The 43423-nt window shown below is 39.0% G+C and carries 67 protein-coding genes and 2 tRNA genes; 62 read left to right on the forward strand and 7 right to left on the reverse strand.

Translation table 11 applies throughout. The annotated features are described in order from the left end of the window. Positions 1-80: 80 nt before the first annotated feature. From PBF_RS21640 to tsaD, 6 genes are all read left to right on the forward strand, one after another. Positions 81-154: transfer RNA gene (locus PBF_RS21640), tRNA-Met, on the forward strand. 3 nt (positions 155-157) lie between these two features. Next, positions 158-234: transfer RNA gene (locus tag PBF_RS21645), tRNA-Asp, on the forward strand. Positions 235-543: 309 nt separating this feature from the next. Then, complete coding sequence (tsaE, locus tag PBF_RS21650) at positions 544-999, forward strand: tRNA (adenosine(37)-N6)-threonylcarbamoyltransferase complex ATPase subunit type 1 TsaE (protein WP_035332731.1); 456 nt, start codon at positions 544-546, stop codon at positions 997-999. Next, positions 996-1700 carry a tRNA (adenosine(37)-N6)-threonylcarbamoyltransferase complex dimerization subunit type 1 TsaB gene (tsaB, locus tag PBF_RS21655; protein ID WP_035332732.1) on the forward strand — a complete coding sequence of 235 codons (705 nt, stop codon included), beginning with the start codon at positions 996-998 and terminating at the stop codon, positions 1698-1700. Before tsaE ends, tsaB begins: the two co-directional genes overlap by 4 nt. Positions 1701-1716: 16 nt before the next feature. Beyond that, positions 1717-2166, forward strand: coding sequence for a ribosomal protein S18-alanine N-acetyltransferase (rimI, locus tag PBF_RS21660; protein ID WP_035332733.1), 450 nt, complete (start codon positions 1717-1719; stop codon positions 2164-2166). Then, on the forward strand, positions 2166-3194 hold the full coding sequence (tsaD, locus tag PBF_RS21665; RefSeq protein WP_035332735.1) for a tRNA (adenosine(37)-N6)-threonylcarbamoyltransferase complex transferase subunit TsaD: 1029 nt from the start codon (positions 2166-2168) through the stop codon (positions 3192-3194). Before rimI ends, tsaD begins: the two co-directional genes overlap by 1 nt. A 224-nt stretch (positions 3195-3418) precedes the next feature. On the opposite strand, the gene PBF_RS21670 is transcribed toward tsaD, so the two are convergent. Then, positions 3419-5344, reverse strand: coding sequence for an ABC-F family ATP-binding cassette domain-containing protein (locus PBF_RS21670; protein ID WP_035332736.1), 1926 nt, complete (start codon positions 5342-5344; stop codon positions 3419-3421). Between the two features lie 190 nt (positions 5345-5534). Here PBF_RS21670 and moaC point away from each other — a divergent pair, with 190 nt between their 5' ends. Together moaC and PBF_RS21680 are read left to right on the forward strand one after the other, a co-directional pair. Beyond that, the gene (moaC, locus tag PBF_RS21675) at positions 5535-6017 is read left to right on the forward strand and encodes a cyclic pyranopterin monophosphate synthase MoaC (protein ID WP_035332737.1); all 483 of its coding nucleotides are present in this window, start codon (positions 5535-5537) and stop codon (positions 6015-6017) included. Positions 6018-6044: 27 nt separating this feature from the next. Next, positions 6045-6689 carry a redox-sensing transcriptional repressor Rex gene (locus PBF_RS21680; RefSeq protein WP_035332738.1) on the forward strand — a complete coding sequence of 215 codons (645 nt, stop codon included), beginning with the start codon at positions 6045-6047 and terminating at the stop codon, positions 6687-6689. A 23-nt stretch (positions 6690-6712) separates the two neighbouring features. On the opposite strand, the gene PBF_RS21685 is transcribed toward PBF_RS21680, so the two are convergent. Together PBF_RS21685 and PBF_RS21690 are read right to left on the reverse strand one after the other, a co-directional pair. Continuing rightward, positions 6713-6904: a YdiK family protein gene (locus tag PBF_RS21685; RefSeq protein WP_035332739.1), complete on the reverse strand. Its 192-nt coding sequence runs from the start codon at positions 6902-6904 to the stop codon at positions 6713-6715. Positions 6905-6947: 43 nt separating this feature from the next. Beyond that, positions 6948-7673 (reverse strand): CPBP family intramembrane glutamic endopeptidase, encoded by a 726-nt coding sequence (locus PBF_RS21690; RefSeq protein ID WP_035332740.1) that lies wholly within the window; start codon positions 7671-7673, stop codon positions 6948-6950. Between the two features lie 314 nt (positions 7674-7987). Here PBF_RS21690 and groES point away from each other — a divergent pair, with 314 nt between their 5' ends. Both groES and groL read left to right on the forward strand, forming a co-directional pair. After that, positions 7988-8272 (forward strand): co-chaperone GroES, encoded by a 285-nt coding sequence (gene groES, locus PBF_RS21695; RefSeq protein ID WP_009336289.1) that lies wholly within the window; start codon positions 7988-7990, stop codon positions 8270-8272. A 61-nt stretch (positions 8273-8333) separates the two neighbouring features. Beyond that, complete coding sequence (groL, locus tag PBF_RS21700) at positions 8334-9965, forward strand: chaperonin GroEL (RefSeq protein WP_035332741.1); 1632 nt, start codon at positions 8334-8336, stop codon at positions 9963-9965. An 83-nt stretch (positions 9966-10048) separates the two neighbouring features. On the opposite strand, the gene PBF_RS21705 is transcribed toward groL, so the two are convergent. From PBF_RS21705 to PBF_RS26885, 4 genes are all read right to left on the reverse strand, one after another. Next, on the reverse strand, positions 10049-11239 hold the full coding sequence (locus PBF_RS21705; RefSeq protein ID WP_035332742.1) for a site-specific integrase: 1191 nt from the start codon (positions 11237-11239) through the stop codon (positions 10049-10051). A 4-nt stretch (positions 11240-11243) separates the two neighbouring features. Beyond that, complete coding sequence (locus tag PBF_RS21710) at positions 11244-11627, reverse strand: hypothetical protein (RefSeq protein ID WP_035332743.1); 384 nt, start codon at positions 11625-11627, stop codon at positions 11244-11246. A 2-nt stretch (positions 11628-11629) separates the two neighbouring features. After that, positions 11630-12235, reverse strand: a complete 606-nt coding sequence (locus tag PBF_RS25030; protein WP_051488974.1) for an ImmA/IrrE family metallo-endopeptidase — start codon at positions 12233-12235, stop codon at positions 11630-11632. A gap of 86 nt (positions 12236-12321) precedes the next feature. Then, positions 12322-12933 (reverse strand): helix-turn-helix domain-containing protein, encoded by a 612-nt coding sequence (locus PBF_RS26885; RefSeq protein ID WP_235192311.1) that lies wholly within the window; start codon positions 12931-12933, stop codon positions 12322-12324. Positions 12934-13080: 147 nt separating this feature from the next. Here PBF_RS26885 and PBF_RS21730 point away from each other — a divergent pair, with 147 nt between their 5' ends. The 52 genes from PBF_RS21730 to PBF_RS25605 all read left to right on the forward strand — a co-directional run bounded on the left by PBF_RS21730 (position 13081) and on the right by PBF_RS25605 (position 43359). Continuing rightward, positions 13081-13311 (forward strand): helix-turn-helix transcriptional regulator, encoded by a 231-nt coding sequence (locus tag PBF_RS21730; RefSeq protein ID WP_430515293.1) that lies wholly within the window; start codon positions 13081-13083, stop codon positions 13309-13311. A gap of 11 nt (positions 13312-13322) precedes the next feature. Next, positions 13323-13640, forward strand: coding sequence for a hypothetical protein (locus tag PBF_RS21735; protein ID WP_235192313.1), 318 nt, complete (start codon positions 13323-13325; stop codon positions 13638-13640). Between the two features lie 73 nt (positions 13641-13713). Further along, complete coding sequence (locus PBF_RS21740; protein WP_035332745.1) at positions 13714-14226, forward strand: helix-turn-helix domain-containing protein; 513 nt, start codon at positions 13714-13716, stop codon at positions 14224-14226. Between the two features lie 106 nt (positions 14227-14332). Beyond that, positions 14333-14683 carry a hypothetical protein gene (locus PBF_RS21745; RefSeq protein WP_035332746.1) on the forward strand — a complete coding sequence of 117 codons (351 nt, stop codon included), beginning with the start codon at positions 14333-14335 and terminating at the stop codon, positions 14681-14683. A 190-nt stretch (positions 14684-14873) separates the two neighbouring features. Next, on the forward strand, positions 14874-15224 hold the full coding sequence (locus PBF_RS21750; RefSeq protein WP_035332747.1) for a zinc-finger domain-containing protein: 351 nt from the start codon (positions 14874-14876) through the stop codon (positions 15222-15224). Positions 15225-15249: 25 nt separating this feature from the next. After that, positions 15250-15420 carry a hypothetical protein gene (locus tag PBF_RS26590; RefSeq protein WP_200870081.1) on the forward strand — a complete coding sequence of 57 codons (171 nt, stop codon included), beginning with the start codon at positions 15250-15252 and terminating at the stop codon, positions 15418-15420. A gap of 3 nt (positions 15421-15423) precedes the next feature. Beyond that, positions 15424-15615, forward strand: a complete 192-nt coding sequence (locus PBF_RS21755) for a hypothetical protein (RefSeq protein WP_035332748.1) — start codon at positions 15424-15426, stop codon at positions 15613-15615. Further along, on the forward strand, positions 15612-16583 hold the full coding sequence (locus PBF_RS21760; RefSeq protein WP_035332749.1) for a DnaD domain-containing protein: 972 nt from the start codon (positions 15612-15614) through the stop codon (positions 16581-16583). The genes PBF_RS21755 and PBF_RS21760 overlap by 4 nt, the downstream gene beginning before the upstream one ends. After that, complete coding sequence (locus tag PBF_RS21765; protein ID WP_035332750.1) at positions 16583-16768, forward strand: Fur-regulated basic protein FbpA; 186 nt, start codon at positions 16583-16585, stop codon at positions 16766-16768. The genes PBF_RS21760 and PBF_RS21765 overlap by 1 nt, the downstream gene beginning before the upstream one ends. Positions 16769-16976: 208 nt before the next feature. Further along, the gene (locus tag PBF_RS21770; protein ID WP_035332751.1) at positions 16977-17186 is read left to right on the forward strand and encodes an XtrA/YqaO family protein; all 210 of its coding nucleotides are present in this window, start codon (positions 16977-16979) and stop codon (positions 17184-17186) included. A gap of 123 nt (positions 17187-17309) precedes the next feature. Further along, complete coding sequence (locus tag PBF_RS21775) at positions 17310-17600, forward strand: MazG nucleotide pyrophosphohydrolase domain-containing protein (protein ID WP_035332752.1); 291 nt, start codon at positions 17310-17312, stop codon at positions 17598-17600. Between the two features lie 12 nt (positions 17601-17612). Continuing rightward, positions 17613-17774 carry a hypothetical protein gene (locus PBF_RS26230; RefSeq protein ID WP_160169275.1) on the forward strand — a complete coding sequence of 54 codons (162 nt, stop codon included), beginning with the start codon at positions 17613-17615 and terminating at the stop codon, positions 17772-17774. Positions 17775-17813: 39 nt separating this feature from the next. Beyond that, a complete protein-coding gene (locus PBF_RS21780) occupies positions 17814-18785 on the forward strand; it encodes a phosphoadenosine phosphosulfate reductase family protein (protein WP_035332753.1) in 972 nt (323 codons plus the stop codon). Then, positions 18778-19056, forward strand: a complete 279-nt coding sequence (locus tag PBF_RS21785) for a hypothetical protein (RefSeq protein WP_235192314.1) — start codon at positions 18778-18780, stop codon at positions 19054-19056. Before PBF_RS21780 ends, PBF_RS21785 begins: the two co-directional genes overlap by 8 nt. A gap of 29 nt (positions 19057-19085) precedes the next feature. Then, positions 19086-19604 (forward strand): DUF5651 domain-containing protein, encoded by a 519-nt coding sequence (locus tag PBF_RS21790; protein ID WP_035332754.1) that lies wholly within the window; start codon positions 19086-19088, stop codon positions 19602-19604. A 52-nt stretch (positions 19605-19656) separates the two neighbouring features. Then, positions 19657-19866: a hypothetical protein gene (locus tag PBF_RS21795; protein ID WP_035332756.1), complete on the forward strand. Its 210-nt coding sequence runs from the start codon at positions 19657-19659 to the stop codon at positions 19864-19866. A gap of 174 nt (positions 19867-20040) precedes the next feature. Beyond that, entirely contained in the window at positions 20041-20541 is a 501-nt protein-coding gene (locus PBF_RS21800) for a rhomboid family intramembrane serine protease (RefSeq protein ID WP_160169276.1), read from the forward strand. Positions 20542-20588: 47 nt separating this feature from the next. After that, entirely contained in the window at positions 20589-20891 is a 303-nt protein-coding gene (locus tag PBF_RS21805; protein WP_035332757.1) for a hypothetical protein, read from the forward strand. Positions 20892-20903: 12 nt separating this feature from the next. After that, entirely contained in the window at positions 20904-21206 is a 303-nt protein-coding gene (locus tag PBF_RS21810; RefSeq protein WP_035332758.1) for a hypothetical protein, read from the forward strand. Positions 21207-21277: 71 nt separating this feature from the next. Continuing rightward, positions 21278-21484: a hypothetical protein gene (locus PBF_RS21815; RefSeq protein WP_035332759.1), complete on the forward strand. Its 207-nt coding sequence runs from the start codon at positions 21278-21280 to the stop codon at positions 21482-21484. Positions 21485-21515: 31 nt separating this feature from the next. Beyond that, on the forward strand, positions 21516-21725 hold the full coding sequence (locus tag PBF_RS26235) for a hypothetical protein (protein ID WP_035332760.1): 210 nt from the start codon (positions 21516-21518) through the stop codon (positions 21723-21725). Between the two features lie 28 nt (positions 21726-21753). Next, positions 21754-21915, forward strand: a complete 162-nt coding sequence (locus tag PBF_RS26240; RefSeq protein ID WP_160169277.1) for a hypothetical protein — start codon at positions 21754-21756, stop codon at positions 21913-21915. Positions 21916-21990: 75 nt separating this feature from the next. After that, positions 21991-22203 (forward strand): hypothetical protein, encoded by a 213-nt coding sequence (locus PBF_RS21825; RefSeq protein ID WP_035332761.1) that lies wholly within the window; start codon positions 21991-21993, stop codon positions 22201-22203. Positions 22204-22233: 30 nt separating this feature from the next. After that, a complete protein-coding gene (locus PBF_RS21830) occupies positions 22234-22566 on the forward strand; it encodes a hypothetical protein (protein ID WP_035332762.1) in 333 nt (110 codons plus the stop codon). A 44-nt stretch (positions 22567-22610) separates the two neighbouring features. After that, the gene (gene xerA, locus PBF_RS21835) at positions 22611-23597 is read left to right on the forward strand and encodes a site-specific tyrosine recombinase/integron integrase (protein WP_035332763.1); all 987 of its coding nucleotides are present in this window, start codon (positions 22611-22613) and stop codon (positions 23595-23597) included. 23 nt (positions 23598-23620) lie between these two features. After that, positions 23621-24043 carry a single-stranded DNA-binding protein gene (gene ssb / locus PBF_RS21840; RefSeq protein WP_035332764.1) on the forward strand — a complete coding sequence of 141 codons (423 nt, stop codon included), beginning with the start codon at positions 23621-23623 and terminating at the stop codon, positions 24041-24043. A 105-nt stretch (positions 24044-24148) separates the two neighbouring features. Next, positions 24149-24898 (forward strand): BRO family protein, encoded by a 750-nt coding sequence (locus PBF_RS21845; protein ID WP_235192315.1) that lies wholly within the window; start codon positions 24149-24151, stop codon positions 24896-24898. 93 nt (positions 24899-24991) lie between these two features. Next, on the forward strand, positions 24992-25450 hold the full coding sequence (locus PBF_RS21850) for an ArpU family phage packaging/lysis transcriptional regulator (RefSeq protein WP_035332766.1): 459 nt from the start codon (positions 24992-24994) through the stop codon (positions 25448-25450). Further along, on the forward strand, positions 25447-25989 hold the full coding sequence (locus PBF_RS21855) for a tyrosine-type recombinase/integrase (RefSeq protein ID WP_035332767.1): 543 nt from the start codon (positions 25447-25449) through the stop codon (positions 25987-25989). The genes PBF_RS21850 and PBF_RS21855 overlap by 4 nt, the downstream gene beginning before the upstream one ends. A gap of 147 nt (positions 25990-26136) precedes the next feature. Further along, positions 26137-26433 (forward strand): hypothetical protein, encoded by a 297-nt coding sequence (locus PBF_RS21860; protein ID WP_035332768.1) that lies wholly within the window; start codon positions 26137-26139, stop codon positions 26431-26433. A gap of 272 nt (positions 26434-26705) precedes the next feature. Next, the gene (locus tag PBF_RS21865; RefSeq protein ID WP_035332769.1) at positions 26706-26906 is read left to right on the forward strand and encodes a hypothetical protein; all 201 of its coding nucleotides are present in this window, start codon (positions 26706-26708) and stop codon (positions 26904-26906) included. 1 nt (position 26907) lies between these two features. Continuing rightward, positions 26908-27447: a hypothetical protein gene (locus tag PBF_RS21870; protein WP_035332770.1), complete on the forward strand. Its 540-nt coding sequence runs from the start codon at positions 26908-26910 to the stop codon at positions 27445-27447. A 1-nt stretch (position 27448) separates the two neighbouring features. Continuing rightward, the gene (locus tag PBF_RS21875) at positions 27449-27766 is read left to right on the forward strand and encodes an HNH endonuclease (RefSeq protein ID WP_035332771.1); all 318 of its coding nucleotides are present in this window, start codon (positions 27449-27451) and stop codon (positions 27764-27766) included. 14 nt (positions 27767-27780) lie between these two features. Further along, positions 27781-27948 carry a hypothetical protein gene (locus PBF_RS26245; protein WP_160169278.1) on the forward strand — a complete coding sequence of 56 codons (168 nt, stop codon included), beginning with the start codon at positions 27781-27783 and terminating at the stop codon, positions 27946-27948. A gap of 204 nt (positions 27949-28152) precedes the next feature. Then, positions 28153-28620, forward strand: coding sequence for a P27 family phage terminase small subunit (locus tag PBF_RS21880; protein WP_051488981.1), 468 nt, complete (start codon positions 28153-28155; stop codon positions 28618-28620). 79 nt (positions 28621-28699) lie between these two features. After that, a complete protein-coding gene (locus PBF_RS21885; RefSeq protein WP_081757345.1) occupies positions 28700-30262 on the forward strand; it encodes a terminase TerL endonuclease subunit in 1563 nt (520 codons plus the stop codon). A gap of 15 nt (positions 30263-30277) precedes the next feature. Next, the gene (locus tag PBF_RS21890; RefSeq protein ID WP_152539721.1) at positions 30278-31438 is read left to right on the forward strand and encodes a phage portal protein; all 1161 of its coding nucleotides are present in this window, start codon (positions 30278-30280) and stop codon (positions 31436-31438) included. Continuing rightward, entirely contained in the window at positions 31431-32165 is a 735-nt protein-coding gene (locus PBF_RS21895; RefSeq protein ID WP_430515294.1) for a head maturation protease, ClpP-related, read from the forward strand. Before PBF_RS21890 ends, PBF_RS21895 begins: the two co-directional genes overlap by 8 nt. 39 nt (positions 32166-32204) lie before the next feature. Next, positions 32205-33416 (forward strand): phage major capsid protein, encoded by a 1212-nt coding sequence (locus tag PBF_RS21900; protein ID WP_235192316.1) that lies wholly within the window; start codon positions 32205-32207, stop codon positions 33414-33416. Between the two features lie 31 nt (positions 33417-33447). Further along, positions 33448-33660, forward strand: coding sequence for a hypothetical protein (locus PBF_RS21905; protein WP_035332775.1), 213 nt, complete (start codon positions 33448-33450; stop codon positions 33658-33660). A gap of 24 nt (positions 33661-33684) precedes the next feature. Then, positions 33685-33975, forward strand: coding sequence for a head-tail connector protein (locus PBF_RS21910; RefSeq protein WP_235192317.1), 291 nt, complete (start codon positions 33685-33687; stop codon positions 33973-33975). Continuing rightward, positions 33962-34312, forward strand: coding sequence for a phage head closure protein (locus PBF_RS21915; RefSeq protein WP_035332777.1), 351 nt, complete (start codon positions 33962-33964; stop codon positions 34310-34312). Before PBF_RS21910 ends, PBF_RS21915 begins: the two co-directional genes overlap by 14 nt. Further along, positions 34305-34706: a hypothetical protein gene (locus tag PBF_RS21920; RefSeq protein WP_051488977.1), complete on the forward strand. Its 402-nt coding sequence runs from the start codon at positions 34305-34307 to the stop codon at positions 34704-34706. Before PBF_RS21915 ends, PBF_RS21920 begins: the two co-directional genes overlap by 8 nt. After that, positions 34696-35133 carry a hypothetical protein gene (locus PBF_RS21925; protein ID WP_035332778.1) on the forward strand — a complete coding sequence of 146 codons (438 nt, stop codon included), beginning with the start codon at positions 34696-34698 and terminating at the stop codon, positions 35131-35133. Before PBF_RS21920 ends, PBF_RS21925 begins: the two co-directional genes overlap by 11 nt. Next, positions 35133-35720, forward strand: coding sequence for a hypothetical protein (locus PBF_RS21930; protein ID WP_035332779.1), 588 nt, complete (start codon positions 35133-35135; stop codon positions 35718-35720). Before PBF_RS21925 ends, PBF_RS21930 begins: the two co-directional genes overlap by 1 nt. A gap of 62 nt (positions 35721-35782) precedes the next feature. Further along, on the forward strand, positions 35783-36250 hold the full coding sequence (locus tag PBF_RS21935; RefSeq protein ID WP_035332780.1) for a hypothetical protein: 468 nt from the start codon (positions 35783-35785) through the stop codon (positions 36248-36250). Between the two features lie 184 nt (positions 36251-36434). After that, complete coding sequence (locus tag PBF_RS21940; protein ID WP_035332781.1) at positions 36435-39512, forward strand: phage tail tape measure protein; 3078 nt, start codon at positions 36435-36437, stop codon at positions 39510-39512. Between the two features lies 1 nt (position 39513). Next, positions 39514-40326, forward strand: a complete 813-nt coding sequence (locus tag PBF_RS21945; RefSeq protein ID WP_035332782.1) for a phage tail domain-containing protein — start codon at positions 39514-39516, stop codon at positions 40324-40326. Between the two features lie 12 nt (positions 40327-40338). After that, positions 40339-41844 (forward strand): hypothetical protein, encoded by a 1506-nt coding sequence (locus PBF_RS25035; protein ID WP_051488978.1) that lies wholly within the window; start codon positions 40339-40341, stop codon positions 41842-41844. Positions 41845-41846: 2 nt separating this feature from the next. Continuing rightward, a complete protein-coding gene (locus PBF_RS21955; RefSeq protein ID WP_035332784.1) occupies positions 41847-42845 on the forward strand; it encodes a hypothetical protein in 999 nt (332 codons plus the stop codon). Positions 42846-42859: 14 nt separating this feature from the next. Beyond that, positions 42860-43219 carry a hypothetical protein gene (locus tag PBF_RS21960; protein ID WP_035332785.1) on the forward strand — a complete coding sequence of 120 codons (360 nt, stop codon included), beginning with the start codon at positions 42860-42862 and terminating at the stop codon, positions 43217-43219. Continuing rightward, a complete protein-coding gene (locus PBF_RS25605; protein WP_081757344.1) occupies positions 43219-43359 on the forward strand; it encodes an XkdX family protein in 141 nt (46 codons plus the stop codon). The genes PBF_RS21960 and PBF_RS25605 overlap by 1 nt, the downstream gene beginning before the upstream one ends. The last annotated feature ends 64 nt before the right edge of the window (positions 43360-43423 follow it).

The raw sequence follows: 43423 nt of genomic DNA on the forward strand, positions 1-43423 counted from the left end.
TTGGGGGCTGTCCCCCTGTGAGAGTAGGACGCTGCCGGGCGAAACAAATTTGTGATACAAAATCACAAGAATAATATTATCGCGGGGTGGAGCAGTCCGGTAGCTCGTCGGGCTCATAACCCGAAGGTCGCAGGTTCAAATCCTGCCCCCGCAATCTGGTCCGGTAGTTCAGTTGGTTAGAATGCCTGCCTGTCACGCAGGAGGTCGCGGGTTCGAGTCCCGTCCGGACCGCCATTTTATTGTTCTAAAAAGTAAAACGAAACTTAGTTTCGTCTTTTTTTATGCCTTTTTTTTAACCTAAGTGTATATGTATTAATATTGAAAATAGCTTACTTTGCCCATTGCTGCAAAATAAGGTAAACTACATATAGACTATTCTCCTTAGGATTTATCCTAAGGTTTTTTTGTAATCTCAGAATTCAGATCTTTGAATTTCAAGAACTGTCAGCCCTATCGCCAACTGCCTCGGGGTGGTGTGAGTGGTAAGGCGTTTGTGCTTTTACTTTTCATTTTTAGATTAGACCATAAAAGGTGTTGAAACATATGAGTCAGTTTGAGTTTATCTCAAAGAAGCCAGAGGATACGATGGGGTTTTCGGAGAAGCTCGGCAGCCTGCTTCAGCCGGGAGATGTCCTTGCTCTGGAAGGAGATTTGGGTGCAGGAAAAACGACATTCACCAAGGGGCTGGCCAAAGGGCTTAATATAACCCGAAATGTAAATAGCCCTACTTTTACGATTATTAAAGAATACCATGGAAGATTGCCTCTTTATCATATGGATGTTTATAGAGTTGAAGATTCCTTTGAGGATTTGGGGTTTGATGAATATTTTGATGGCAATGGGGTCACAGTTGTAGAATGGGCTCATCTTGTTAAAGAACAGCTTCCTGAAGAGTTATTAACTATTTATTTATATCTTGATAATCATGACTCAAGAAGGCTTGTCCTGGAACCCCGGGGAAAAAGATATGAGGAATTGTGTAAGGAGATTATGTCATGAAGGTTTTAGCCATTGATACATCCAATTACCCTCTGGGAGTAGCTCTTCTGGATGGTGATCAGGTTATAGGCGAGTATATTACAAATGTAAAAAAGAATCATTCTGTCCGAGTTATGCCGGCTATTGATACTTTAATGAAAGACTGCGGTGTTAAGCCTGCTGAATTAGATAAAATTGTTGTTGCGAAAGGGCCTGGTTCGTATACAGGAGTGCGTATTGGGGTAACGATTGCAAAAACACTGGCATGGACTTTAAATAAGCCGCTGGTGGGGGTATCCAGCCTTGAAGTATATGCGGCCTCGGCTGGCAGATACTTTAATGGCGTCATATCACCTTTGTTTGATGCAAGGAGAGGGCAAATATATACCGGCCTGTATCAATATAGGGAAGGACAGTTAGTTTCGCTGATAAAAGACCAGCTTCTGCTTTCAAAAGATTGGGCAGCCATGCTTTCAGAACAGCAGGAAAACGTTCTTTTCATTGGGAATGATTTGCCCTTACATAAAGATATATTTACAGAACGCATTAAAGAGCGGGCAGTGTTCGCTTCACCTGCGGAGCATAATCCCAGGCCGGCCGAACTTGCTTTATTAGGAAGGGACCGCGAGGGTGAGGATGTCCATTCTTTTGTACCTAATTACATTAGGATTGCGGAAGCTGAAGCTAATTGGATAAAAGCAAACAAGGAAAAAAAGTTATAGATGAGGAAGCGGACGTATGAATAAATCCTTAACTTTCCGTTTGATGAATGAAGAGGATATTGATGATGTTTTAGAAATCGAACACAAATCCTTTACAACACCCTGGAGCAGGGAGGCCTTTTTTAACGAATTAACACATAACCAGTTTGCTTTGTATGTTGTTTTAGAAGAAGAAAATAAAGTAATAGGATACTGTGGAGCATGGATAGTCGTGGATGAGGCTCATATCACAAATGTTGCGCTGCTCCCTGAATACCGTGGGAGAAAACTTGGAGAAGCTTTGATGCGGCAGCTAATGGAGCTTGCGTCTGAAATGGGAGCCATCACAATGACTCTGGAAGTAAGGGTATCCAACTTCACAGCTCAGTCCTTATACCGAAAGCTTGGTTTTCAAAACGGAGCCATCAGGAAGAACTACTACACTGATAATCAAGAAGATGCTTTAGTAATGTGGGTGAATTTATAATGAAAAAAGACCAATGGATCATGGGGATTGAAACCAGCTGTGACGAAACTGCGGTAGCCATCATTAAGAATGGACGTGAAATTGCAGCCAATATCGTTGCATCCCAAATCGAAAGCCATAAACGTTTTGGCGGGGTAGTTCCGGAAATAGCTTCCCGTCATCATGTTGAACAGATAACGATCGTGCTTGAAGAAGCATTATATAAGGCAGGCATCACATATTCTGATCTTTCAGCAATTGCTGTGACGGAAGGGCCTGGCCTTGTAGGCGCGCTTCTGATCGGGGTTAATGCCGCAAAAGCCGTTGCATTTGCTCATGGCATCCCGCTGGTAGGCGTGCATCATATTGCTGGCCATATTTATGCAAACAGACTGGTGGAAGAAATGGATTTTCCGTTACTTTCCCTGGTAGTCTCTGGTGGACATACTGAACTGGTCTATATGAAGGAGCATGGCCATTTCGAAGTAATTGGCGAGACAAGGGATGATGCTGCAGGAGAGGCATATGATAAAGTTGCCCGGACCTTAAATCTGCCTTATCCGGGCGGTCCTCACATTGACAGACTCGCTCATGAAGGGAATCCAACTATTCAGCTGCCGAGAGCCTGGCTGGAAGAAGGTTCATACGATTTTAGCTTCAGCGGCTTAAAATCAGCCGTTATCAACACTGTCCACAATGCTGAACAGCGTGGCGAGACGATAGTGCCGGAAGATCTGGCTGCAAGCTTCCAGGATAGTGTCATTGATGTCCTGTTAACGAAAACAGAAAGAGCCGTTAAAGAATATCAGGTGAAGCAGCTGCTGCTCGCAGGCGGAGTTGCGGCGAATAAAGGTCTTCGGGCTTCTTTAGAAAAGAAGTTTGGAAATAAAGCCGACATAAAGCTTATTATTCCGCCATTATCTTTATGCACAGATAATGCAGCGATGATAGCGGCAGCAGGAAGTGTGCTGTTTGAAAAAGGACAATTCGCCGGTCTTGATTTAAATGCAAATCCCGGTTTGGACATTACTATCCACAATGATAAATAATTAGGAAAAAGTCCCCGACAGCTTAGGGGACTTTTTCTGTGGATAAAATCATTTGTTTCAGAATTTCATGTTGGTAATGTGGATAAAATCAGCTTTAATTGTGGATAATGTGGAAAAGTCTGTGGAGAGTATATATAACTGCGTTTTTCTTGTGATTATCTCTGTGGATAATAAAAAAGACTGGCAGTGACTATTCTACCAGTCTAAAAGTTATGAATATTCCTTTAAACCTCTTCAGCTAAAAGCGTCCATTCTTCCATCAATTCTTCCAGCTTTGCTTTTGCTTCATCCGTTTCATTCGTTATTTCCATCACTTTTTCATGGTCCTGATAAACATTCGGATCACAGAGAAGCTGATCATTAGCATCTATTACTGTTTCTAATGTTTCTATTTGTTCTTCGATTTCTTCCATTCTTCTTTTTCTCTGGCGTTCGAGCTTTTTGGCCTCTTTATCCAGCTGGTAATTATTTTTTTCCTGCTTTACAGGCTGTGAATCGGAGGATGCGTCCTGCTCATTAAGTGCAAGCAATTCCTTTTGTTCCTGCTTTTTTTCTACATAATAATCGTAATCGCCAAGATATTCAGCTGCTCCGCTTCCAGAAAGTTCAACTACTTTTGTTGTAATCCTGTTGATAAAATAGCGGTCATGAGAGACGAAGAGAATGGTCCCGGGATAATCGATCAATGCATTTTCAAGAATTTCCTTGCTGTCGAGATCCAAATGGTTTGTAGGCTCGTCAAGGATTAAGAAATTGGCTTTCTGCATCATAAGCTTTGCAAGCGCAAGCCGTGCCTTTTCACCGCCGCTCAGTGTTGAAACGGTTTTAAGTACATCATCACCGGAGAAGAGAAAGTTCCCAAGTATGGTCCTGATTTCTTTTTCCGGTTTCAGCGGGTATTCATCCCATAATTCGTTCAGTACTCTTTTGTTGCTTGTGAGCTCTGCCTGTTCCTGGTCATAGTAGCCAATTGTCACATTGGAGCCATACTGAATCTCCCCTGAAAAAGAAGGGATTTTTTTGATGATGGTTTTGAGCAATGTGGACTTGCCGATTCCATTTGGCCCTACAAGTGCAATGCTGTCGCCTCTTGCCAGCCGCAGTGAAATATTCTCGCTCACTTTCTCTTTGTAGCCTATAGCTAAAGAGTGTATATTTAAAACCTCATTGCCTGACTGCCGCTCGATGTCAAACCCAAATGAAGCTGATTTCTCGTCTCCAAGCGGCCTGTCCATCACGTCCATTCTGGCCAGCTGCTTTCTGCGGCTTTGTGCCCTTTTGGTTGTGGAGGCCCGGGCGAGGTTTCGCTGGATAAAGTCCTGCAGCTTAGAGATTTCTTCCTGCTGTTTCTCGAATTGCTTCATTTCTTTTTCAAAATTAGCTGCTTTTTGATCCAAATAGGAACTGTAGTTTCCTGGGTATTTTCTTATTTGGTGGCGGGAAATTTCGTAAACCTGGGAAACGACCTTATCAAGAAAGTACCGGTCATGTGATACGATTAGAATGGCACCGCTGTAGCTCTGCAGATATTGTTCGAGCCACGATAATGTTTCAATATCAAGGTGGTTGGTAGGCTCATCCAGGATTAAAATATCAGGCTTTGTGAGCAGCAGTTTACCTAGGGCCAACCTTGTCCGCTGTCCGCCGCTCAATGATGATATTTTGGTATCATAGCCCAATGAGCTGAAGTTGAGTCCGTGGAGAATGGAACGGATATCTGCTTCATATTGATAGCCGCCACTTTCTTTGAAATCAACCTGAAGTTTGTCGTAATCTTTTAAAATACGCTCATAGGCATCTGAATTATTTAGGACATCAGGATCTGCCATTTGTTCTTCAAGGCTGCGGAGCTGTTTTTCCTGATTCTGCAGATGTCTGAAAACAGTCAGCATTTCCTCCCAGATGGATAACTCCGATTCCAGACCGGTATTTTGTGCAAGATAGCCAATTGTTACTTCCTTTGGTTTTATAATCTCACCGGCATCATATGTCATGTGTCCGGCAATTATTTTTAAAAGGGTGGATTTTCCTGCACCATTGCGCCCTACAAGGGCAATCCGGTCCCTGGTTTGTACTTCTAGCTTTATATTCGTTAAAATGGGATCAGCACCAAAATTTTTTGCCAGCTGATTGACTTGTAATAGTATCATGTTCTTTCACCTCGGGTATAGAGTAAGTGTAACTCATTCATATATGTTCGGCAATAAAGGAGACAGGACTATAAGCCCTGCTGAAGGGCATTAAATCATAACTAAAGGTAAATAAATATGTGAAGAACCTTACAAGCACGTACAAAGTAACGGAAAAATAGTGTATGATTTTGAAGAGAGGTGTTTTTAAATGGCGGATTTTACTCATTTTAATCAAGAGGGCAGGGCAAAAATGGTGGATGTAAGCGATAAGCCTGAGACGGCAAGGACAGCCATCGCTCAGTCAAGCATTACGGTGAATCAGGAGATTTACGAGAAGATCACATCCAACTCGATGAAAAAAGGGGATGTACTCGCTGTTGCACAAACGGCAGGCATTATGGCGAGCAAGAAAACATGGGACATTATTCCGATGTGCCATCCGCTGCCGCTAAAGGGTGTAGACATTTCATTTTCATGGAAAGCAGAAGAGGAAGAGTACGTCCTTATTATTACGGCTTCTGTTAAAACAAAAGGAAATACGGGTGTGGAAATGGAAGCGTTAACAGCTGCTTCTGTCTGTGCGCTGACCGTTTATGATATGTGCAAGGCTGTAGATAAAGGAATGATAATTGGGCCAACCTTTTTAATAGAGAAAACAGGCGGAAAAAACGGAGATTTTAAACGAAATTAATTCATCATAAGAAAAGGGGATGGACGAATGGCCAATGAACCAATTAAGATACCGCAGGCAACAGCTAAACGGCTGCCTTTATATTACCGCTTCCTAAAAAACCTTCATTCCTCCGGCAAACAAAGAGTCTCATCAGCAGAATTGAGTGAGGCGGTTAAAGTAGACTCTGCAACGATTCGCCGTGACTTTTCGTACTTTGGTGCGTTAGGGAAAAAGGGATATGGATATAATGTGAACTACCTGCTGGGCTTCTTTCGGAAGACTCTTGACCAGGACGAGCTTACCAAAGTCGCTTTGGTCGGGGTAGGGAATTTAGGAACAGCCTTTCTTAACTATAATTTTCTTAAAAATAATAATACGAAAATAGAAGTGGCATTTGATGTGGATGAGAGTAAGGTTGGCACGAAAATCGGTGATGTGCCGGTCCATCATATGGATGACCTTGAAGAAGTTATTGTTGAAAATAATATTCAGGTGGCGATTCTAACGGTTCCTGCACCGCCTGCCCAGACGATTACCGATCGGATGGTTAATGCGAAAATAAAAGGTATCCTTAACTTTACACCTGCGAGGCTCACTGTGCCGTCCTCGATTCGGATTCACCATATCGATCTGGCAGTGGAATTGCAGTCATTGGTTTATTTTCTGAAAAATTATCCTGAAGAAGTGTAAAAAAAAATGAGCCTTTTGCGGGCTCATTTTTTCATTTTAAAATGCTGACCAACCATCCGGAGACCGGTGGCAAAATCAAATGTGGCAATTAAGATTAGAAAATAAGTAAAGAATCCCCAGGTTGCTTCCCGCTGGGTATTCTGGATGGCTATAAAGGTGAAAAGGCATCCGAGAAGGATGTAAATAAAGCCTGAAAACAAAGGTGTGCTTCTCATGAAAATCCCCCAGTACGTTTAAAACTTCCCAACATTTCTCCAGCTAGAAAAAGCTGATAAAGCTCTGCATGTTCTCCATTTCCTTTAACCACTTTTGTATATTGTCCTGATTCAGCTGGACAACCGCTACAAAGGTGTTCATTGCCACATGGGCAAAAATCGGCACGATGATCCGCTTTGTCTTGACATATAAGAAGGCAAAGGTGAATCCCATTGCCGAGTATAGCAATACATGTTCCGGCTCAAAATGGGCAAGTGCAAAAATGACCGAGCTGATCAGGGCCGACAGGAAGAAGTTGAAGCGCTTGTGAAGAGATCCAAAAATAATTTTCCTAAAGACAATCTCCTCAAGGATAGGCCCGATGACCGAACTTATTAAAATGACGATTGGCGATGCTTCAATAATCCGGATAATCTGCTGCGTATTTTCAGATCCCATTTCAATGCCAATCATATTTTCAATGCTTGCAGCAGTAGCTTGAGCGATCAGGGCCAAAAATATGCCTCCAACAGCCCAGCCAATTGAGCCGGCTGCGGAAGAGGCATCTCTATCCAGTCCCCGTTTCATTTCTTTCCTTAGTAATAGAAGCGTAATGATCAGCGTAATCGTGAAACTGATCACGAGCCAGTAGGCCACAGCAAGAATCTGCATATTTTCGGGATTCTGTCCCAGGGCATCGGCAGCTAATAAAACGAGCGGAACGCCAAACAAGCTTGAAAGCTGCATGGCAATATAGGCGATTAAAATAATCCAGTATTCCTTCTTCAAAATGTTTTACTCCTTAATCTGAGTGTTGGAAACAAGTCCTAAAGTTATTGTACTCTTTATAAGGAGCGGGTTTCAAATATCAGCACCAAGGAGAGACTTAATATGGTTAAAATGAGTGTTTTTGCAGCATACTTAAGAGGTTGTCTTTGTCGAAATATAGGTTATAGGCGCGGATGAATTTTTTTATAAAAAATTTAAGCTTCACCCTTGCAAATAGAATTGAGATTCATTAATATAATAATTGTGTTAGCACTCAAACAGAGAGAGTGCTAATAAATAAAATATTTACATATTATTTGAGGAGGTTGTTTCACTTGTTAAAGCCACTAGGTGATCGAATCATTATCGAGCTTGTTGAAACTGAAGAAAAAACTGCAAGCGGCATCGTACTGCCGGACACTGCTAAAGAGAAGCCTCAAGAAGGCAAAGTTGTAGCTGTGGGAACTGGCCGCGTTCTTGAAAATGGTGAGCGTGTTGCCCTTGAAGTTGCTGACGGCGACCGTATCATCTTCTCAAAATATGCTGGTACTGAAGTGAAGTACGAAGGCAAAGAATATTTAATTTTACGTGAAAATGACATTCTTGCTGTAATTGGCTAATCGCTGATCAGACGAAGATTATTAAAAGATAAAGCTAAAATTTTTGAGGAGGTTTTTATCAATGGCTAAAGAGATTAAATTTAGTGAAGAAGCCCGCCGCGCGATGCTTCGCGGTGTAGATTCCCTTGCAAATGCGGTAAAAGTAACTCTTGGACCTAAAGGACGCAACGTGGTTCTTGAGAAGAAATTCGGTTCTCCATTAATCACTAATGATGGTGTGACAATTGCAAAGGAAATCGAACTTGAAGATGCTTTCGAAAACATGGGTGCGAAGCTTGTTGCTGAAGTAGCAAGCAAAACAAACGATGTTGCAGGTGACGGTACAACAACTGCAACAGTTCTTGCTCAGGCAATGATCCGTGAAGGCCTTAAGAACGTAACGGCAGGCGCTAACCCAATGGGTATCCGCAAAGGAATTGAAAAAGCGGTTTCTACTGCTGTGGAAGAGTTAAAAGCTATTTCAAAACCTATCGAAAATAAAGAATCCATCGCACAGGTTGCTGCTATTTCTGCTGCTGACAATGAAGTTGGCCAGCTGATCGCTGAAGCAATGGAGCGCGTTGGCAACGATGGTGTTATCACAATCGAAGAATCTAAAGGATTCACAACTGAGCTTGATGTGGTAGAAGGTATGCAGTTCGACCGCGGATACGCTTCTCCATACATGGTTACAGATTCTGATAAGATGGAAGCGGTTCTTGAAAACCCTTATATCTTAATCACTGATAAGAAGATCACAAGCATTCAGGAAATCCTTCCTGTACTTGAGCAGGTTGTACAGCAGGGCAAGCCTTTATTGCTTGTAGCTGAAGATGTTGAAGGTGAAGCACTTGCTACATTAGTAGTGAATAAGCTTCGCGGAACATTCAATGCAGTAGCGGTTAAAGCTCCTGGCTTCGGTGACCGCCGTAAAGCTATGCTTGAAGATATCGCGATCCTGACTGGCGGTGAAGTAATCACTGAAGAGTTAGGCCGTGACCTTAAATCTGCTACAATCGACTCTTTAGGACGCGCTTCTAAAGTAGTTGTTACAAAAGAAAACACGACGATCGTTGAAGGTGCTGGAGATAGCGCGCAAATCGGCGGCCGTGTGAACCAGATCCGCACTCAAATGGAAGAAACAACTTCTGAATTTGACCGCGAAAAGTTACAAGAGCGCCTTGCTAAGCTAGCTGGCGGTGTGGCAGTGGTTAAAGTTGGTGCTGCAACTGAAACTGAATTGAAAGAGCGCAAGCTTCGCATCGAAGACGCCCTTAACTCTACACGTGCAGCTGTAGAAGAAGGAATCGTTTCCGGTGGTGGTGTTGCCCTTCTAAACGTATACAACAAAGTGGCTTCTATCCAGGCTGAAGGCGATGAAGCTACAGGTATCAACATCGTACTTCGTGCGATGGAAGAGCCTGTACGCACAATTGCTCACAATGCTGGCCTTGAAGGTTCAGTTATTGTTGACCGCTTAAAGCGCGAAGAAGTTGGAACAGGCTTCAACGCTGCTACTGGCGAGTGGGTAAACATGATCGAAGCTGGTATCGTTGACCCAACGAAAGTAACTCGTTCAGCTCTTCAAAACGCTGGATCTGTTGCGGCTATGTTCTTAACTACTGAAGCAGTAGTTGCTGACAAGCCAGAAGAAAATGCTGGCCCTGCAATGCCTGATATGGGCGGTATGGGTGGAATGGGCGGCATGATGTAGTTTAAAAGAAAAAACCCTGATTTATCAAGGTTTTTAAGGTGAAATTACTATTTTTGATGCCCGTTTGATGCCATAAATAAAAATTAGAGGTTTCTCATGAGTTCTCCGAACTTCTGGGATGCCTCTTTTTTTCGATCTTTTGTAATATGCAAATACACCTGAGTAGTTGTATCATCATCAGTATGTCCTAAGCGATCCATGATCTGCAGAAGTTCCACGCCAGCTTCAGCAAGCAGGGATGTATGAGTGTGTCGCAAAGAGTGAGGAGTTAGATGTTTAGTAATCATAGGTAGCTCCTGTAAAACTCTTGCCATGCGGTTTTCCACAGTCTTAATAAAGTGTGGATAACCATAGTATGGACCATTCATTCTCGCAAAAACAAAATCACCGTCAAAGTAATCCTTGCCGAGTTGAAGTTTTGCTTGCTTAACTCTTATCTGTTGTTTTTGAAGTAGTCGAATTACTTCATCTTCAACAATAATTTTTCTAATAGAACCTGCTGTTTTTGGCGGCAACAAATGAAAATTTTTTGTATTATTTTTAGGATTATAATATGTTTTGGTGATATTTATCGTTTGTTCATTAAAGTCAATATCCTTCCATTTGAGCGCAACAAGTTCTCCTGCTCTAAGGCCTGTCCACGCTAAGGTAAAAAGCATAATATAAGTCTCTTCATTTATTTCCTTTGCTTTATCCAAAAACAATTTTAGTTCGTGTTTTTCTAAATATTTATCCTCTACTTTTGTATTTTCAATGTCTTCAACAGTTTTCTTGTCTTTCGGAATAAATGCATACTGTGTTGGATCATAGAAAATTAAATCTTGTTCCATTGCCCTCTTGAATATCATTCTTGCAGTGCCATGAATTCCAGAAATAGTATTATGAGCTAACTTATCTTTACTTTTAAGGTTTGTAAGAGCATTTTGGTACATTTTTTTTGTAATATCATTAATTTTATATTTGGCAAAATACTTATTTAGATGGCAAATTTCATGTTGTCTAACTCTAATTGTACTAATCTTTCTATCTGTGACACCATACACCGATAACCACTCTTCAGCCATATCTTCAAATGTAATATCGCCTCCACTTTCAAGCCTGCGGATGCCAAGTTGGTATTCAAGTTCTTTAGCTGCGTCCTTCGCTTCCTTTTGTTTATTGAAACCTCTTCTAACAATTCGGCGTCGATTTCCAGTCTGGGGGTCAATGCCGTTTTCTATAATAAACATCCATTTATCGCCCTGTTTAGTTTTATATTTTTGGAAAGAAGCCATATTATTAAATAACCTCCAAGAATAATTTCATTGATCTTTCTTTTGGAAGCAACTGCAGTAATTCTTGGAGTTCAAAAGTTCCTAAAACGAATTGCTTGATAACATAAGGATCTATGTAATCACGTTCTAACCTTGACTTAATGCTTGTTAGATTTAACTTAAAATGCTGCGGGTTATTGTTATTGAATATAAAGTCCGAAAAAAATATGGAACTGGTTAATATCGAAGAATCAAAGTCGTAAATGTCCTCGTGCTTAAAGGGCTTAATTGCTTCATATTCATATACTTGGTTGTCCCAGTTGATTTCACCATTTTGAAATGTAAGAACATAGATATAGGGCATTAGTTTACCGTCAATATAATCATAATAGATACGTTGTTGAGGCATTATTATATTGCTCCTTTCCTTTTTGCAATTAAATAATTCAATTTATCAAGAACATCCAGTGTTTCCTTAGAATATGGGCTAGCTTTAGAATATCGAGATTCCATGTAAGCCCTATGTTCAGCATCAGACTTAGCCAACAACAATTGATTCCTAAAGTGACATAGACGTACTCTTGCGAATTCTTCATTAACATTAAAAGTTTCACTGATAAAATATACACCGTCTTCAATATTCGCAAATTCATTTAATTGGTAATTAAGAAGCATGAAAGTCGGAACGCAAAAATGATACATAAAGTTATGCGCTTGGCGTTCCTGTAGTTTTTTAAAAAGGTAATACATTTTATTTTGATTTCCCACATGGCTTACTACATGTCCTAACTCATGGGCAAAATCTAACCATTGTTCCACCTTTGATTTGCGTTTATCTAGGATAATGCTATATAAACCGTTAGCACAATGCATTTTACTTTCACGATCCCAGTAATGTATCCAAATATCTAATTTGTCAGCAATATACTCCATATCAATATCCTTTGGAGAATCAATTTCAAGGAAGTTGTATAATTCTTGAATATTTTTTTCTAAAGGTGTTAATTGATATTGCACTAAAGCTTCCCCCTATGTAACGAAACGTATGTTCTGTATAGTTTGTAAATGAAAAGCCCGAAAAAGGGCTTAAATAAAGCTATTATTTATTTTCTCTTCTGCTTGTCTCCAGGCTTACGACCCTTCTCTCTCTCCAATAGCCACTCCAATAACTCTACTGCTTCTTCATCGGTGATGTTTCCGTCCCGAGCAGCTATTTGGGTGTTTGGGTCATTAAGTGCACGATTTACCTCAGGGGATAAATCTTTGCCTTTTAATAAAAAATCTGTAGAAACATTAAAGAAATCAGAAATTGCTATTAATGTTTCGTAATCAGGTTGCCTAAAACCTCGTTCGTAATTTGATAAATTTTGATGAGGCATACCTAATTTATCTGCTAAGGCTATTTGAGTGAGATTTCGTTTTTCCCTTAAACCCCGGATTCTCATTCCAATGGCCTTACGAAGTTCTGGATCTTCATCCGAAGTACTAATTAATGTATTTTCTAATGTGGTCACATCCGATCTCCCTAAAAGATAATCAGTTGTTACATTAAAAAAGCTTGCAATTTCATCTAGTCTAGCCCTTCTGGGCAAACGATCAGTATCGTTTTCATAGTGAGTAATTGTAGAACGTGGAATTCCCAATTTTTCTGCCAGTGCTTCTTGGGACAGGTTTTTCTTTTCTCTCAATTCTCTTAATCTTTTAGCAAACATCATTATACCCCTCTATCCACACCATATACCTTTATTTTAACAAAACATGTGCGTAAAAAAAACAGTGCGTTTTTCTAACGTTTATATTGACATGTTCTGAAAACGCACTTATTATATAAAATATAAGGTGCGAAAAACGAACAGGAAGTGGTGAATAAATTGCCTATTAGAACTAGACTTGTTAATGCTAGAAAACAAGCTGGATTAACACAAGAACAACTTGCTTTAGAAGCTAAAATATCCAGGGCTTACCTGTCAAATATTGAAAAAGGTAAACACACCCCCTCACTTGAAGTTGCTAAAAAAATATCCGATGCATTAAAGAAAAGTATTGAAGATATTTTTTTTGAAATCGATGTGCGAAAAACACACATAAAATAGGAGGTAGAACAGTGGATATAACTTTTTCAGAATTAGAGTCCAAACTCCTTGGGGAAAGACTAAATCTTCTTTTTCAAAAAGCATATGAACAAGGAGTAGAAGATGCAAAAAGAAAGTTCAATTTTCCTGAAGTCCTAACAAAAGATCACTTAGTCCAGATGTTCCAAATTGAAAAACCTACTGTAAATAAGTTAGTTGCGAGACCTAACTTTCCTAAATTAAAAAACATCCAAGCCCGATATCCAAGGGATCAAGTGCTAGCTTGGATAAATGAAAATTCAACCTGGGTTAGCAATAACACAAATTATTATACTCAGCAGGCGATTTAATAATTTTATTTTACTAATAAACTTTGTCACTTTAATAGCTTACTATTGGTACAAAAAATAAGGGGTGAGAGTAATGGCAATTGGAGAAGCGATGGCCGCGGCTAGGAAAAGGCAGGGGATAACTCAGCTGGATCTTAGCCAAGAGGTCAGTTATTCACGCGAATCAATTGCAAAATATGAGACCGGAACAAGAAAACTACCAAGAGATATGTATCCCACTGTCACACAGCAAATTGACGATCCGGAATTTTATTTTGAAACATGGGGAGAAACAACGGGGTTAGTTAGTATCCCTTATTTTAACGGAGATCACATTGATCAGCATCCGGCCAGTATGGTCTACCTGGTTACAAAGGAAACAGCTGAAGCCATGGACCATCTTGACCATTTAAATTGGGGTAAGCCAGCAAGTGCTTATACCCATGAGGAAATGACACAACTTGAAAAAGCACTGTTAGAAAATCTAGATGCTGCTGCATCCATGATAAATATGGTGGCATCCCTAAGCAAAACACATGGATTTTCCATGAAGTCCTTATTTCAAAAATGGCAGGTCAGTCTAAAGGCCAGAAAATACAAACTTTAGGAGGATTAACTTGGAAGAAGCATTTATTTACTACTTATGCACTGCATTTGTTCTAATTATGGGCATTATTATTGGCGATTTCACATCAGAAGGGAAGAAATAATTTATGAAGCAATTACTACATATTCCAGGCACACAAAAAGATATGATTTTAACTTCAATGGAAGTTCACCGTCAAGGGTTAAACGGCATGGGGAAAAGGCTGTTTGATATCGCTTACAGCAAAATTTTAAAGATGGATCATAGTGTTGAGCTGGACGGAATGGAAATGATGTATGTTTCGCAGGCTTTGAATTCTTTCGGAAAAAGGCTAGCTGGTATTCGACTATTTGATGAAGCTGGCAACTATCGTTCTATGGCTATGGAGATGGAGCGAATTCGAATTAACTTTCAGCGTACAAATGGACCGAGCGTAAAAAAAGAAAAGACAGCAAGTGCTGGAACACTTACTGCCTAGGGAAAAACCAATTCAGTTAAATATAGAATAGCATTCTTTAAGAATTGCGGCAAGAGTATTGGGCTTGCCGTCACAACCGGGAGAACTCTCCCTCCCTTCATCCTTTTTAATGAGCAGCGTATCTACCAAATATGCCATGCTCCCGGTTGTGACGGTGCGCACCAATAATTTTGAAAGGAGGATAGTTAGAATGTCACGCGAGGAAAAGCGTAAAATCCGTCTGGAATTAAATGATTTATTGGATCGTCATTGCAGTGGTTGTGAATTTAAAAACGGATATGAGAATCATAGGCAGTGTTTAAATGATTGCCCAATAGGTGAGCAGTTAAGGAACTTGACTGCAACATTAGTTGGAGATATCCATCCAAATGAAGAGGTTTCTGTCAAAAAGGGAAAATGGGAACAGGATGAGGTTAACTACTTAATAAACCATTTACCATATTTCAACGTTAATCATCTTGCTATGAGATTGAATAGAGATCCTAAGCATGTTTCAGGAAAAATTCATCGAATAAAAGCGAAGAGAAAACGTGTTAGTTAATAATTATGCGGCAGGTGGACAAGTTATGTTATTTTCAGTTGATTTTACAGTTGAATGCGATGGTGGCTTCTCTACAGTTCATACCGCTTTAATCCACGCTATGAGTGTATCTGAATGTAAAAGCGTGGCAGAAGATATCTTGGAAGAACGGCCAGAGCTTACTGATCAAAAAATTCATATTTTCATTGAGCACTAGATAATGAGTGTACTAAAAAACGAATCTAAGGTCTTGCTGCCTTTATGGCTGTTGGAAAAAGAGAACCATGTTTCTGAAGATATTTTTTTTGAGGAAGCACGGAAATATTTAACTCGCTATCCAGGCTATAAATTGCTTTTTGTTAAAAATGGTTTTGCTGAATGTATGAGGATGGAAGAAGGTGAATGTTCATGAGCAAACTCTTGTTAGATGAAAGTCCAATATTAGTTTTGCCTTCTTTAGCAACAAAGATTGGGCTGAACGAATCAATCTTTTTGCAACAGCTGCATTACTGGCTAAAGGACAGCAACAATATCCGGGACAATCATAAATGGGTCTATAACACTTATGAGGACTGGAGTGAGCAATTTCCCTTTTGGTCGGTAAGTACGATTAGAAGAATTATTACAAAACTTGAAAATCTGAATCTGTTGATTATCGGAAAGTATAACAAATTAAAAATCGATAAAACAAAGTGGTATCGAATTAATTATGAAATGCTTCAGGGTATGAGCAGTCCATCTGTTCAAAATGAGCAGTCGGAGTGTTCAGATTGGACAGACGAACTGTCCAACTTGAACAGACCATTACCAGAGATTACTACAGAGAATACTACAAAGAAAAAAGAAGAAGATGAAGGTGCATCTGCTACCGGTGAAAATCCATTTCGTTTCTTTGAGGAAAATGGATTCGGAACAATCGGAGGATACATATCCCAGAAAATTTCAACATGGTGCGATGATCTGTCAGATGAACTTGTATTAGAGGCTATGAAAATAGCTGTTGAACGTGGAGCGAAAAGCTGGAGTTATGTTGAGAAGATTTTAATCAGCTGGTCTGAGAAAAATATAAAAACTGTATCTCAAGCACATGCGCTCATCCTTGAATACAAGGAAAAGAAAGCCAAGCAAGCTAATCAGCCAAGAAAAGGTACCGGAAGACCAATTAGGCAAGAGAAGCTACCGGATTGGTTTTATGAAGATCAGCAGACTAACCCGCCAAATAAGACAATTACACCTGCCGAACTTGCTGCTGACAAAGCTGAACTGGATGAAATGCTAAGGCAAATGGCAGGGCAAGAAGTGTCGAACAAGCAGGAAGATCTGACCCGTAAAAGGGTTGAGTTGAAGGAAAAATTAAAGAAATTAAAGGAGGAGCCGTGATGGAGTTAAAGAAGGCTGTTGATCGTCGAAAGAGTCATCTTATTAGCAGATTAATTAAAGCGGGATTCATCAAAACCCATGATGGCCGGCAGTTATATGAACTTCCGTTGGCAGAACTGGAAAGGTTGCATATTGATTATAAATGCCAAGCAGCACCACAATTTGAGATTAAACAGGTGAACTAAATGAGTAATATTAGTCAGTGTTCCTGCTGTGGGAGAGTTTTTCTCGTTGTTTCAGATGAGGTTTTATACTGCTCTTTAGAATGCAAGGGACTACACAGCCTCTTTCAGGAAGAGGAGAACACGTCAGACATAAAAAAAAGCCAGGAAATCAGCCCGGCAAAGATTCGTTAATAACACCTTAATTATAGCACACAAAGGGGTGTTAGATGTGAAAAGAGTTAATGAACTTCATGTCAATATTGATAATATGTCCATTGAGCAAAAATTAGAATCCGGGAAGATAAAAATTATTGTATTGGATGGACAAAAAGGTGTCGTAAGCTCTTTTGAAGCTGTACATCATGGTGAAACTATTGTGGAAACTGTAAATGGCGAAGCAAGGCGAATCCATTTTAGAGAATCTGAGAAACTTTTTTAATATTTTATAACTCTACTATATCTCAATAACAGTACCAATTTTAGATATCCAGAGGTACAAAAGTGTTCTGGGAGAAGGTATTCTTCCAGAACATAAAAATAAAAATGATCGGGTGAAAACTTAATGATAAATACACTTTGCAAGAATGCTTATGAAACCGCAAAATCCAAGGGTTGGCATGATGAATCAAGGGAAACAGGAACATTATTGGCTCTCATCCATAGCGAAGTCAGTGAAGCTTTAGAAGCAGATCGCAGGGGTGACCATGAAAACTTTGCTGAAGAATTAGCTGATATTCTTATCCGGGTTTTTGATCTTTGTGGTGCTAAGGATATAGATTTGGAAAAGGCAGTCATTTCAAAAATGGAACGGAACAAAGGAAGGTCTTATAAGCACGGAGGCAAGGCTTACTAAGGGGGCATCGATTTGCGTTTAGAGGTATTTCTAAAAGATGGTCCATTAACCAAGTTAACCAAAAGCCAACAAGAAAGATTTATATCTTTGCTAAAAAAGGCACGCAGCCCTGATGAAGAGCACGGCATTGTTCAATCTCTGCTAATACTGGGATATGCAGTAATAGAAAAGTAATACAAAATTTGTATTAAGTTTCCTTAGGAGGTCGGCAGCATGCAAAATCACATCATTTTCTTTTCTGGTGGCAAAAGTAGTTTCTCTGCTGCCGATTATGTCAAAACTCATTTCCCAGATGACAACATAGTTTTATATTTTACGGACACTCTTTGGGAAGATGAAGACCTTTACAGGTTCATCTATGAAGCTAGCGATAAATTAGAATTGCCCATGCTGATCCATAGCAGAGGGATTACGCCGGCACAGTTGATGGTCCAGCAAAAGTTTATGGCTAACAATCGGGTTGGCACCTGCAGCAAGGAACTTAAAATGAAAGTTTCGTCCAAGTATCTAAAGAAAGGCATCGTTCCCGATGTTGAAAAATGGCATAACAAGCACTTCTTAAAGGCGGAGGATTTTATAACAGGTGCGACCCTTTACTTTGGAATTGGATTTGAGGAAATGCATCGAGAAGGGCCGATACGAGCAAATTGGAAGCCATTTGAAGTTGAAATGCCACTGATTGAAAACATCATCGATAACGATGCGATTCTTGCTAAATACGGCATCCGGCAGCCGAGAATGTATGATATGCAATTCTCTCATAACAACTGCAAGGGTAGGTGCGTTAAAGCTGGGCAGGGTCATTTCAAAAACCTTCTCATGAAGGATGAAAAGACATTCATTGAATTAATGGAGCAAGAGATCATCATTAGTGAATACATTCGTTACTGCAAGCAGCCTGCAATTAAATCCGGTAAGCTTCCAGATCACATGTATAAGGATGTATGGGAGTTTGTAAGCTCTGGCAGGAAGTCCGAGAAGATAATAAATATCCTTAGCAATACAGATTATTTGAAATCGAAGAGGCGCCTGCTGGGGGAGGATAATAAGGGACAACCAATCAACAAGGCATATACCTTCATGAAAACATTGTCACTGGAAGAGTTGGAGAAACAGCCAATCCAATGTGACATTTGGGATATTGGCGGCTGCGGATGTTTTGTGGAGTACGAAGCCAATGAGTAATATCAAACAATTAGATTTATTCTCCTTCGCCCTGGAAGATCAAATAATAGATTTAAAACAGGGCGAGGAGATGGAGTTTATCCGAGGAAAAGAACGGCTGCTGATTCAGAAACATAACAAGCACAAAGGCGTTTGTCATTATCAGGGGCCAGACTTCTCTGGTTATGCCCTTCACATTGATAAAAAAGGTATATCGGGTGGATTAGATATCTTTGTAGCAAGTATTGAACGGTGGCTGGATGGCCGGGGTTGGAGGGAAACAAAAGAGTAAATAAGTTTACCGGGTAGGAGGGGGCCAATATGAGGGACTATCTAAATGCAAATGAGCGTAATCAGTTTATGGTTCTTCAATCCATTGTCCAGATGATAGATGGGCTGAGGAATTCAGGAGTAAATGGGCCGAAATTAACAAGTATGCTGGAAGATTGGTCAGCAAGGGGAAACATGTCTAAGGATGAGCACCGAAGTTTAAAAACGGCTGAAACTTATCTGAGAAAGTATCTGTCATCCGTTTATGAGCGTTTGGGTCCTAAGGAACAGGATGTTATTAAGAAAAAAATATCAAACTATGATTTTAAACTAGTGGACGACTACACATTAAAACAAGTTCAAAGAGATATTGCTGATCGTTTTGTCAATGCAGCTGTGCCAAGAGACCAATTTAATAATTGGTGTGAACAAATTATGCAAGTTAAATGTAATGGCTGCACTGCAGATTGGAATACTTGTGAGCTTCATCAGGTGTTTGAAGATAACTTTATCCCGGAAAGCGGGTTTGATTGCAACAACTGTAAATATGCATACAGCTTGGAAAAATGATTTGTGGCAACTCAGACACATATAGTTCACCAAATTAAAGGAGGAACTGAGAATGGATAAAAGGTATGAGCAAGTGGAGTTCTTACCAGGAAGCACTGTAGAACATGTTGTTAATGAATTATTGAGTTATCGAGAAAAAGGGAAGTTGGCTGTTGCTAAATTTAATGATGTTACCTTGTACTCCGACACCGTAACATTGGATTCAGCATACCGAGAGATAACTGGTAAAACCAAAAAGGAATTTGAAGAGTATCTTAGGTGATCTTTGTCGTATTCCGATAAATAACAGGCACAAAATGCGAAGTAAGAAGAGGGGATATAGTTGGAGTTCTTCATCAGAAATGAGTCTTTCAGGGAGTTCATATTTAAATACCCTATTACATCGTTGATTACAGCAATAAACATAGTAATGTACATCATCGGAGTGTTTTTTGTCATGAAGAACGATGGATTAATAGCGATAGGAAGTTTCTTAGGAAACCTAGTGAATCAAGGGGAATGGTTTAGATTCATCACGGCAACTTTTTTGCATAATGGTATTTCACATTTATTGTTTAACGTCGTCGCGATACTGCTTTTAGCTCCTTTTTTAGAAAGACTTTTAGGGAAAACCAAATTTAGTTTTTACTATGTGTTATTTGGAATAGGAAGTTATATAGCAGTTTATTTTTTTGATTTTTCTACATCAACAGTCGGTGCAAGCGGATCAATCTTTGGATTTTTAGGATTTTATTTAGCAACTGGATTGAGAAAAGATTCATATCTAGATAAAGATTCAAAGAAGTATATCATCATAGTATTAATCAGTTCTTTATGTTTGCCATTGTTTATGTCTAATATCAGTATTCCTGGACATATAGGAGGACTACTAACCGGTATTGCTTTTGGTATATTCACCACAATAGAAAGCATAAGTGACAAGTTAGTGAAGGAATAGTACAAAGAGAACGGGTTGGTAAGATTAGTTTATTAGGAGGAACCTGAATGGAAAACGGAATTACTGCCCATATTGGCGGGTTAAAGTGTGACAGCCCTACATGTGATTATAAAGATGATTCTATAACGTTAGAGCAATATGAATCTTATATAGATGCACCTTGTCCGGATTGCGGGGCGCCATTACTTACACTGGAAGATTACAACCAGGTACAAAAGATATTATCCCTTGTAGATCTTGTCAATTCGTTGCCTGAACCTACAGAAGATAGTAAGGAGAAAGGTAAAATAAGCTTCGAATTCAATGGCACTGGCAAAGTGAACGTGAAAATAGAAAAATTAGATGAATAGGAGGGGAAACTCATGAAAATGGGTGATGAAAAATGGCTTGAAGCAGTTCGGCAAAATTACAAATTCCCATGCAAAATCGCCTTTGTAATGATTAAAGAAGGGGATGGCACAGTGTCTATTATCAGCACAGAAATCAAAAATAAAGCACAAGTTGACAATGTGAAATATAAGCACATCAGCAAGTCTACCTGGACAAGTGTAGGTTCTGCAGTTCTGTCAGTAGCAGAATATGACAATGCCGAACAGTATTTAAGTGAATCCAAGAAGCAAACCGATATTTGGGGATACGCATTAGTTAAAAGATCTTATGAATAGCAAAGAAACAAAAGATAGAAGGTGAATCGTAGTAGACATATATTGTTCACTAACGAAAGGATGATAAAACAATGAAAAAAGACCTTGAAGAAATGGCAAAAAAACTTGAACGTTATCAAGAATACTTTGATACAAGAGGAGAAGAAATCCTTAAATTGAGGAAAGAAAACGAGCGATTAAGTAATGCTCTTTTAAGATTTGTTGAAGATGAAACAGTCACATGGGAACAAACTGAATCAATAGCAAAAAGAGCCTTAAAATTACCACCGTATCAGTGACACAAAGTGTGCAATAAGGAGTGGTATAGAAATGTTAGTCGGAGATAAGAATTGCAAGGTTTGTAAAGGTTACGGTCTTATAGGCACTTTCAATAGGGGGATAGACGATAACGACCTTGAACCGTGTGAATGTGTTAAAGAGTGGTGTCCTAACTGCGATATTGAATTGGAGGAAAAGGGGACACCAGACGGAAAAATGATAGCTTGCGGTATTTGCTCCTACGGTTGGTATATCGGTTAAAGACACAACGAGCGAAGGGGATTGAAATATGAGGAAAGATACTAAAATCGCTAGAAGGAAGAAACGATTGAAGGCTTTAGCAAAAATGAAATGGTATAGAAATTGGAATTACAGAGAGTTTTACAAAGCTAAAAAAATGTATGAAAGCACATTAAAAAATCGTTACCCATACACAAAAAGTAATTTTTAATTAATGCACAGTTCGACAATTATCCGCATTTTAAATAAACACAAGGTAGGATCAGTTAATTAGGAGGTAAAGAAGATGAGCGTAAGGGAAGCTTATGAAATTGTAATAAAAACCGAGGTAGAAAAAGCGATTGAAGAACAGGGAGCAAAAATTCCTAAGAAAAAAATCGGTGAGCTCGTTACTTATCTTTCAAATAACCCTGATTTCCTTGAGGGGATTTCTCAATGTGTTGAAGAGGACCTTGAGGACTATTGTGAGAATATCGACATTTTTGGAATTTGGGATTAAGTAAACACAAGATAGAAGGTGTTAATAAACATGATCGATAGAAGACAAATAAAGAACTGGCTGTGTGAGGATTGTACATTTGTATTCCAGACTTTTGGAAAAAAGCAAAATGGCAGACCAAGGAAGTATTTCTGCCCCAGTTGCGGTGAGAATGTATCGGTGTTCAAATATGAAGCTGATAGATTTAATCAAGGTCCGAAACGGATTAAACAGCCCTGGAGAGATGAAGAAATACAGGTCATCGAACAGGTAATGAATGGTGAGCTCTTAAAGTATCAAGCTGCTATTAAATTAGGCCGGTCGATTAAGTCAGTGCGCAGGAAAATTGAACGAATGAATAAAGAGAGGGTTAAGGCGGAATAGATAGAATTTTAACGAAATAGCTTATCGCAGAAGGAGGAGCAAAAATGAATGCTGGAGAACAATTAATGTCCGATGTAGCTGCATACATTTCCGAGTTGGTGCCGGTGAATATTGAGAAGGTAAAAAACAACTTATCTAAGATCCTAACCAGGTATCATGTTAAGAAGGTGGAAAAAACAGAAATTCATCCGGATTTAACCGATAAGATTCAGCTATTCCTTTCTGCGAAAAAGCTTGAGGGTCTGAGCAAGGTCACACTGGATAGTTACCTGTTAGAACTAAATACATTCTCCAAAAAGGTGAAGAAACGTGTGGAGGATATTACAACTGCAGAAATACGTGTTTTCCTCGGATCCTTTGACCATCTGAAACTAAGCTCTGTATCCAGGAAACTATCAGTCTTAAAAAGCTTCTTTGGCTGGTTAACGGCAGAAGAATTTCTACAGCGGGATCCAACAACCAAGATTAAGCCACCTAAGAAAGAGAAAAGGCTCCCGAAAGCTTTAACTATTGAAGAATTGGAATTGCTCCGGGAGTCATGTAAAACAAATCGCCAGAGAGCATTCCTTGAAATCTTATATGCAACCGGCTGCAGGTTATCGGAAGTGCATGCACTTAATAAATCAGATATTAATTATCGCACGGCCAGTTGCCGGGTGATCGGAAAAGGAAACAAAGAACGGGAAGTGTACTTCAGCCCGAAAGCTATGTATCACCTTAGGAAATATCTGATGGGCCGAACTGATGAGGAGGATGCTTTGATGGTTACCGAAAGGAAGCCTTATCGTAGGTTATCAAAAAGAGGGATTCAGCGGGAAATCGGCATCATCGCAAAGCAAGCAGGGCTGGAAAAGAAAATAAGCCCTCATACTTTACGGCATACGTTTGCTACACTCACATTGAATAACGGTGCCGATATTGCGGCCGTACAAGCGTTGTTAGGGCATGAAGATCCAGCCACGACACAGATATATGCTCAACTAACCGAAGAGAAAAAGAGGGAAACACACAAAAAATATCTAGTGATGTGATTAATAGGAAGGGGAAAAACAAAATGATGAATCGCGTAGTTCTTGTAGGAAGGTTAACGAAAGATCCCGATTTAAAATACACACCAAATGGTGTTCCTGTCGCCTCGTTCACTTTAGCAGTGAACAGAAACTTTACTAATCAGCAGGGCGACCGAGAAGCAGACTTCATTCAATGCCAAATCTGGAGAAAGCCGGCCGAAAATGTTGCCAATTTTCTTAAAAAAGGCTCGCTCGCAGGAGTAGATGGTCGTATCCGAACACGCCATTATGAGGGTCAGGATGGGAAGCGAGTTTATGTTACTGAGATTGTTGCAGAATCTGTTCAGTTTTTAGAACCGAAAAAGGATGGTAACAGCCCAAGAAACGAGGAAAGCGGAACGCGAAATGAGAATCCTTTTCCAGATAATGATTATTCAGGCATTAGTGATGATGATCTGCCGTTTTGAGTGCAACTAAATTGAAAATTGTAGTATAATGTAACTATATCCAAATATGTCCAAGACCGAAAGCGTGAGGGCACTGATTATGTTGCATTTATTTGCACATAATTGGTGCCCTTTTCTTTTATTCAAGGAGGGGAAATCGCGGAGTTTCAATTTGACAATAAAATACTAAGGTCCATTGTAAATAAAGAAGCTGTCTGGTTTGTAGCTAAAGATGTTTGCGATATTCTGGAACATAGCCAAGTCAGTAAGGCGGTAGAGAGATTAGATGATGATGAAAAGCTGCTGGGAACAATATTCCTATCAGGTCAAAATCGGGAAACGTGGCTAATTAATGAATCAGGTCTTTACTCATTAATATTAACAAGCCGAAAAGCTGAAGCTAGAAAGTTTAAAAAATGGATTACTCACGATGTTCTCCCTGCTATTCGCAAAACCGGCGGTTATGTTTCTAACGAGGACCTATTCCTTCATACCTATCTTCCACATGCTGATGATCAGACAAAGTTAATGTTCAGAGCAACTTTAGAGACGGTGCGTAAACAAAATGAACAAATTTCCCTTATGCAACCTAAAGCTGATTATTTTGATGCGCTTGTAGATCGTAATTTATTGACCAATTTTAGAGATACGGCCAAGGAACTGGAAGTTGGCGAAAGACAATTTGTGAAATGGCTATTAGAAAATAAGTATTTGTATCGTGATAAAAAGAGTAAATTAAAACCATATTCAAGATTCGTACCAGAGATATTTAAGTTAAAGGAATATGAGCGTAATGGTCGCGCAGATGTTCAAACTCTGATAACGCCAAAAGGAAAAGAAACGTTCCGTATATTAATGAAGAAACTCGTCTCATAAGTCCAAGACCGAAAGCGTGAGGACACTGATGAGCAGCAGATTTGCTGTTTCGTCGGTGTCCTTTTTTATTTTATATAATGGGGGTTGAATTAAATGAAAGAATATAAGGGATTTCAGTTAGCTGCCATTGATCGTAATGAAACAAAAAAGAGAGTGGAGGAAGCGTTAGAAAAATACCGCATCCTACTCTTATCGCAGGACGTCGAACGATTGCCAAAGGTGACTCAAAATTTCTCCTTAGAAATGCCGGCAAGAACAAATCAATTCCATTCTTCTACCGAAGAGAGTGCAATAAGAAATGCTGATTACCAGAGAGAGAAGAGCGAATATATTAAAAAAATTTCATTGGCTGTGAATCGTCTTTCATATAAAGAAAGAGCCATTTTAATTCGTCGATATATGACAGAAGATGATATGTATGATTACCAGGTCTATAATGATCTCCATATGAGTGAGAGGACATATCATAGACACAAGTCTAAAGCTTTCTATAGGTTGGCTTTTGCATTAAATCTCGAAGTTTATGAAGAGCAGGCGGTGAGCGGCGCATGAATTTCGTTCAGCCTATAAGGGATACAGATAAGATTGAGGCAATGAAGAGGTACCTATTAGGAAAGAACAAAAGAAATTACATGTTATTTGTAATTGGAATTAATACCGGTTTAAGGATATCTGATATTTTACAGTTGAAAAAAGAAGACTTATTCAAAACTCATCTTAAGCTAAGAGAGAAGAAAACGAAAAAAGAAAAACGGATAAGAATTCCTCCTTCTATTAGGAAAGAGCTCATCGAATATGCAAAGGATTTGAAAGATGGCGAATATGCATTTAGGAGCAGGCAAGGCGGCAACAGTCCTATTGACAGATCAACGGCATATAGAATTTTACGTGAGGCTGCAGATTACATTTCTCTTGAGGAGGTAGGCACTCACACTTTAAGGAAAACCTTTGGGTATCATTTTTACCACCTAACGAAAGATGTGGCAATGTTGCAGGAAATCTTTAATCATTCCAGTCCGCATATTACCTTGAAATACATTGGAGTTAACCAGGATGCGATGGATAAGGCAATGATGAAATATAAAATTTAATTTTTTTGGTTATAACTACACCATAATTTTGCTTAGAGTGCACTCGTTTTAAAAGGCTGGACAAACATATATATATCAATAAGTTTCACATTTAGGCGAGTGCATCAGTCTGTGAATTATAGTGTAGTCACTGAAGGAGTGAGCAAATTGTTGATTGAAGATGCAAAAGAGAAAATTAAGCAGCTGGAGAACTACATAGAAACTGTAGAGAATTATAGTCCTGAGACAATGGAACAAGAAGCGGTTTTCCTATATGTGTTATTGGAGAGTGTCACTAAAGTAACTGCTGAATTGAACAAAAGAGGCTATCGGATCGGCAATAGAAAATTAAATACTGTGGATGTCTCTTCTATCATCAAATCAAAGCCAGTTGACAAAATACACGAAATGGCGAAGCGAAGATTCACAAGAAATAAGAAAGCTGTTGCTGGTAAATGGTTTTAATATTAAAATTCGGTTAAACAGTATTCGAAGAAAAGTGGCAGGATTTTGGCAGTATTTTGAACGAATGTTTTGTGATAAGCATGCTATTATGATATTAACGACAAAATTTAAGTCGCCATCCAATCTTGCTGCGGAAACAGCGGGACGATGGCAGATAGTGTTTGCCTGATGTTTTAAAGAGTGCGCAGGTACAGAGCGGATAATCTGTACATAAAGACGTTGCTGATTGGGTCCAGCAGCGTCTTTTTTCTATGCAGATAAGAGGTGAGCTTATGAAGTTTGCTGATCATTTAAATAAAGAACAGATTCGTAAGTTTAACCAACTGAGACATACATCGAGGAATCAAAAAGAGAGAAAGCAAATGCCTGTTGCTAAGAAGAAAGAGAAGCTTAGCAGGAGAGAGTTAGAATGCCTTATGGGAAAGCACATGGACATTTATAAAAGAGTGAATGGGGCTGTAAGGAGGAGATAGCATGACATGTATTGCAGGTCTGGTCTACGAAGGAAAGGTTTATATAGGTGGCGACAGTGCAGGTGTTGGAGGGTATAGCTTAACTGTAAGGGCTGACGAGAAGGTATTCATTAAAGATCAATTCATAATGGGATTTACATCATCTTTTCGAATGGGACAGTTGCTTAGATATAAACTAGAAATTCCATTCCATAAGCCAGGAATAGATGCTTATGAATATATGGTTACTGAGTTTGTGGAAGCTGTTAGGCAATGCTTAAAGGACGGGGGATTTGCCCAGAACCTAAATGGAGAAGAGACAGGCGGTAGGTTTCTCGTAGGGTATAAGGGAGAGTTGTTCTTTATTGATGAGGACTTCCAAGTTGGTAGGCCGTTGCTATGTTATGACGCTGTTGGATGTGGAGAAGATATTGCGAAGGGTAGTTTGTTTTCTACACGTCATAAAGAAGATTTACCAGAAGCAAGGGTACTAGATAGTCTAAAGGCTGCTGAACAGTTTAGTGCTGGGGTTCGTGGACCATTTAAGGTGTTGAGTATATAGGATGGATAATAATCATCTATTCCAATACATTACATCAGGGCAGCTAATGAAGTTCTATAAATCTAAGGAGTGGAAAGCACTAAGAGTTGAAGCATTAGAGCGGGATAATTATGAGTGCCAGATGTGCAAGGAGAATGGTAAGTACCATAAAGCAGAATGTGTCCATCACATCAAAGAAGTAAAGCCGTATCCTCATCTTGCTATGACCTTATCTAATCTCAAATCATTATGCAATCCTTGTCACAATAAGGTTCATGATCGTATAGGCATTCATCTGCAAGAGCAAGGAAAGAAGTTCGTAAACGAAGAACGATGGTAAAGGAGGAGAACAATATGTACGTTGAAAGATTGGTAGATGAGCGAATAAAACAATTAGGTGAAGCAGAGGAAATGTGCAGCAATCACATTAATCAATTGAAGGAAAGAATTGAGAAAGAGAAAAATCGTTTGACAGAAATCAAAAATGAAAAAGAAAAGCTTGAATTCTTTTTGAAAAAATAAAAAAATAATACCCCCCGGTCAAAAATTTTGAAAAAATTTAGGGGCACCGTTCAACGGGGAGGGGAAGTCGGTGAAAATATTTTTGGGAATCTCACATGATAGGGGGTGCACACAAACAGCACCCTTTTTTCAATGTCAAAAAAAAGGAGGCGGTGAGGGTGCGTGAACTATATTGAGCAAGCATATGAAGATTATATAAATGGCATGAAATACAAGGATATTGCTGAGAAATATGATGTTTCAATTAATACCGTGAAATCATGGAAGAGAAGATACGATTGGTCTCGGGAAATAATTTCAGAAAAGCCGAAAAGCATGCAAAATTCCAAGGATGTTGCACACAAAAAAACTTCGCAAAGCTCCAAGCTAAGAAAGTTAATTGAGGCAGATCTAAAACGGCAGCTTGAAGAATCAGGAGCCACTCAAGCCCATTATTTAGATCTTGTTAATGATTATTTATCAATGTGGGATGTAAAGAATAAATTAATTGCTGATATTGAAACTCGCGGAGTAGTGATCAGATGGTCTAATGGTAAACAAGTAAGCGAGAAAAAGAATGATAGTATTACAGAACTTAATAAAACCAACGCTCAGATGTTGAAACTTCTTTCTGAACTCGGTCTGAAAGCGACTGAGATCTCGAAAGGGGATGGTATAGGTGACGACGTGTAATTCGCATCCCTACATTGATGAATACTTTTCCCTGATTGAATCTGGTGAGCTTCCTGTATGCGAGGAACAGCGCTTACTTATGAGTTATGTGAGAAAAATATTATCTCGTGATGATATTTATATAGATGACGATATGATTGAAAACAGCATTGATGTCCCGGCAAAATATTTTCCGTATAAACTTTATCCGTGGCAGAAATTTGTTAATGTTTTCATTTTCGGATTGCGCTGGAAGTCGGACAATACATTAGTTTTCAACCGATATTTTATATACATGGGTCGCGGTGGTGGAAAGAACGGTTATATTTCCTACAATTCTTTTTTTATGATGTCTAAAAAACATGGAATATCCAATTACGATATTGATATTGTGGCAACAAGTGAAGACCAGGCAAAGCGGTCTTTTCTGGATGTTTATAACGTATTGGAAGATACCAAGAATTTAGATCGATTAAAGAAAGCCTTTTATCGTTCAAAAGTAGAGATTCGTAATAACTCAACTAAGAGTTCTATGCAATATAACACTTCAAATGCAAGAACCAAGGATGGTAAGCGTCCCGGCTGTGTGATTTTCGATGAAGAACACGAATACGATAACTACGATACGATTAAAGTTTTCACAAGTGGTGGGGGTAAAGTACAGGACTATCGTGAATTCCATATATCAACTGATGGAAATGTTCGGGGAGGCCCGTTGGATGATTTAAAGGATGAGGCTAAAATGATCCTGAACGGGGAAATCGGAATCGATGAATCCTCATTGTTTCCTTTCATTTGTAAATTGGACAAGCCTGAAGAAGTAGAAGACATAAACAATTGGGCAAAAGCTAATCCATCTTTACCTTACAATGAAGTTCTATTAAGAAAGATGAAGAGTGAGTATTCACAAATGCAAAGGAATGCAGCTATCCGTATCGAGTTCATGACAAAAAGGATGAACAGTCCTGTTGAGGATACTCGAAAAGCTGTTGCAACTTATGAAGATATTCTGGCTACCGAACAGCCGATGCCTGATTTCTCAGGGTTTGAGTGCATTGGTGCGGTTGACTTTGCACAAATACGAGACTTTTGTTCAGTTGGAGCATTATTTAAGCATGAAGGTAAGCGGTATTTTAAACACCATACTTTCATGCATCACACAGCACCTAAACTCCAAGATATCAATAAAGATATTATTCAACTCGCCATAAAAAAAGGATTGCTTACTGTTGTTTATGAAGCTTCTATTGATCGTAAGCATGTTGTAAATTGGTTTGTTGAACAAGCTCAAAAGCACCATTTTTTAAAAGTAGCAATGGACTTATACCGTTCAACTATTTTAAAAGATGCTTTTGAAGAGGCAGGATTTGAAGTTGAGATAGTGCGTAGAGGGCCAGCGACTCATGGGATGCTTGCTCCCCTGGTTGAGGAAATGTTTGTTAAAAAGGAAATTGTATTCGGGGATGATCCTCTCATGCGCTGGTATGTGAATAATGTTTATAAAGAAGAAAGAGCAAATGGTAATGTGGAGTATTTAAAAATAGATAAAGAGAAACGGAAAACAGATGGTTTTTTTGCTTTGCTGCATAGCCTGGTTCTCGATGATCAATTATTTGAATCAGAACCATTTGATCCATTTATGTTTAATGTAACGACATTCTAAAAGGGGGTGAATGAATTGGGATGGACTGATATGTTTAAGGGCCTGTTGTTTAAGGACGGTACTCTAACCGGGTACGAAATCAACTTAGATTTAATATTGGAATATCAGTATAAAAAGCTTGCTGTGGAGACATGCATAGATTTAATTGCTAACGCAATATCTACTTGCGAGTTCCAGACCTTTGAAAAGGGTGTACAGGTTAGAAAAAATAATTATTATTTATTTAATGTTTCTCCCAACCAAAATCAAAATTCATCAGAATTTCTTCATGAGCTTGTTCATCATTTATGTTATGACAATGAATGTCTGGTCATTATGCAGGATGGTATGCTTTATGTTGCTGATGATTATGAAACGGTTGAGTACGCCATGAAAGAAAATTATTACAAAAATGTTCAGGTTGGAGAGTTCACCTTTAATAAAAACTTCCGAGAAAGTGAAGTCCTGCACTTTAAGTTAAGTGATGAAAATATTCGTAAAGTGATAGACCTTCTATATGAATCTTATGGAAAGATTCTGTCCTCTGCCATGGGAATTTATAAAAGGGCAAATGCTAAAAGGTTCCTAGTTAAAGGGAAATTTTTGAAATCCCACAATGAAAAAGAACAAGAAGCTGCTAATGAATTATTTAATCGGCAATTTAAAGCTTGGCTAGAGGCAGATAAAGCAGGGGCTATGATGCATATTGGTGACAATGTTGCACTAGAAGACATGAGCGGAAATGGCAAGGGAGGAAATCCTGTAGCTAACAGCCGTGATATACGAGCTTTAGTTGACGATATTTTCGACTTTACTGCCTTGGGGTTCCATGTGCCTAAGGCGTTATTAAAAGGGGATCTTGCTGATATAGAAAAGCAGGTTGATAGCTTCCTGATGTTCTGTATTAAGCCAATCGCTAACCTGTTAAACGCTGAATTTAATCGAAAGATTTTTGAGAAAGAAGAATATCTTCAAAGATCATATATTAAAATCGATACTTCAAAAATTAAAATCTTGGATATCGTTAATTTAGCAACAGCAGCAGATAAGTTCTTTGCTATTGGTGTTAATAGCATCAATGATAACTTGGAATTGTTGGGAAGAGAGCCACTAAATGAGGATTGGGCAGACAAACGTTTCGTTACCAAAAACTATCAAATGGTTGAGGATGTAGAAAGCTTGGAAGGGGGTGAGTAAATTGAGGAAATTTAAAAATGATAAGTACAATCATCTTGCGTCAATCAATCACCAGTTTAAGGCAGAGGCCGGGGAGGAAAATTCTACTTTAACTATCTATGGAGACATAGGGGAGTCATGGTGGGGAGAGTCTACTTCTGCAAAAGACGTGGAAAGCGCGTTGAAAAGTGTCACATCAAGCACCCTTACAGTACACATAAACAGTCCAGGTGGAGATGTTTTTGATGGGATTGCAATTTATAACCAATTAAAAAATCATTCAGCGAAGGTCATTGTTTACGTAGATGGCCTTGCGGCTTCAGCTGCATCTATTATAGCCATGGCGGCGGATGAATTGATTATGAATACTGGCTCCATGCTGATGATTCATGAAGCGTCTACATTTACCTGGGGAACTAAAGCAGATATCAAGAAAACTTTAAATGCTTTAGAAGGTATCGATAAATCGATTGCCGATATTTATATGACCCGTTATCAGGGTGAACGTTCTGAAATTGAAACGTTAATTGAAAATGAAACATGGTTCACTTCGAGTGAGGCTGTAGAATTAGGCCTTGCAGATAAAGTCAAAGATGTCCAGGAAGAAGAGGAGTTGGATCCAGAAGAATTTAAAAACTCAATTCTTCAAAAGTTCCGCAATAAAAACAGGCAAACAACAGTAGTTGCTCGCGATGACAATAGCAATATAGTTGCAAAGAGTGTACTGGATAACTTCAAGCGCCAATAGGCGTTTTTATTTTGCTTAAAAATAGGAGGAAAAAACAAAATGAAAAACCAAAAAAGATTTCTAATGCCATTAAATATTCAGCTTTTCGGTGGTACAGGTGTCCAAAACCTTGACCGGTCTGTAATCGAAAATAAAGAAGCACAAATAACGGCAATGCAGGAAGCATTCGAAAAGGGAGATGCTCAGGCTGTTGCGGAACGTATCGTAACAAATATGGAAAGCAACATGATTCATATTCAGGATATGATGAATTCAGTTATTAAAGAAGCTCAGCAGGCAAAAGATGAAAATTGGGATGCTCAAGTGCTTGCCTCCCGTGGAATCCGAGTGCTAACAAGTGAAGAGAAAAAGTTCTATAATGCTGCAATTGAGGCACAATCCTTTGATGAGGTCCATAAGTTAATGCCTCCAACAGTGTTCCAGCGTGTATTTGAGGATTTAGAAAAGGAACATCCTTTACTTTCTCTAATCAACATGCAGACCACTGGTGCGGTTACTCAATGGGTTCTACGTCGTCCTGGAGCATCAGCTGCATTCTGGGGTGATGTAACAGCAGCGATTCAGGAAATGGTTGACGAAGGTTTTTATACTGTGGAAATGGGCATGTTCAAGCTTAGCGGATTCTTAGTAGTATCAAAAGCAATGTTTGAATTGGGTCCTGATTGGCTGGATAAATATGTTCGAACTTTCATGGCTGAGGTTGTGGCAGAAGAATTAGAGAATGTTGTAGTAAATGGAACTGGTAACAAGCAGCCGATTGGTATGACTAGAGATTTAGAAGGAGCTGTGGTTGGTGGAGAATATCCTCTTAAGACACCAGTAACTCTTAATGACTTTACTCCAGCAACAATCGGAAAAGAAATTCTGGCACCAACAACTAAGAATGGAACACGCAGGTACACGGGAGTTACATTGATTGTTAACCCTTTGGATTATGCTGCTAAATTCTTTGCATTAGGAGCTAAACAGAAGGATGATGGCACTTGGACTTACGATAATTTCTCTGTACCAGGACTTACAATGGTTCAATCCCCAGCTGTTCCCTTGAACAGAATGATTGCAGGAAAACCAAAGGACTATTTCATGGGTGTTGCAACGAATCAAAAGCTTGAGTCTACAGATGTATTAAGAATGATTGAAGACCAGAGGTTATATCTTATCCGTCAACTAGCCAATGGAAAGCCTTTAGATGCAGACTCATTTACTGTCTTTGACATCACTGCCATCGGTTCCACAACACCGACACCATAATTAATTTAAACTAACATTTGGAGGGATTCATATGTATGAAGTAATTAATGATTTCTATGAAAAACATCATAAAAATACACTTTACAAAAAGGGTGACACATATCCTAAAGATCCATATAAAGCAGATCCTAAGCGGGTTGAATACCTGCAAAAGGATGAAAATGATTATAAAATGCCTTTCCTCGGTGAGGAAATAAAAAAGGAAAGTAAAAAGAAATCTTCAAAGTCTGAATCCAAAGAGTAGGTGATTCAATTGGATGAGGCACTATTGAGTGTTCTTTTGGAAGAACTAAAGGGAACTCTTCGGATTACTTGGATTGATGAAGATGCAGAGCTGAAAAAGATAATTAAACGTGCTGAGGCGTACTTGCAGGATTTGTGCAGTACGTCTTTTGATTTTTCTAAAGAGGATCAACCCAAAACGTTACTTCTGGAAAGGTGCCGTTATGTCTATAACAATGCAGCCGATGAATTCGAAAAGAACTTCCACCATGAGCTCTCTCGATTAATTTTCAAAGTGGGTATTAAGCAGGTGGTTATTGAAGATGGAACAGTATAGAGAGACATTTAATGATGGTGTATTGGTGTACGGACATAAAATAACTAAACGTTCAGAAACTGGAAAGAGAATTGGGGAGACTTTCACAGCAGAAGGCAAACTTTTCTTTCGGGAGATGTCCTGCCGTCAAAGTGATTATGAATTTTCTAATGCAATTGGATCTCGTCTGGATTTGAAAGTAAAGACACCGTACCCCCCATCTTTCCGGAAGATTGATAAAAATAAACTGCTGGTTCAAATAGATGGTATTGGTTATGAAATTATAAATGTCGATCATGATACGACTAAGCAATTTTTATTCTTTTTACTCCAGAGAGTGGGTGGAATTAATGAATGAGAAGTCTAAAGAAAAAATGCTCGAACAGAAGAAATCAATTGTGGATGGATTGCAAAACCATTTTCCGAATATCCCACTTTTCCAGGATGAAATTGCAGAGGATGAAGAACAACTCTTTAAAGATTCTAAATACCACCTGTCAATATTGATTATGGGGGATTTCAGCACAACAGATTCTGCTGTCAGGCTTTCTCAAACTCTATCAATCGAGTATTACTCAGAGGAACGGGATGATGTAGATGAAACCCTTTTGGATATTATATCTATTGTAGATGCGGTTCCAGCGGTTAATTTTCGAAGGAGCAGGAAGGTCAGAATGAAGGTTGCTAACACTGATCGTTTTGTGGATGTTGTAACCATAGAATTTGAAAGGTTTGTTAAGTATGGCTGCTGAATTTGAATTTAATCATTCTGAATTTGACCGGTTACATGAAAATCTAATTCAGCTAGGTGATAAAGCGGAAGAGACAATGAATAACTCTTTAGCAAAGAGAGCAGAAGATGTCATTGTCCCAAGAATAACTGATCTAATACCCATATCAAGAAATTCGAATGGACAAGGTGTAAGAGATAAAATACACGCTAGAAATTTAGTCTGGCATAAGAAAGAACTAGGAAACCTTTCTGTCACCATTAAATCAAAAGGTGGAGCTGCAAATAAAAGAGGTTCTCTTGGATATCTTGTTTTCCCTGATGAAGGCCGGGGCAGCAGTAACCCTGTAGCACACCACTTTATGGCAAGAGGTCTTGAAGAGGGGACGCCTGAATTAGTTGGTGGATTACAGGAAGACTTAATTAGAAGAATAGAGGAGGAATTATAGTGGCAACAGTCGTTACTGAATTTGATGCTGTTTCTTTAAAAAATGTATCTGCGCAGTTCAAGACTGGAGGTACCCCAGCTGTAGGTACATCGTTTGGCTGTGCGGGTTCAATTGAGGGAGAAACAGAAAGTGTTGTTATTGAGAAAAAATGTGCAGGAATGACACAAAAATCAATTGCTAAACCTCAAAAGATGACTTTGACTTATGCAGGTCATTTGCCAGTTGCAGTATTACGGGATGTGTTTGGCTTGTCCAATACAGGATTAAAGCCAGGTGTGTATTCCTATGGTCAAAGTTCAAAACCTAAAGAATTTATCTTAACTGGAGATGTGGTAGATGAATTTGAAGATGTTACAAAATTGATCGCTTTTCCTGCTGTTACAAGCTCTACAGGCTTGAAAATACAGTCCATTGAAAATGGAGCAGAGGAAGTTGCCCAAATCGAGTTAGAATTCACTGTGCTGCCTGATAACGCTGGTCAATTTTATTACGAAGCACTTGTACCTGAACTTGATGATCAGACAGTTGCTGAACAATGGCATTCAGCTTTTACCCGGACGTTAGTGGAAGCAACACCGGCACCATAAATAAATTTTGAAGAGCCTGCTTGAATAGTAGGTTCTTTCTTTATTTTAGAGGAGGAATAAAAATGGGTAAGAAAATCCATACAATCACTTTAAGGGAATTAGAGTTTGTTGAAATAGAAGGTGAGTACAAAGAGGTTTATAAAAATGAAAAAAAATACCCTCTTTTCCTAAGTAATCATTCTTTAAGGCGAGGCCGGGATATGGGGCTTGTTCGTTCCAGTATGATCAATGACCTGCTAGGGATGGAAAAGAGCGTTAAAGGCAAAGAGGATGATGAAGCAGCAAGAGAATTAATAAATGATCTGTCAGAAGAGAAAATGCACAATGTCATTTATTTAGCCTTTTTAGGGGCAAACCCAAGATCAGAATATACCATTGATGATTTCCTTCAAAGATATCACCTTGATTATACAGAAACTCTCAATCTATATTTAGAAATCTTAAAATCATCTGTTGATGGTGGTAGCAATAAATTCGCTGCAGGACTTCGTAAATCAACTAAAAAACCAAGTTCCAAGGAAAAAAAGTAAAGCCTCCACAACTTGATTTTGAGTGCGTGGAGGATAAATATGTTTGGTTCGTTCTGGGTCAAGGTATGGACCCGGATTTTTTTTGGCATGAACCTATAGCGAATGTTGAACGCGCCTTTGAAAGTGCAATCTCTTTCAAAGGATGGACCAACAATCCATCCACAACGTGAAGGAGGTGTAATAGTTGGCAAGTAATAACGAAGCCCAGATTAAGGTCTCTGTTTTTAATCAGGAATTTAATAAGGGCATGAAAGAAATGGGCGCAGAATCAGGTAAGCTAAAACGTGAATTTCAGCTTCAGCAAGAGCAGATGAAGCATACTGCTTCCGAAACAGATAAGCTTAGCGCCACTGTGGAATACCTTCAAAAACAACAGGCATTGGCCACTCAAAAAGTGGCAGAAACTGAAAGGCAATTGGAAGCAGTTAAGGCTCAATACGGTGAAAATTCACAGGCAGTGAAAGACATGGAGAGGCGCCTGGATTATGCCCGAATTGAAGAGCAACGCCTAGCGAATCAAATTGTAGAAACCAACCAGGAACTTGAAGAACAAACTCAGCAAACTGACCAGGCTGGGGATAAGCTAAAAGAATTTGGCGGGAAAATGTCCGGGATAGGGCAAACCCTCACCACCGGTCTAACATTGCCATTAGTTGGTGTGGGAGTCGCGGCAGTAAATGCTGCTAGTGATTTTGAGTCGGCTTCTGGCCGTTTGCAAACGCAACTAGGCCTCACTGAAGAACAAACCAAGGAACTAGACCAAGTTGCTAAAAATTTATGGAAAAATGCATTTAGCGCAAGCGTTGAAGAGGCATCGGATGCTGTAGCTGTTATTTATCAGCAACTAGGTAATTTGCCAGCTTCAGAAATTGAAGCCGTAGCTGAGAGCGCTTTTACATTAGCAGACGCATTCGGTGTGGATATTAACGAGACTACTAGAGCGGCTTCCCAACTTATGCAACAGTTTGGTATAGATTCAGAAAAAGCCATGGACTTGCTTACTGTTGGGTTCCAGAGAGGTGGAGACTTCTCCGATGAACTTCTAGATACAATTGCGGAATATTCCACACAGTTTGCTAATTTAGGATTCTCAGCAGAACAAATGATGGGAATGTTTGCAAGCGGCGCGGAATCAGGAATCTTTAGTCTAGATAAATTAGGGGATACAGTTAAAGAAAGTTTCCTGCAAATCACCGATGGTGCCGATAATACCCGTTCTGCAATATCCGAATTAGGCCTTGACTTTAAGATGGTTGAAAGTGATCTCGCAGCTGGTGGTGATAAGGCAAATACTGCTTTTATGGCGGTAATGACGGCTATTGCTGGTGTGAGTAATGAAGCAGACCGTAATCGGTTAGCAATAGAGTTAATGGGTACTCCCCTTGAAGATTTAGGCCCACAATACCAGTCATTTTTTGCATCTGCTTCTGAAGGTATGACTGGTTTTGAAGGAGCTGCAAAAAGAGCATCGGAAACGATGAAAGACAACTTTGGAGCGGACTTAACTTCAACATTAAGAGAAACACAGGAAGCTCTTCTGCCTTTAGGGCAGACGGTTTTAGAAATTGTTCAGTCAGCCTTACCGGCAATCAGTGAATTAGCGAATAACTTTGCTAATTTGTCCCCTACCATTCAAAAAGTGATTCTTGCAGTAGCTGCATTTCTAGCTGCATCGGGTCCTTTGCTTATGTTCATTGGTTCAGTAGCCCAAGGCCTTGGTGCTATATTTGGACCAATAGGGAAACTAATATTAAAAATAAGACAATCTGCCGGAATAATGACTGCTCTTAGAACTGCATTATCTGCATTAACAGGCCCTATCGGACTTATTATTGCACTCGTTATCGGACTCGGAATAATCATTTACCAAAACTGGGATACAATCAGGGCTAAGACAATCGAAATATGGACCACTACAATAGAGTGGTTGAAAAGTGCCTGGGAGTCCATAAAAGTATTTTCATCAGAGACATGGACAGCAATAATAAACACCATTACGAATATTTGGAATGGTCTTGTCCTCTTCTTCACCAACACATGGGCAAGCATTCAAACCGGAATGACTTTAGCCTGGGAAGCTTTGAAACTTGCAATATCCATAGCATGGACAGCAATTGTAGATACTGTACAGGCAATCCTTTCGCCATTTATTCAAGGAGTCATCAACTATTTCAACAGCATGAAAGATGGAGTCAATCAAATCTTTGAAGGTTTGAAACTGTATTTTTCAGGAGTTTGGGACTTCATAAAAAATCTATTCTTAGGTTCACTTTTGTTGCTGTTAGACTTGGTAACCGGCGATTTTGGAAGCATGAAGACAAATGCCTCGCAAATATTCCAAAACTTAAGTGATGCTCTGAATGATATTTGGGAAGGTCTAAAGACAATATTCCAAGGGGCTTTAGATACCATAAAAGGATTTGTGTCCACTGCATGGGACCATATTAAATCCAATTCCACTACGATTTTTAATTCCATTAAAAGTTTTCTTTCAAGTACATGGGATTCGATAAAGACCTCTATAAGCAGTACAATCGAAACACTGAAAAATAATGCCGTTGCAAAGTTTGAGGCTTTAAAAACTTCTGTATCTGAGAAGATGAGCGCTGCACAAACCAAGGTGTCCGAAATTTGGAATGCGATAAAAACAATATCAACGAACTTACCTGAGACCATTAAAAACATAGTTAAGGAAAAGTTTGAAGGCTTAAAAAATGCTGTTAAAGAGAAAATGGATGGTGCAAAATCAAAAATCGAGGAAATCTGGAATAAGGCTAAAAACTTCTTGACTGATATTGATCTAACCCAGGTGGGAAAAGATATAGTCCAAGGATTGATTAATGGTATTGGTTCAATGCTAGGCTCATTAAGAAAAAAGGCGAAGGAAGTCGCTGATAGCATCAAGAGCAAAATCAGAGGAGCCTTAGAGATAAACTCTCCATCCCGTGTAACTACTGAATATGGTGAGTTTACTGGTGAAGGTCTTGGTGTGGGTATTCTGAGAATGAAAAAGTTTGTAGAAAGTGCAGCAGAAAAATTAGCTGAGTGGGCAACCCCTGTAATGAATACCGGATTCACTGCTTCAGCAAATCAAGGCATAAGTGAAGCCACAGCATCATCAATGATCGATAATAGGTCCATTTTTGTGACCGTTGTTAGTCAGCTGGATGGTTATGAGGTAGCCAGGAACCAATATGAGTATATAAATGGAATGCTTCAAAGTGATTATGGTCAATCCAGAAGATCAGTGGGAGTGAAGTGATATGGAAAAGAGTATTTTTAATTTCAAAATCTTATACGAAGATGGAGAATTAATTGACATGCATGAAGATTTGAGTCTTTGGGTTAGCTCCTTTCATATACCTTCCCCTGATTTTGATCATATTACTGAAAGCATTGACGGCCGTAGTGGAGAAATCATTCTTGAAACAACACTGAAAGGAAGAACGGTAAAAGCGTCTTTCTTAGCTGAATCTGTAAATCCAATTGAATTTGATAAGCATCGGGATAATCTTTTTCGTGTTTTTAATCCACTAAGGGAGTTTTATATTATAAGAGATCTACAACCGGGGAAAAGATTAAAAGCAAAAGTGAATACCATCTTAGATATTGATTATTTAACACCTGAAGATGGTGAATTCACACTAGAGTTTTTAATTTGCTCTGTCTTTATTGAATCTACTGGTACAACATTAAATCCAGAATGGGGATTCCAGGTGAAAACAAACGAAAATGTTCAATACACACATTCGACCCAATATTTTTCAATTTGGAATGACGGAGATATTGTGGTGGATCCCCGTGAACATTTTATAAAGTTGCTGTTTAATGGATCATCAGTAAATTTAAATATAAAAAACCTGACCACTGGTGATATATGGAGCTATTCAGGTAATACAACAGCGGGAGATAATATAGAGCTAAACGGGATCCGATCATTAAAGAACGGGTCCTCTATTTTTGGCCAGACGAATAAAAAGCTAATTACACTTGCACCAGGCATGAATGAATTCGAAATAACAGGGGCCATAGATCCTTTCGAAATTTCATTTGATTTTAGCTTTTTATATTTGTAGGAGGTGGTGATATTGGAAACAATTAATAAACAAATCATTTCTGTTGATTTGAAGAAGAGCACGATGATTCCATTACCGCAATTTATTCAAAATGACACCAATATCTTAGAAGTTCATGTTAAAGATAATGGCGATGAAGCAGACTTCACCAACATTGGGAAGGTCGTTGTCAATTATAAACGTCCGGATAAATTGGTTATTTCCAGGCTATTATCTGCATCAAATAATCTTGTTACCTACGAGATTGGCCTTCAGGAAATGGAAGTGGCAGGTCATGCCGAAGTAGAATTACAGTTTTTTAGTGCGGATGCTCTGCAAAGGATTTCAACAAAACGTTTTAAGGTATTTATGTATGAATCTATAGGAACGGATAACATTTTTGAAGATAGCGGAGATTTAACGATTCTTCAGGAATTGTTTGTGGAAGTTGAGGATCTCAATAACCGTATGGAATTGGCTGAATCTGACCGGGAATCAGCAGAGACTACAAGAGTAAATGCTGAAAGTGCAAGGACAGCAGCTGAGTCTGATAGGAGCACTGCTGAGGCAGGCAGAGTATCAGCAGAACAAGCAAGGATTACAGCTGAGACAGCCCGTCAAAACCAGGAGTCAACCAGGCAAACCAACGAGGATGTACGAGTTTCTCAAGAAAATGCTCGCAATGCTGCTGAACAATCCAGGCAGACCAATACACAAAACGCCATAGATAATGCTGTAGCAGCAACCAATAATGCAAATCAAGCTGCAGATAATGCTAATAGCATCGCAAACACATTAATCCATCGCGGAGAGTATGACCCGTTAGTTACTTACGTTCCAAGGAATGTGGTTTCCTATTTTGGTTCTGGATATATGAATATCGCAGAATCTACAGGAATTGACCCAACAAACAGCACAAATTGGCTTATGGTGTCTTCTAAAGGGGATCAAGGGATTCAGGGAATCCAGGGAGAGCCCGGGCCGAAAGGAGAGCCAGGAACAGGGAATGTAAATTCTGTAAATGGAAAATATGGTCCTGACATCGAGTTAAATGCTTCAGATGTTGGAGCTATCTCCGCAACAGAAAAAGGAGCTCCTAACGGTGTACCTACTCTAGATGAAAATGGAAAAGTGCCGGCTGATCAAATAGACAGTTCCGGATACGCACCGCAGACTGAATTTGCTCAATTGCAGGATGATGTTACTAGACATCAGGCGGATGATGTAAAACACATCACTGCTGCTGAAAGGACCTCATGGAATGCTAAGGAAACCCCGGACGGTGCCCGTATAAAGGTAGAACAGACGGATTTTAAGACATATAAGTCCGGAAAAGACAGTAATGGGATATTTACTACAGTTGAATATAAACGGTCGGACGAATCCCTTGCAATTAAATCAGTTCTAAGTGGAGGTACGAGTCCAAATTATACAACCAGGACGATTACTTATTATGATTTGGATGGCACAACTGTACAAAAAACCACTACGTTCACCCTCTCTTATGATGCTGACGGTGACTTGATAAGTGAGGTGTAATTATGATTGATATAAGAGAACACGGATTTGGAGCAGGAAAAAAAGCAACAATTATTTCTAAATTATCACCAAGATTCACAAAGTTATTTACACTTAATTCAGTGGGTACAGGCGAAACATATAGTGCCTCTTCATTAAAAATTGATAAAGTAAACAGGTATATTTACATTGGGACAAACCAAGGAAAAGCATATAAATATGATTTTGACGGAAACTTGCTTAAAACTTTTCTTTTATATAACAATTCTACATTGGTTGCTGTCAATGAAAGCAATGGGGATGTTCTTTTTTGGAGTAATGGTAAATTGTACGCCTATACGAAATCTGGCGATTTAAAATGGGGCCCTGTTAACGCTAATAGTGGGGGAAACACCGTTTTTTCGATGGAAGTCATAAGTGGTGTCGTTTGTTATGCCGATTCAGCTAGTATATATTTCAATAACGCAACAACTGGAGCATATATCAAGTCAATGTATATGGGTTATGCCCTATATGATATGGCAAAGAATGGTGCTGTTTGGCTGTGGGCGGGTAGTTCTGGTGGAAAAGTGTTTAAGCTATATATTCCTAGTGTAACGGAACAAACATTAAACTCTAATGGATCGGTAGGAGACCCGAATGGATCTTCCACTACAGCGGATATAAGGAGTGTCGGTATTTTAGAAGCTCCTACAAAACCATTCGGAAATATTGTTTATTTTGTCGATGGAACAAATACTATGTGGACCAAGAAAGCAAATGGCTTTGATAACCTAATGTCAGTACCTTGGCCAAGGAAAAATTCAAATTCTTCAAAGCTAGTTGCAGGAGCGGGTGAAATGGTTTTTGCTAATGGATTGTACTTTCAAATTTTTAAGAATTTAAATATCGTATATGAATACCAAATGGAAACGACTAATCAAATTTTGGATTTTAGAGGAGACCCAGATAGTGGGTTATATTTTTATATAACATCAACTGGTGAATTAACGGGCGTCAAGTATGAACAAAAGATATCATAGAAAGGGTGGTATGCTTGGTTATTCAATTTGCAAGAATAGATGAGGAACATGGACGTATAATCGGAATTGATTACATCAGAAAATCTACCCAGAGTGAAAATGAAATTGTATTTGAAGAAGAATTACCGTCTAACGCTCCACAGGAATTTGGCAAAACTACAAATTTAATTTTGAATTTGATTACAAATGAAATTACATTTGAGTTTATAAATAGACCATTAACACCTGAAGAAAAAATTGCGCAGCTTGAAAAAGACTTAGGTAATGTTCTTTTTGAAAGCGCAGCAGATAAGGCAAAGATTTCTGAATTAGAAATTGCACAGGGTGATCTTTTGATGGAAATAGCAATGCTAAAAATGGGAGGTAATGCTTAATGTGGTACACAACAATAAAACGTTATTATGATAATGGCCATCCTTCTTATAATGATGAAAGCTTAAAGACATTTGTTAAAGCTGGCATGATTACCGGAGTACAATATGAAGAAATTACAGGAGTACCTTACTTAGCGTAAAGGTCTTTTTTTATGAATTTCAGGAAGATTATACGCAGCAAGGTTTAAAGTTTTAATCATAAAA

It is taken from the genome of Cytobacillus firmus DS1, assembly GCF_000565285.1.
Taxonomy (GTDB): Bacteria; Bacillota; Bacilli; order Bacillales; family Cytobacillaceae; genus Cytobacillus; species Cytobacillus firmus_A.

What these genes read in the sequence shown, in the direction of transcription:
- tsaE (WP_035332731.1), top strand. Translation starts at nt 544, where the DNA reads ATGAGTCAGTTTGAGTTTATCTCAAAGAAGCCAGAGGATACGATGGGG.
- tsaB (WP_035332732.1), top strand. Translation starts at nt 996, where the DNA reads ATGAAGGTTTTAGCCATTGATACATCCAATTACCCTCTGGGAGTAGCT.
- rimI (WP_035332733.1), top strand. Translation starts at nt 1,717, where the DNA reads ATGAATAAATCCTTAACTTTCCGTTTGATGAATGAAGAGGATATTGAT.
- tsaD (WP_035332735.1), top strand. Translation starts at nt 2,166, where the DNA reads ATGAAAAAAGACCAATGGATCATGGGGATTGAAACCAGCTGTGACGAA.
- PBF_RS21670 (WP_035332736.1), bottom strand. Translation starts at nt 5,344, where the DNA reads ATGATACTATTACAAGTCAATCAGCTGGCAAAAAATTTTGGTGCTGAT.
- moaC (WP_035332737.1), top strand. Translation starts at nt 5,535, where the DNA reads ATGGCGGATTTTACTCATTTTAATCAAGAGGGCAGGGCAAAAATGGTG.
- PBF_RS21680 (WP_035332738.1), top strand. Translation starts at nt 6,045, where the DNA reads ATGGCCAATGAACCAATTAAGATACCGCAGGCAACAGCTAAACGGCTG.
- PBF_RS21685 (WP_035332739.1), bottom strand. Translation starts at nt 6,904, where the DNA reads ATGAGAAGCACACCTTTGTTTTCAGGCTTTATTTACATCCTTCTCGGA.
- groL (WP_035332741.1), top strand. Translation starts at nt 8,334, where the DNA reads ATGGCTAAAGAGATTAAATTTAGTGAAGAAGCCCGCCGCGCGATGCTT.
- PBF_RS21705 (WP_035332742.1), bottom strand. Translation starts at nt 11,239, where the DNA reads ATGGCTTCTTTCCAAAAATATAAAACTAAACAGGGCGATAAATGGATG.
- PBF_RS21710 (WP_035332743.1), bottom strand. Translation starts at nt 11,627, where the DNA reads ATGCCTCAACAACGTATCTATTATGATTATATTGACGGTAAACTAATG.
- PBF_RS26885 (WP_235192311.1), bottom strand. Translation starts at nt 12,933, where the DNA reads ATGATGTTTGCTAAAAGATTAAGAGAATTGAGAGAAAAGAAAAACCTG.
- PBF_RS21740 (WP_035332745.1), top strand. Translation starts at nt 13,714, where the DNA reads ATGGCAATTGGAGAAGCGATGGCCGCGGCTAGGAAAAGGCAGGGGATA.
- PBF_RS21745 (WP_035332746.1), top strand. Translation starts at nt 14,333, where the DNA reads ATGAAGCAATTACTACATATTCCAGGCACACAAAAAGATATGATTTTA.
- PBF_RS21750 (WP_035332747.1), top strand. Translation starts at nt 14,874, where the DNA reads ATGTCACGCGAGGAAAAGCGTAAAATCCGTCTGGAATTAAATGATTTA.
- PBF_RS26590 (WP_200870081.1), top strand. Translation starts at nt 15,250, where the DNA reads ATGTTATTTTCAGTTGATTTTACAGTTGAATGCGATGGTGGCTTCTCT.
- PBF_RS21755 (WP_035332748.1), top strand. Translation starts at nt 15,424, where the DNA reads ATGAGTGTACTAAAAAACGAATCTAAGGTCTTGCTGCCTTTATGGCTG.
- PBF_RS21760 (WP_035332749.1), top strand. Translation starts at nt 15,612, where the DNA reads ATGAGCAAACTCTTGTTAGATGAAAGTCCAATATTAGTTTTGCCTTCT.
- PBF_RS21765 (WP_035332750.1), top strand. Translation starts at nt 16,583, where the DNA reads ATGGAGTTAAAGAAGGCTGTTGATCGTCGAAAGAGTCATCTTATTAGC.
- PBF_RS21775 (WP_035332752.1), top strand. Translation starts at nt 17,310, where the DNA reads ATGATAAATACACTTTGCAAGAATGCTTATGAAACCGCAAAATCCAAG.
- PBF_RS21780 (WP_035332753.1), top strand. Translation starts at nt 17,814, where the DNA reads ATGCAAAATCACATCATTTTCTTTTCTGGTGGCAAAAGTAGTTTCTCT.
- PBF_RS21785 (WP_235192314.1), top strand. Translation starts at nt 18,778, where the DNA reads ATGAGTAATATCAAACAATTAGATTTATTCTCCTTCGCCCTGGAAGAT.
- PBF_RS21790 (WP_035332754.1), top strand. Translation starts at nt 19,086, where the DNA reads ATGAGGGACTATCTAAATGCAAATGAGCGTAATCAGTTTATGGTTCTT.
- PBF_RS21795 (WP_035332756.1), top strand. Translation starts at nt 19,657, where the DNA reads ATGGATAAAAGGTATGAGCAAGTGGAGTTCTTACCAGGAAGCACTGTA.
- PBF_RS21800 (WP_160169276.1), top strand. Translation starts at nt 20,041, where the DNA reads ATGAAGAACGATGGATTAATAGCGATAGGAAGTTTCTTAGGAAACCTA.
- PBF_RS21805 (WP_035332757.1), top strand. Translation starts at nt 20,589, where the DNA reads ATGGAAAACGGAATTACTGCCCATATTGGCGGGTTAAAGTGTGACAGC.
- PBF_RS21810 (WP_035332758.1), top strand. Translation starts at nt 20,904, where the DNA reads ATGAAAATGGGTGATGAAAAATGGCTTGAAGCAGTTCGGCAAAATTAC.
- PBF_RS21815 (WP_035332759.1), top strand. Translation starts at nt 21,278, where the DNA reads ATGAAAAAAGACCTTGAAGAAATGGCAAAAAAACTTGAACGTTATCAA.
- PBF_RS26235 (WP_035332760.1), top strand. Translation starts at nt 21,516, where the DNA reads ATGTTAGTCGGAGATAAGAATTGCAAGGTTTGTAAAGGTTACGGTCTT.
- PBF_RS26240 (WP_160169277.1), top strand. Translation starts at nt 21,754, where the DNA reads ATGAGGAAAGATACTAAAATCGCTAGAAGGAAGAAACGATTGAAGGCT.
- PBF_RS21825 (WP_035332761.1), top strand. Translation starts at nt 21,991, where the DNA reads ATGAGCGTAAGGGAAGCTTATGAAATTGTAATAAAAACCGAGGTAGAA.
- PBF_RS21830 (WP_035332762.1), top strand. Translation starts at nt 22,234, where the DNA reads ATGATCGATAGAAGACAAATAAAGAACTGGCTGTGTGAGGATTGTACA.
- xerA (WP_035332763.1), top strand. Translation starts at nt 22,611, where the DNA reads ATGAATGCTGGAGAACAATTAATGTCCGATGTAGCTGCATACATTTCC.
- ssb (WP_035332764.1), top strand. Translation starts at nt 23,621, where the DNA reads ATGATGAATCGCGTAGTTCTTGTAGGAAGGTTAACGAAAGATCCCGAT.
- PBF_RS21850 (WP_035332766.1), top strand. Translation starts at nt 24,992, where the DNA reads ATGAAAGAATATAAGGGATTTCAGTTAGCTGCCATTGATCGTAATGAA.
- PBF_RS21855 (WP_035332767.1), top strand. Translation starts at nt 25,447, where the DNA reads ATGAATTTCGTTCAGCCTATAAGGGATACAGATAAGATTGAGGCAATG.
- PBF_RS21865 (WP_035332769.1), top strand. Translation starts at nt 26,706, where the DNA reads ATGAAGTTTGCTGATCATTTAAATAAAGAACAGATTCGTAAGTTTAAC.
- PBF_RS21870 (WP_035332770.1), top strand. Translation starts at nt 26,908, where the DNA reads ATGACATGTATTGCAGGTCTGGTCTACGAAGGAAAGGTTTATATAGGT.
- PBF_RS21875 (WP_035332771.1), top strand. Translation starts at nt 27,449, where the DNA reads ATGGATAATAATCATCTATTCCAATACATTACATCAGGGCAGCTAATG.
- PBF_RS26245 (WP_160169278.1), top strand. Translation starts at nt 27,781, where the DNA reads ATGTACGTTGAAAGATTGGTAGATGAGCGAATAAAACAATTAGGTGAA.
- PBF_RS21880 (WP_051488981.1), top strand. Translation starts at nt 28,153, where the DNA reads ATGAAATACAAGGATATTGCTGAGAAATATGATGTTTCAATTAATACC.
- PBF_RS21885 (WP_081757345.1), top strand. Translation starts at nt 28,700, where the DNA reads ATGAGTTATGTGAGAAAAATATTATCTCGTGATGATATTTATATAGAT.
- PBF_RS21900 (WP_235192316.1), top strand. Translation starts at nt 32,205, where the DNA reads ATGAAAAACCAAAAAAGATTTCTAATGCCATTAAATATTCAGCTTTTC.
- PBF_RS21905 (WP_035332775.1), top strand. Translation starts at nt 33,448, where the DNA reads ATGTATGAAGTAATTAATGATTTCTATGAAAAACATCATAAAAATACA.
- PBF_RS21915 (WP_035332777.1), top strand. Translation starts at nt 33,962, where the DNA reads ATGGAACAGTATAGAGAGACATTTAATGATGGTGTATTGGTGTACGGA.
- PBF_RS21920 (WP_051488977.1), top strand. Translation starts at nt 34,305, where the DNA reads ATGAATGAGAAGTCTAAAGAAAAAATGCTCGAACAGAAGAAATCAATT.
- PBF_RS21925 (WP_035332778.1), top strand. Translation starts at nt 34,696, where the DNA reads ATGGCTGCTGAATTTGAATTTAATCATTCTGAATTTGACCGGTTACAT.
- PBF_RS21935 (WP_035332780.1), top strand. Translation starts at nt 35,783, where the DNA reads ATGGGTAAGAAAATCCATACAATCACTTTAAGGGAATTAGAGTTTGTT.
- PBF_RS21945 (WP_035332782.1), top strand. Translation starts at nt 39,514, where the DNA reads ATGGAAAAGAGTATTTTTAATTTCAAAATCTTATACGAAGATGGAGAA.
- PBF_RS21955 (WP_035332784.1), top strand. Translation starts at nt 41,847, where the DNA reads ATGATTGATATAAGAGAACACGGATTTGGAGCAGGAAAAAAAGCAACA.
- PBF_RS25605 (WP_081757344.1), top strand. Translation starts at nt 43,219, where the DNA reads ATGTGGTACACAACAATAAAACGTTATTATGATAATGGCCATCCTTCT.